The organism is Streptomyces sp. NPDC005281 (assembly GCF_040607495.1).
GTDB lineage: Bacteria > Actinomycetota > Actinomycetes > Streptomycetales > Streptomycetaceae > Streptomyces.
Window position 1 is genome coordinate 114,778 of the sequence record NZ_JBEXGX010000011.1, and the last position, 54,395, is coordinate 169,172.

63 protein-coding genes and 1 pseudogene (2 of these 64 only partly in view) are annotated in these 54,395 nt (G+C 67.5%); 24 read left to right on the forward strand and 40 right to left on the reverse strand.

What is annotated here, in order from left to right; translation table 11 throughout:
- On the reverse strand, positions 1 to 33 hold the 5' end (the start) of the coding sequence (locus tag ABZV42_RS17400) for an SHOCT domain-containing protein (protein WP_355978713.1). The gene continues 249 nt to the left of window position 1, outside the view; only the first 33 of its 282 coding nucleotides appear in the window; the start codon lies at positions 31 to 33; its stop codon lies beyond the left edge, outside the window.
- Positions 34 to 285: 252 nt separating this feature from the next.
- Between ABZV42_RS17400 and ABZV42_RS17405 the strand changes: the two genes are divergently transcribed.
- Complete coding sequence (locus tag ABZV42_RS17405) at positions 286 to 714, forward strand: hypothetical protein (RefSeq protein ID WP_355978715.1); 429 nt, start codon at positions 286 to 288, stop codon at positions 712 to 714.
- Between the two features lie 153 nt (positions 715 to 867).
- Here the strand turns inward: ABZV42_RS17405 and ABZV42_RS17410 are convergent, their stop codons facing one another.
- Positions 868 to 1,287 (reverse strand): DUF6325 family protein, encoded by a 420-nt coding sequence (locus tag ABZV42_RS17410; protein ID WP_355978920.1) that lies wholly within the window; start codon positions 1,285 to 1,287, stop codon positions 868 to 870.
- A gap of 160 nt (positions 1,288 to 1,447) precedes the next feature.
- Positions 1,448 to 2,092, reverse strand: coding sequence for a GAP family protein (locus tag ABZV42_RS17415; protein WP_355978923.1), 645 nt, complete (start codon positions 2,090 to 2,092; stop codon positions 1,448 to 1,450).
- Positions 2,093 to 2,458: 366 nt separating this feature from the next.
- Here ABZV42_RS17415 and ABZV42_RS17420 point away from each other — a divergent pair, with 366 nt between their 5' ends.
- Complete coding sequence (locus ABZV42_RS17420; protein WP_355978717.1) at positions 2,459 to 3,877, forward strand: DUF2252 domain-containing protein; 1,419 nt, start codon at positions 2,459 to 2,461, stop codon at positions 3,875 to 3,877.
- Between the two features lie 18 nt (positions 3,878 to 3,895).
- Positions 3,896 to 5,713, forward strand: a complete 1,818-nt coding sequence (locus tag ABZV42_RS17425; protein WP_356052459.1) for a glycoside hydrolase family 15 protein — start codon at positions 3,896 to 3,898, stop codon at positions 5,711 to 5,713.
- Here the strand turns inward: ABZV42_RS17425 and ABZV42_RS17430 are convergent.
- Entirely contained in the window at positions 5,664 to 7,007 is a 1,344-nt protein-coding gene (locus ABZV42_RS17430) for a chloride channel protein (protein ID WP_355978721.1), read from the reverse strand. The two genes, ABZV42_RS17425 and ABZV42_RS17430, sit on opposite strands and share 50 nt — an antisense overlap.
- A gap of 666 nt (positions 7,008 to 7,673) precedes the next feature.
- Here ABZV42_RS17430 and ABZV42_RS17435 point away from each other — a divergent pair.
- Complete coding sequence (locus ABZV42_RS17435; protein WP_355978723.1) at positions 7,674 to 7,901, forward strand: hypothetical protein; 228 nt, start codon at positions 7,674 to 7,676, stop codon at positions 7,899 to 7,901.
- 29 nt (positions 7,902 to 7,930) lie between these two features.
- Here ABZV42_RS17435 and ABZV42_RS17440 read toward each other — a convergent pair whose 3' ends face one another.
- Positions 7,931 to 8,569, reverse strand: coding sequence for a TMEM175 family protein (locus ABZV42_RS17440; protein WP_356052460.1), 639 nt, complete (start codon positions 8,567 to 8,569; stop codon positions 7,931 to 7,933).
- 265 nt (positions 8,570 to 8,834) lie between these two features.
- Between ABZV42_RS17440 and ABZV42_RS17445 the strand changes: the two genes are divergently transcribed.
- A complete protein-coding gene (locus tag ABZV42_RS17445) occupies positions 8,835 to 10,253 on the forward strand; it encodes an alpha/beta hydrolase (RefSeq protein WP_355978728.1) in 1,419 nt (472 codons plus the stop codon).
- A 34-nt stretch (positions 10,254 to 10,287) separates the two neighbouring features.
- Here ABZV42_RS17445 and ABZV42_RS17450 read toward each other — a convergent pair whose 3' ends face one another.
- The 8 genes from ABZV42_RS17450 to ABZV42_RS17485 all read right to left on the reverse strand — a co-directional run bounded on the left by ABZV42_RS17450 (position 10,288) and on the right by ABZV42_RS17485 (position 17,892).
- Entirely contained in the window at positions 10,288 to 11,526 is a 1,239-nt protein-coding gene (locus ABZV42_RS17450) for a cytochrome P450 (RefSeq protein WP_356052462.1), read from the reverse strand.
- A gap of 30 nt (positions 11,527 to 11,556) precedes the next feature.
- A complete protein-coding gene (locus ABZV42_RS17455) occupies positions 11,557 to 12,948 on the reverse strand; it encodes an FAD-dependent oxidoreductase (protein ID WP_355978734.1) in 1,392 nt (463 codons plus the stop codon).
- On the reverse strand, positions 12,938 to 13,195 hold the full coding sequence (locus ABZV42_RS17460; protein ID WP_355978737.1) for a ferredoxin: 258 nt from the start codon (positions 13,193 to 13,195) through the stop codon (positions 12,938 to 12,940). The genes ABZV42_RS17455 and ABZV42_RS17460 overlap by 11 nt, the downstream gene beginning before the upstream one ends.
- A 109-nt stretch (positions 13,196 to 13,304) precedes the next feature.
- Positions 13,305 to 13,940, reverse strand: coding sequence for a hypothetical protein (locus tag ABZV42_RS17465; RefSeq protein WP_355978740.1), 636 nt, complete (start codon positions 13,938 to 13,940; stop codon positions 13,305 to 13,307).
- A gap of 202 nt (positions 13,941 to 14,142) precedes the next feature.
- Entirely contained in the window at positions 14,143 to 14,628 is a 486-nt protein-coding gene (locus ABZV42_RS17470; RefSeq protein ID WP_356052464.1) for a methylated-DNA--[protein]-cysteine S-methyltransferase, read from the reverse strand.
- Positions 14,625 to 16,184 (reverse strand): AlkA N-terminal domain-containing protein, encoded by a 1,560-nt coding sequence (locus tag ABZV42_RS17475; protein WP_355978745.1) that lies wholly within the window; start codon positions 16,182 to 16,184, stop codon positions 14,625 to 14,627. Before ABZV42_RS17475 ends, ABZV42_RS17470 begins: the two co-directional genes overlap by 4 nt.
- A 386-nt stretch (positions 16,185 to 16,570) precedes the next feature.
- Positions 16,571 to 17,500, reverse strand: coding sequence for a M48 family metalloprotease (locus ABZV42_RS17480; protein WP_355978748.1), 930 nt, complete (start codon positions 17,498 to 17,500; stop codon positions 16,571 to 16,573).
- Positions 17,497 to 17,892 (reverse strand): BlaI/MecI/CopY family transcriptional regulator, encoded by a 396-nt coding sequence (locus ABZV42_RS17485; protein WP_355978751.1) that lies wholly within the window; start codon positions 17,890 to 17,892, stop codon positions 17,497 to 17,499. The genes ABZV42_RS17480 and ABZV42_RS17485 overlap by 4 nt, the downstream gene beginning before the upstream one ends.
- Before the next feature lie 118 nt (positions 17,893 to 18,010).
- On the opposite strand from ABZV42_RS17485, the gene ABZV42_RS17490 reads away from it, so the two are divergent.
- From ABZV42_RS17490 to ABZV42_RS17505, 4 genes are read left to right on the forward strand one after another with little or no spacing between them, the layout of a single operon-like run.
- Positions 18,011 to 18,685, forward strand: coding sequence for a DedA family protein (locus ABZV42_RS17490; RefSeq protein WP_355978754.1), 675 nt, complete (start codon positions 18,011 to 18,013; stop codon positions 18,683 to 18,685).
- Positions 18,682 to 19,305 carry a phosphatase PAP2 family protein gene (locus ABZV42_RS17495; RefSeq protein ID WP_355978757.1) on the forward strand — a complete coding sequence of 208 codons (624 nt, stop codon included), beginning with the start codon at positions 18,682 to 18,684 and terminating at the stop codon, positions 19,303 to 19,305. Before ABZV42_RS17490 ends, ABZV42_RS17495 begins: the two co-directional genes overlap by 4 nt.
- Before the next feature lie 9 nt (positions 19,306 to 19,314).
- Complete coding sequence (locus ABZV42_RS17500; RefSeq protein WP_355978760.1) at positions 19,315 to 19,977, forward strand: response regulator transcription factor; 663 nt, start codon at positions 19,315 to 19,317, stop codon at positions 19,975 to 19,977.
- Positions 19,978 to 20,033: 56 nt separating this feature from the next.
- A complete protein-coding gene (locus tag ABZV42_RS17505) occupies positions 20,034 to 21,401 on the forward strand; it encodes a HAMP domain-containing sensor histidine kinase (RefSeq protein WP_355978763.1) in 1,368 nt (455 codons plus the stop codon).
- Between the two features lie 39 nt (positions 21,402 to 21,440).
- On the opposite strand, the gene ABZV42_RS17510 is transcribed toward ABZV42_RS17505, so the two are convergent.
- The 3 genes from ABZV42_RS17510 to ABZV42_RS17520 form a co-directional block, all read right to left on the reverse strand.
- Positions 21,441 to 22,289, reverse strand: coding sequence for a hypothetical protein (locus tag ABZV42_RS17510; RefSeq protein ID WP_355978766.1), 849 nt, complete (start codon positions 22,287 to 22,289; stop codon positions 21,441 to 21,443).
- A 70-nt stretch (positions 22,290 to 22,359) separates the two neighbouring features.
- Entirely contained in the window at positions 22,360 to 23,265 is a 906-nt protein-coding gene (locus ABZV42_RS17515) for a lysylphosphatidylglycerol synthase domain-containing protein (RefSeq protein WP_355978926.1), read from the reverse strand.
- A gap of 293 nt (positions 23,266 to 23,558) precedes the next feature.
- The gene (locus tag ABZV42_RS17520; protein WP_355978769.1) at positions 23,559 to 25,064 is read right to left on the reverse strand and encodes a hypothetical protein; all 1,506 of its coding nucleotides are present in this window, start codon (positions 25,062 to 25,064) and stop codon (positions 23,559 to 23,561) included.
- Between the two features lie 232 nt (positions 25,065 to 25,296).
- Between ABZV42_RS17520 and ABZV42_RS17525 the strand changes: the two genes are divergently transcribed.
- From ABZV42_RS17525 to ABZV42_RS17535, 3 genes are all read left to right on the forward strand, one after another.
- The gene (locus tag ABZV42_RS17525) at positions 25,297 to 25,680 is read left to right on the forward strand and encodes a BlaI/MecI/CopY family transcriptional regulator (protein ID WP_355978772.1); all 384 of its coding nucleotides are present in this window, start codon (positions 25,297 to 25,299) and stop codon (positions 25,678 to 25,680) included.
- Complete coding sequence (locus tag ABZV42_RS17530; RefSeq protein ID WP_355978775.1) at positions 25,677 to 26,576, forward strand: M56 family metallopeptidase; 900 nt, start codon at positions 25,677 to 25,679, stop codon at positions 26,574 to 26,576. Before ABZV42_RS17525 ends, ABZV42_RS17530 begins: the two co-directional genes overlap by 4 nt.
- Positions 26,577 to 26,661: 85 nt before the next feature.
- Complete coding sequence (locus ABZV42_RS17535; RefSeq protein ID WP_355978778.1) at positions 26,662 to 27,597, forward strand: endonuclease/exonuclease/phosphatase family protein; 936 nt, start codon at positions 26,662 to 26,664, stop codon at positions 27,595 to 27,597.
- A gap of 184 nt (positions 27,598 to 27,781) precedes the next feature.
- Here the strand turns inward: ABZV42_RS17535 and ABZV42_RS17540 are convergent, their stop codons facing one another.
- The 3 genes and pseudogenes from ABZV42_RS17540 to ABZV42_RS17550 all read right to left on the reverse strand — a co-directional run.
- On the reverse strand, positions 27,782 to 28,291 hold the full coding sequence (locus tag ABZV42_RS17540) for an O-acetyl-ADP-ribose deacetylase (RefSeq protein ID WP_355978781.1): 510 nt from the start codon (positions 28,289 to 28,291) through the stop codon (positions 27,782 to 27,784).
- Positions 28,288 to 29,697: an NAD(P)/FAD-dependent oxidoreductase gene (locus ABZV42_RS17545; protein ID WP_356052645.1), complete on the reverse strand. Its 1,410-nt coding sequence runs from the start codon at positions 29,695 to 29,697 to the stop codon at positions 28,288 to 28,290. Before ABZV42_RS17545 ends, ABZV42_RS17540 begins: the two co-directional genes overlap by 4 nt.
- A 236-nt stretch (positions 29,698 to 29,933) precedes the next feature.
- Positions 29,934 to 30,143, reverse strand: a pseudogene (locus ABZV42_RS17550) (inositol monophosphatase family protein); the annotation flags it as partial.
- 62 nt (positions 30,144 to 30,205) lie between these two features.
- Here ABZV42_RS17550 and ABZV42_RS17555 point away from each other — a divergent pair.
- Complete coding sequence (locus ABZV42_RS17555) at positions 30,206 to 31,687, forward strand: recombinase family protein (RefSeq protein ID WP_356052467.1); 1,482 nt, start codon at positions 30,206 to 30,208, stop codon at positions 31,685 to 31,687.
- Between the two features lie 162 nt (positions 31,688 to 31,849).
- On the opposite strand, the gene ABZV42_RS17560 is transcribed toward ABZV42_RS17555, so the two are convergent.
- From ABZV42_RS17560 to ABZV42_RS17660, 21 genes are all read right to left on the reverse strand, one after another.
- A complete protein-coding gene (locus ABZV42_RS17560) occupies positions 31,850 to 32,416 on the reverse strand; it encodes a deaminase (protein WP_356052469.1) in 567 nt (188 codons plus the stop codon).
- Complete coding sequence (locus tag ABZV42_RS17565; RefSeq protein ID WP_356052471.1) at positions 32,301 to 32,561, reverse strand: hypothetical protein; 261 nt, start codon at positions 32,559 to 32,561, stop codon at positions 32,301 to 32,303. Before ABZV42_RS17565 ends, ABZV42_RS17560 begins: the two co-directional genes overlap by 116 nt.
- Before the next feature lie 345 nt (positions 32,562 to 32,906).
- Positions 32,907 to 34,700, reverse strand: coding sequence for a DNA polymerase (locus tag ABZV42_RS17570; RefSeq protein WP_356052474.1), 1,794 nt, complete (start codon positions 34,698 to 34,700; stop codon positions 32,907 to 32,909).
- 515 nt (positions 34,701 to 35,215) lie between these two features.
- Positions 35,216 to 35,914 carry an FAD-dependent thymidylate synthase gene (gene thyX / locus ABZV42_RS17575; RefSeq protein ID WP_356052476.1) on the reverse strand — a complete coding sequence of 233 codons (699 nt, stop codon included), beginning with the start codon at positions 35,912 to 35,914 and terminating at the stop codon, positions 35,216 to 35,218.
- A gap of 61 nt (positions 35,915 to 35,975) precedes the next feature.
- On the reverse strand, positions 35,976 to 36,506 hold the full coding sequence (locus ABZV42_RS17580) for a hypothetical protein (RefSeq protein WP_356052478.1): 531 nt from the start codon (positions 36,504 to 36,506) through the stop codon (positions 35,976 to 35,978).
- A gap of 81 nt (positions 36,507 to 36,587) precedes the next feature.
- A complete protein-coding gene (gene nrdJ, locus ABZV42_RS17585; RefSeq protein WP_356052647.1) occupies positions 36,588 to 38,651 on the reverse strand; it encodes a ribonucleoside-triphosphate reductase, adenosylcobalamin-dependent in 2,064 nt (687 codons plus the stop codon).
- Between the two features lie 4 nt (positions 38,652 to 38,655).
- Entirely contained in the window at positions 38,656 to 39,207 is a 552-nt protein-coding gene (locus tag ABZV42_RS17590) for a hypothetical protein (protein ID WP_356052480.1), read from the reverse strand.
- Positions 39,204 to 40,013: a metallophosphoesterase gene (locus tag ABZV42_RS17595; RefSeq protein ID WP_356052649.1), complete on the reverse strand. Its 810-nt coding sequence runs from the start codon at positions 40,011 to 40,013 to the stop codon at positions 39,204 to 39,206. Before ABZV42_RS17595 ends, ABZV42_RS17590 begins: the two co-directional genes overlap by 4 nt.
- On the reverse strand, positions 40,010 to 40,204 hold the full coding sequence (locus ABZV42_RS17600) for a hypothetical protein (RefSeq protein ID WP_356052482.1): 195 nt from the start codon (positions 40,202 to 40,204) through the stop codon (positions 40,010 to 40,012). The genes ABZV42_RS17595 and ABZV42_RS17600 overlap by 4 nt, the downstream gene beginning before the upstream one ends.
- Positions 40,201 to 40,662, reverse strand: coding sequence for a DUF3310 domain-containing protein (locus tag ABZV42_RS17605; protein WP_356052484.1), 462 nt, complete (start codon positions 40,660 to 40,662; stop codon positions 40,201 to 40,203). The genes ABZV42_RS17600 and ABZV42_RS17605 overlap by 4 nt, the downstream gene beginning before the upstream one ends.
- A complete protein-coding gene (locus tag ABZV42_RS17610; RefSeq protein WP_356052486.1) occupies positions 40,659 to 40,862 on the reverse strand; it encodes a hypothetical protein in 204 nt (67 codons plus the stop codon). Before ABZV42_RS17610 ends, ABZV42_RS17605 begins: the two co-directional genes overlap by 4 nt.
- Positions 40,859 to 41,458, reverse strand: a complete 600-nt coding sequence (locus tag ABZV42_RS17615; protein WP_356052651.1) for a toprim domain-containing protein — start codon at positions 41,456 to 41,458, stop codon at positions 40,859 to 40,861. The genes ABZV42_RS17610 and ABZV42_RS17615 overlap by 4 nt, the downstream gene beginning before the upstream one ends.
- Positions 41,382 to 41,783 (reverse strand): CHC2 zinc finger domain-containing protein, encoded by a 402-nt coding sequence (locus ABZV42_RS17620; protein ID WP_356052488.1) that lies wholly within the window; start codon positions 41,781 to 41,783, stop codon positions 41,382 to 41,384. The genes ABZV42_RS17615 and ABZV42_RS17620 overlap by 77 nt, the downstream gene beginning before the upstream one ends.
- A complete protein-coding gene (locus tag ABZV42_RS17625; RefSeq protein ID WP_356052655.1) occupies positions 41,755 to 41,892 on the reverse strand; it encodes a hypothetical protein in 138 nt (45 codons plus the stop codon). Before ABZV42_RS17625 ends, ABZV42_RS17620 begins: the two co-directional genes overlap by 29 nt.
- Positions 41,885 to 42,181, reverse strand: a complete 297-nt coding sequence (locus ABZV42_RS17630; RefSeq protein ID WP_356052490.1) for an endonuclease VII domain-containing protein — start codon at positions 42,179 to 42,181, stop codon at positions 41,885 to 41,887. The genes ABZV42_RS17625 and ABZV42_RS17630 overlap by 8 nt, the downstream gene beginning before the upstream one ends.
- A gap of 130 nt (positions 42,182 to 42,311) precedes the next feature.
- Positions 42,312 to 42,701, reverse strand: a complete 390-nt coding sequence (locus ABZV42_RS17635) for a hypothetical protein (protein WP_356052492.1) — start codon at positions 42,699 to 42,701, stop codon at positions 42,312 to 42,314.
- A gap of 44 nt (positions 42,702 to 42,745) precedes the next feature.
- Complete coding sequence (locus tag ABZV42_RS17640; protein ID WP_356052653.1) at positions 42,746 to 43,594, reverse strand: AAA family ATPase; 849 nt, start codon at positions 43,592 to 43,594, stop codon at positions 42,746 to 42,748.
- A complete protein-coding gene (locus tag ABZV42_RS17645) occupies positions 43,564 to 43,722 on the reverse strand; it encodes a hypothetical protein (protein ID WP_356052494.1) in 159 nt (52 codons plus the stop codon). Before ABZV42_RS17645 ends, ABZV42_RS17640 begins: the two co-directional genes overlap by 31 nt.
- Positions 43,723 to 43,768: 46 nt before the next feature.
- A complete protein-coding gene (locus ABZV42_RS17650; protein ID WP_356052496.1) occupies positions 43,769 to 44,551 on the reverse strand; it encodes a PD-(D/E)XK nuclease family protein in 783 nt (260 codons plus the stop codon).
- Positions 44,548 to 45,018, reverse strand: coding sequence for a hypothetical protein (locus tag ABZV42_RS17655; protein ID WP_356052498.1), 471 nt, complete (start codon positions 45,016 to 45,018; stop codon positions 44,548 to 44,550). Before ABZV42_RS17655 ends, ABZV42_RS17650 begins: the two co-directional genes overlap by 4 nt.
- Positions 45,019 to 45,450: 432 nt before the next feature.
- Positions 45,451 to 45,945: a hypothetical protein gene (locus ABZV42_RS17660; protein ID WP_356052500.1), complete on the reverse strand. Its 495-nt coding sequence runs from the start codon at positions 45,943 to 45,945 to the stop codon at positions 45,451 to 45,453.
- A 466-nt stretch (positions 45,946 to 46,411) separates the two neighbouring features.
- Here ABZV42_RS17660 and ABZV42_RS17665 point away from each other — a divergent pair, with 466 nt between their 5' ends.
- The 11 genes from ABZV42_RS17665 to ABZV42_RS17715 all read left to right on the forward strand — a co-directional run.
- Positions 46,412 to 46,732: an HNH endonuclease gene (locus ABZV42_RS17665; RefSeq protein ID WP_356052502.1), complete on the forward strand. Its 321-nt coding sequence runs from the start codon at positions 46,412 to 46,414 to the stop codon at positions 46,730 to 46,732.
- Between the two features lie 449 nt (positions 46,733 to 47,181).
- Positions 47,182 to 47,394 (forward strand): hypothetical protein, encoded by a 213-nt coding sequence (locus tag ABZV42_RS17670; RefSeq protein ID WP_356052504.1) that lies wholly within the window; start codon positions 47,182 to 47,184, stop codon positions 47,392 to 47,394.
- Positions 47,395 to 47,413: 19 nt separating this feature from the next.
- Positions 47,414 to 48,979 carry a hypothetical protein gene (locus ABZV42_RS17675; RefSeq protein ID WP_356052506.1) on the forward strand — a complete coding sequence of 522 codons (1,566 nt, stop codon included), beginning with the start codon at positions 47,414 to 47,416 and terminating at the stop codon, positions 48,977 to 48,979.
- A 44-nt stretch (positions 48,980 to 49,023) separates the two neighbouring features.
- Complete coding sequence (locus tag ABZV42_RS17680; protein WP_356052508.1) at positions 49,024 to 50,481, forward strand: phage portal protein; 1,458 nt, start codon at positions 49,024 to 49,026, stop codon at positions 50,479 to 50,481.
- Between the two features lie 78 nt (positions 50,482 to 50,559).
- Complete coding sequence (locus ABZV42_RS17685) at positions 50,560 to 51,141, forward strand: hypothetical protein (RefSeq protein ID WP_356052510.1); 582 nt, start codon at positions 50,560 to 50,562, stop codon at positions 51,139 to 51,141.
- A 20-nt stretch (positions 51,142 to 51,161) separates the two neighbouring features.
- Entirely contained in the window at positions 51,162 to 52,247 is a 1,086-nt protein-coding gene (locus ABZV42_RS17690; protein ID WP_356052513.1) for a hypothetical protein, read from the forward strand.
- A gap of 4 nt (positions 52,248 to 52,251) precedes the next feature.
- On the forward strand, positions 52,252 to 52,872 hold the full coding sequence (locus tag ABZV42_RS17695; protein ID WP_356052514.1) for a hypothetical protein: 621 nt from the start codon (positions 52,252 to 52,254) through the stop codon (positions 52,870 to 52,872).
- On the forward strand, positions 52,848 to 53,177 hold the full coding sequence (locus ABZV42_RS17700) for a hypothetical protein (protein WP_356052517.1): 330 nt from the start codon (positions 52,848 to 52,850) through the stop codon (positions 53,175 to 53,177). The genes ABZV42_RS17695 and ABZV42_RS17700 overlap by 25 nt, the downstream gene beginning before the upstream one ends.
- Entirely contained in the window at positions 53,177 to 53,584 is a 408-nt protein-coding gene (locus tag ABZV42_RS17705) for a hypothetical protein (protein WP_356052519.1), read from the forward strand. Before ABZV42_RS17700 ends, ABZV42_RS17705 begins: the two co-directional genes overlap by 1 nt.
- A 161-nt stretch (positions 53,585 to 53,745) precedes the next feature.
- A complete protein-coding gene (locus tag ABZV42_RS17710) occupies positions 53,746 to 53,970 on the forward strand; it encodes a hypothetical protein (protein ID WP_356052521.1) in 225 nt (74 codons plus the stop codon).
- A 64-nt stretch (positions 53,971 to 54,034) separates the two neighbouring features.
- A protein-coding gene (locus ABZV42_RS17715) for a hypothetical protein (RefSeq protein ID WP_356052523.1) crosses the window boundary here: on the forward strand, positions 54,035 to 54,395 show its 5' portion. It continues 224 nt past the right edge of the window; the window shows 361 of its 585 coding nt (coding positions 1–361); the start codon lies at positions 54,035 to 54,037; its stop codon lies off the right edge, out of view.

Sequence of the window (54,395 nt, forward strand, 5' to 3'; positions counted from 1 at the left end):
GGTGCGGGCGACCCCGCGGAGGAGACCTGGCACGGTGGTTTCCTTTCCGGCGCGAGACATACGGAACGAGCCCGAAAGGGATTCCATCCCCTGCGCGCACCGAATTGACCTCGGCGCACCGGGCAGCTCCATTGGAGCACCGAACGCATTCCCCCGCACCTCGATCCCGCCCCCGTCGGGCGTGATATCCGAGATCTGCCGGTCCGTCATTCCCATGGCAAGCTGAAATGTGGGCCACCGACCGTCGCCCGGTCAGTGGCGAGGTCTACGCAGGAGGAGCTCGCAATGGCCACGACGGGTATGCACCAACGGGGAACCGCCGGCAGTTCGGGGGCGTGGGTGTCCGGCTGGACCGCCTTCGCAGGAGTCATGATGATCTTCGGAGGTGCGATGGCGATATTCCAGGGGATCGCCGCCATCGCCAAGGACGACGTCTTCGTCACCACCGGCAACTACGTCTACACCTTCAACCTCACGAGCTGGGGCTGGATCCACCTCACCCTCGGCGTCCTGGTCGTCCTCGCCGGCATCGCCGTGTTCCGCGGCATGCTGTGGGCCCGGATCGCAGGCATCACCCTGGCGGGACTGGCCATGGTCGCCAACTTCATGTGGCTGCCGTACTCCCCGGTGTGGGCCAGCGTGTTGATCGCGATCGACGCCTTCGTCATCTGGGCGTTGTGCGTCGGAACCGACCGGGACGCCCGTACCGCGTAGCCGGCCGCGACCTCTCTGAATCCCAGGCCGACGGCGGCCCCGCACCGACGGGTGCGGGGCCGCCGTCGGTGCGGAATCACCGTCGGCCTGCGACTCTCCTGCGTCTTCGCGAGCGCTCGCGAAGACGCAGGAGAAAACGGATGCGGAGACGGACTATCCGGCGTCCGTCTCTTCGAGCGCTGCCAGCACGGCAGGCACGGGGATACGGCCGGAGGCGACCAGCTGGGCTCCCCCGCGCCGCAGCGCGGCGGCGAAGGGCGCCGCCCACACGTTCTCGTAGACCAGGATTCCGGCGGAGTTGCCGGGCTCCAGCGCCTTCCCGGCCTCCGCGATGTCGTCCTCGCCCAGCAGGCCGGAGGACACACCCTCGAACACGGCTAGGTCGAGGGCTCCGTCTCCGTCGAAGTCGGCGACCTCCATGCCGGCGACGGTTCCGTCCTCGTCCTTTCTCACGAACAAAAGGTCGAGAATCCGAATGAGGCCGCGGTCGACGAGATCGACCAGGATCGGAAGCCCCTCACCGGTCATTCGGTTACCGGGAAACTCCACGACGATATAGTCGATCGGTCCCATCTCGACGAATTCATCTTCGCTCACGGCTTCACCCCTGCGTGGTCATGGTCTTCCCCCGCCCCTGGTCAATGCCATTGCAGCACCGGACGGTAGCCACCGCATTTCGGTACGACGCCTTGGCCGGTGCCCGGACGGCGCGGGCCGGGTCGTCCGGAGGGGGTCACGCGGTCAGCTGGTAGATGCTCTTGCCCACCAGCCACAGCCCCAGGAACAGGAACAGCGACACCAGCGCCTTGTCCTGATGCCGCTCCATCCACGCGCGCAGCTTTTCGAGCCGCACATGGGCCGTTCGCGGGGCGAAGGTGGCGTAGAGCTCCATCGTCAGAAGGCTGGAACTGGCCAGCAGGACGTAGCCCATCAGGGCCGCGTACGACGCGGCGTGCCCGAGGTCGGCGCTCACGACGGTGGAGGCGCCGGCCGCGATCATCCCCCACGGCTGGAGCAGCAGCGCGAGTCCGGCCGCCGTCCAGGGGGAGATGCGTTCGATCCGGGACATGAAACCGGAGTGCTGCGGCCGCTTGCCCATGTTGCGCCGGGCGCGTTCCGCGTAGAGGACGAGTCCGACGCCGATGGCCAGTTTTCCGGCCAGCGCGGCCGTGGACGGCGCGGACCTGGGGGGCGGTGGCTGTCCGCCGGTCATGAGCAGCACGGCGGCGATGATCCCGACGAAGGAGGCAAGCCAGGTCAGGATGAAGGCGAGGCCCTTCCAGATCCCGTTGCGCGACGAGAGCACCAGCACGAATCCGGTGACCGGCAGCGGGTCCAGGGTGATCGCCAGACCGATGAGGAGCAGGTCAAGGACCATCGCCGCCCCCGCGTGGTCCCGCCGGGCCCGGCGCCGCCGTATCGCGCATGACTTCATCGTCACCTCCCCCGGGCAGGTCCACAAATCCGGTGTTCCGCCACGGGCGGGGGCCCGATCGGCCCAACTCGCCGGACATATGGCCCGGGGCTACCTTGGTGATCGGACCGGGCCCCTCCACCTCGACCTGTGCGCCGCCGACCGCGTGTACGTCGCCGGCGCGCCGCGCGTGGCCGACGAGCCGGACGCAGTCGGCCGCCCGCACGTACCCGACAGGAGCTTCCCTCCCGAGCATCGGCGCGGTGATCCCTCGCCGACCGCCCTCGCCGGCGCCCCGCGCACCGGCGACCTCTTCGCGGAGCGTCTGCAATGACTCCCAAACACCCGGCCGGCAGCCATCCCCCGCACCACACCGCGGCGGAACGCGCCGCGCTCGGCAAGGCCGCCCGGTCGGCCGTGCCGCGCTCCAGCCACGCCGACTTCGCCCCCGCGCCGAAGCGGCCGGACCCGGTGGACATCGTGGAGGCGCAGTCCGCGACCCGGGTGCCCGAGCTCGTACCGATCCGCTACGGCCGGATGACCGAGTCGCCGTTCCGTTTCTACCGCGGGGCGGCCGCCATCATGGCCGCGGACCTCGCCGGCACTCCCCGGTCCGGGATCAGGGCCCAACTGTGCGGTGACGCTCACCTGTTGAACTTCCGGCTGCTGGCCTCGCCGGAGCGCCGGATGATGTTCGACATCAACGACTTCGACGAGACGCTGCCCGGCCCCTGGGAGTGGGACGTCAAACGGCTGTCCGCCAGCTTCGTCATCGCGGGCCGGGCGAACGGCTTCAGCGCCAAGGAGCGCGCCGACATCGTCCGTACGACGGTACGGTCGTACCGCGAGTGGATGAGACGCTTCGCCGGGCTGGGCAATCTCCCCGTGTGGTACACGCACTTCGACGAGGACTGGGTACGGACCCATATCGCCGGGGACCTGGGGTCGCGGGGCCGGGACCAGTGGAAGAGGACGACCGACAAGGCGCGGACCCGGGACACTCTCCAGGCGTTCAACAAGCTCACGCACATCGTCGACGGCAAGGCCCTGATCGCCCCGGATCCCCCGCTCGTCGTACCGTTGCAGGATCTGCTCCCCGACATGGAGCGGGACGCTCTGGAGAAGCAGCTCCGCAGGCTGATCGGGAGCTACGGCAAGAGTCTGAACTCGGACCGGCGTTACCTGCTGGAGGGGTACCAGTTCGTCGACGTGGCCCGCAAGGTCGTCGGGGTCGGCAGTGTCGGCACCCGCTGCTGGATCATCCTCCTGCTCGGCCGGGACGAATCGGATCCGCTGCTGCTCCAGGCCAAGGAGGCGGACGAGTCGGTGCTGGCGCCGTACGCAGGCGCGAGCGAGTTCCGGACGCAGGGCGAGCGTGTGGTCGCGGGCCAGCGGCTGATGCAGGCCACCAGCGACATCTTCCTGGGCTGGGAGCGGGCCGCCGGTATCGACGGCCGCCGACGCGACTTCTACGTACGGCAGTTGCGGGACTGGAAGGGCATCGCCGAGCCCGAGCTCATGGTGCCGGCCGGCATGCGGGCCTTCGGCGAGCTGTGCGGTGCCACGCTGGCCCGCGCGCACGCGAGGTCGGGCGACCGGATCGCCATCTCCTCCTATCTGGGCGGGGGTGACGTCTTCGACCGGGCGCTCGTCCCGTTCGCCGAGGCGTACGCGGACCAGAACGAGAAGGACCATCAGGCACTCGTCGACGCCGTCCGCTCGGGGCGCGTCCGGGCCGAAGCGGCCTGACAAGACAAGGAGGCCAGCATGGATCGCTATCCGCCCATCGCCGACCACGGTCTGATCGGGGACCTCCAGACCGCGGCCCTGGTCTCGTCACAGGGTGTGGTCGACTGGTTCGCGGCACCGCGCTTCGACTCCCCCAGTGTCTTCGCCTCGCTGCTCGACCACGACGGGGGCGGCTTCTTCCGCCTCGCGCCCGATCACCCCGAGGGAACGTGGAGGCAGCTCTACTACCCGGACTCGGCCGCCGTGGTGACCCGCTTCATGTCCCCGGACGGCGTGGGCGAGACCATCGACTACATGCCGGTCCTCACGGGCCTGACACCGAGCGACCGGCACACTCTCGTACGCATCATCCGTACCGTGCGCGGCACCGTGCACTTCGGACTGGAGTGCCGGCCGCGCTTCGACTACGCGCGGGCGCGCCACGAACTCGACCTGTCGTCCGGCACGGCGACGTTCCGGTCCCCGGGAGCGACCGCCTATCTCCAGGGCAACATCCCGCTCGAACGCGACGGCGACGACGTCCGGGGCGGCATCACCCTGAAGAACGGCGAGACGGCGGCCGCGCTGTTCACGGTGTGCGGGCCCGATGGCGAGGTTCCGCCGCAGCCGTCGATCGACGGGGTCACCGACGACCTCTGGAGCAACGTCGACTTCTGGCAGAAGTGGGTGCGCACCTCGAACTACCGGGGCCGCTGGACGGAGATGGTGCACCGCTCCGCCATCACCCTCAAGCTCCTGACCTACGCCCCGACCGGAGCGCCGGTCGCCGCCGCCACGATGGGGCTGCCGGAACAGGTCGGCGGCGAACGCAACTGGGACTACCGCTACACCTGGGTGCGGGACGGCTCCCTGTCGGTGCGGGCGCTGCTCGACCTCGGTTTCGTGGAGGAGGCGACCCACTTCACCCGTTGGCTGGGCGAGCGGCTGCGGGAGCGCGAAGGGCCGGACGACGAACCCCTCCAGATCATGTACCGGGTGGACGGCGACCCGCATCTCACGGAGGAGGTCCTGGAGCACTTCGAGGGCTACCGCGGCTCGTACCCGGTACGGGCCGGCAACGCGGCCACCGGCCAGTTGCAGCTCGACATCTACGGCGAGGCCCTCTACGCGCTGGCCGAGGGCCGCGCTGTGGGTGAACAGGGCGGCTACCAGGGCTGGAAGGCGCTGACCGGCATCCTCGACTGGCTCGCCGACTCCTGGGACCGCCCGGACGAGGGAGTCTGGGAGACACGGGGCGGGCGCAAGGACTTCACCTACAGCCGGATCATGTGCTGGGCCGCCTTCGACCGGGGCCTGAAGCTGGCCACGGAGTTCAGCAGGCCGGCCGACACCGTCCGCTGGACGAAGGCCCGGGACGCGATCCTCGAACAGGTCATGGCGCGCGGCTGGAACAAGGAGCAGCGGGCCATCGTCCAGCACTACGACAGCGACGTCCTGGACGCGTCGCTGCTGCTGGCCCCCCGCGTCGGCTTCGTGTCCCCGCGGAGCCCCGGCTGGCTGACCACACTGGACGCCATGGAGCGCGTCCTCGTCTCCGACAGCCTCGTCTACCGCTACGACCCGAAGGCCTCCCCGGACGGACTGCGCGGCTCCGAGGGGACGTTCAGCCTCTGCACGTTCCTGTACGTCGACGCGCTCGCCCGGGCGGGACGGCTCCCCCAGGCCCGCTACACCTTCGAGAAGATGCAGACGTACGCCAACCATGTCGGCCTGTTCGCCGAGGAGATCGGCCCCAGTGGCGAGCAACTGGGCAACTTCCCACAGGCGTTCACCCATCTCTCCCTCATCATGGCCGCGACGACGCTGGACGAGGCCCTCGACCGGCTGCGGCCCTGAACGGCGGGATGTCCGGGCCCTGCGGAAGCAGTTCGACGGTCACGAAGGACACCACGGCGGCGAGCACGATCACCGGCACCGTTGCCGAGTTGCCCACCAGGAGCACGACCAGCACGACACAGCTGACCGGCAGCCTGAGAGCGGCGGCGGACGCGGCGGCCATGCCCGCCGCCATGGCCGGCGCGACGCCGAACCCCGGGAGCGGTGCCAGCAGGGCGCCCATCGCCCCGCCGAGGAACAGCGAGGGGAACACCGGGCCGCCCCTCAAGGTGCCCAGGCACAGGCCGTACGCGATGGACTTGAGCACCACCACGGCCACCAGGCTGCCGACCGACCACGCGTGCGGGTGGGCGGCGAGCTGGGCGAGGGTGTTCTGGCCGGACAGGGCCACCTCGGACGGCGAGCGCCCGGTGAGGGCCGCGTAGAGCGCCGCGCAGCCGCCGGCGCCGAGCGCGCACAGCACGGTGGTCCGCAGGGTGTGCGAGGCCACGGAGCGGGCCGCGTACCGGCCGCCCACGATCACCCAGTGGATGCCGACCCCGATGACGAACGCCATGAGCACCGACCAGACCACGTCCCCGGTGTCGAGGGTCGAGGGCGCGGGCAGTCCGATCTTGAGGCTGCCGGTCTGGAGTCCGGTCCAGTCGCCGAATCCGGTGAACACGATGGCGCCGACCCCGCTGGCGAGCAGCGCGGGCAGCATCACCGCGAAGAGCTGGGGCCCGCCCACACCGGCGACCTCCATCAGCAGCACGGCGGCCACCAGGGGGCTGCCGAAGATCGCCGAGATGGCCGCGGCGGCGCCCGCCGCACCGAGCAGCGCCGTGCTCGCCTTGGTCGCGGGAGCCCGTACGAGATCCCGGAAGAGCAGGGCCAGACCGCCGCCGAGGGCGATCAGCGGTGACTCCGGGCCGAGCACCGCTCCCAGCGGGAGGCTGGCCAGAGCGGCGAGCGCGACGCCCGGCAGTGCCGAGGTCGACACCCCGCCGGCGTGCAGTCCCGAGGCCGGGATGTGTCCGCCGCGGCCCGGAAGCCACAGCACGATCAGGCCCACCAGCACCCCGGCCAGAAGCATCGGGGGAAGCGGCCACCACCACGGCGGATCCGACCAGCCGAGATCGTGCGGCCACTGCTCCCACATCAGATGTTCCAGCTCGTGGAGCAGCACCAGGAACCAGAACGCGACCAGCGAGACCGGGACGCCGATCACGGCACAGAACACCAGCGCGCGCCGGTACGCGGGCTGGACCAGCATGTCCCGCAACTGCTCGGCCTCGGTGGGCTGACTCGCCACCGGAGCCCCACCCCCGGCCTCCCCGGACGACTCCCCCGAAACAGCTCCGGACTCCCGGGACTTCCCGGATTCCCCGGACTCCCGGGACGCCCCCGACCTCCCGGACTCCCCCGGCTTCCCGGGCTCCCCGGGCTCCCCGGACCCTCCAGGCTCCCCGGACTCCTCCGGCTTCGGCTCGGTGATGGCTCTTCTCCTACGTCCGCTCGGAGGAATGCTGCCGTCGGAGCGCGAGCGTACCCACGGGGCCCGCCGCACCGGCGCTGCCCGCGCACGGACCCCCGAAAACCCTCCGGGTGGACGCGCCGCCGACACTCCGGCGGCCCGCCGCGGGCTTCCTGCCGGGCAGGCCTTCGGCGCCACACCCACCGCGATCCGACACATCCACCGCCTCGGCCGTGTCTGGCACTCCCGCGCCCCAGGCGGCCCCGGCGCGCCAGATGTGACCGCTTGTACGCCGCCGGATTCACCCACCGCCGCGGGAAACATCGACGTGGCCGTCCGGGCGGAAGGCTTCGAGGTGCTCCTCGGGTCACCCGATTCCGGGATCGCGTTTCGCGCCGGCACTGCTCGGTTGGCCAGGACACACGCGTATCTCGCCTCGGGCAGTCACTGAATCCCGACACCCGTGTCCGAACGCCCATCCGTCCGTCATGCCATGCTCAGATCATGAGCGCATTCAGGAGTGATCTGGACCTGGAGGTCTACGACGTGACCGGCAACGGTGTGCAGGTCGACGTCGCAACCAACGCCCTGAACGGCACCGTTCGGCTGGCGGTGCTGTTCACCCAGGAGATCTTCCTGTCGGCCGATGACGCCGAGCGAGTCGCCCAATCGCTGCTGCGCGCCGCGGAACACGCTCGCCGCTTCGAACCGAAGCCGGCCCCGGAGCTGTAGAAGGCCGCGAACGGGCCACTTCGAGGGATTCATCGTCGGCTCGCCGCGCGCAGGCGTTTGCCTCGCCTTCCCGCTGCCGCCTTGAGGGGGATCAGCACCACCCACCACAACTTCGCGACCGTCGGGGACACGAAGGCAAGCGGCACCGCGATGGTGAAGACGGCCACCGTCGACGCCAGATCGGCCACATCGTTGCGGGCGACGGAGTCGGGGAGGGCCTCGCCGCCGAGCCACGGGCGCTTCCACAACACGACCGCCAGCGCGAGCTGTGCCGCTCCCACGGCCGCGACGGCGCCGGAGTAGGCGGCCACCGACTGCGGCCTGTCCCCGTACTCGGCCAGCAGGGTGGTGGGGAAGGGCATCAGGGCGACCAGTCCCAGGCTCAGCAGGCCGAGCCGGATGACCGTCCCGTCGACTTCCCGTGTGTACCGGAACATCTCGTGGTGGCCCCGCCAGAACGCCGCGATGGCCAGGAAGCTGATGGCGTACGCCACCAGGTTGGGCATCACATCGCCCAGCGCCCGCTCGAAACCGGCGGGGTCCAGCCCGGCGGGCAGCGTGATGTCCAGCGCCAGCAGCGTCATCGCGATCGCGAAAACGCCGTCCGACAGCGCGAGGAGCCGCGCCGCGCCCCCCTCGTCGTCCCTCGCTTGCCCATGGCCGTTCACAGCCCCTCACCCTAGGATCAAACATCCTGGAATGCCCTGATTGACCCTTCCTCGTGCAGGCGGCCTTCGGTGGTGGGCGAACGAGCCTGGATCCGAGGCGGTTGCCGAACGAACGACAGGCCCTGGACACCGCCACGTGGTGGCCGCGCCGGAGCCGCTGCGTCGCTGGGCGGCAAGCCGTTCCGGCGCTCCCGGGGGTCCGTTCGGAGGACCGTCGGGAGCGGCGGGCCGGTCCGGGGCGGGGCCTGCTCCTACGTTCGATCCCATGACGAACGCAGACACAGACCGTGCCCAGGCGCCCACCCGACGAGGCGCGCTCGCCGGGCTCGCAGCCGGGGCGGGGGCGGTGGTGCTGTCCGCGGCCTCGGCCGCCTCGGCGAACTCGGCACCGGCGTTCGTGACGGAGCGTGGCGCCCGCCCTTCGGCCCCGGCTCCCGCGTCGCCGACGCCCGGTGCCATGCAGTTGTTCACGGATCCGGGGCTCAACTTCAACGCGCTGCTCGCGCTCGGGGGCGCCGGGTTCGGCGCGGCCGAGGTCGGGGAGGTGCTGACCGCCGTCAACGCCATCAACGCCGCCGGGGCGAGCGAGCAGACGTACACCGCGGAGTTCCGCCGCTGGGGCGACCGGCTGACGGCCACCGCCTCGCCTCACGAGCAGACACGTCGCGCCCACGCGCTGCGCGCCGCCCAGTACTACGGTCAGGCGCTGTTCTTCGTGCTCGGCTCGGACGCCCCGGGTGACGAGAGGAAGGTCTATCTGGCGGGGCGCCGGTCGTGGGACACCTTCGCCCGGCTGTGCACGCCGGCGGCGATCACCGACCAGGTCCCCTACCGGGGCGGGGTCTCGATTCCCGTCTGGCTCTTCCGCCCCGACGACTCGGGCAGGCCCCGGCCGACCGTCATCCTGACCAACGGCAGCGACGGCCCGAACGTCGACATGTGGACCTACGGGGTCTCGGCCGCGCTCGCCCGCGGCTGGAACGCGCTCGTCTACGACGGCCCGGGCCAGGGCCAGTTGCTCTTCGTCGACCAGCTCGTGTTCAGCCCGCGCTGGGAGCAGGTGGTCTCGCCGCTCGTGGACTGGCTGGAGCGTCGCAGGGACGTCGACGCCCGCCGGATTGCGCTGACCGGCCTGTCCATGGGCGGTGACCTCGCACCGCGCGCCGCCGCCTTCGAGCACCGGATCGCCGCACTGGCCGCGCTGCCGGGCTGCCTCAGCCCGTGGCTGGGCTTCCCCGAGGAGCTCCGGAGCATCGTGACCCCCGACAAGGCGGAGACCAACCGCATCTGGAACGAGGAGGTCGCCCCCGGACTGACGCCGTCCGAGCAGTTCGTCCTCAAGAAGCGGATCGAGCCCTTCTCGATCCCGGCGATGCTCGCCGCCCGGCAGGGCCGGCTCTTCACCGACTTCTGGACACCGGCCCAGCGCATCATGGCGCTCGACATCACGCGGATCGTGGGCCGCATCGCCTGCCCCACACTCGTCCTCGACTACGACGACGAGCTGTTCTACCCGGGACAGCCGCGCGAGTTCTTCGAACTGCTGCGCACCCGCAAGGAGTACAAGCTGATGCGGGCGGCCACCGGCGCCCAGCTGCACTGCTCACCGATGGCGCCGCAACAGCACTGCGAGGTCGTCTTCGACTGGCTGGAGGACACCCTGGGCCGGGGCGCCCACCGTTAGCCGGCACCGGGTCAGGCCCTGCCCCCGCCGCCCCTCAAGGGCGGATCCCGTCGCAGGCCAGGTGCAGGTGGCGCGGGCCGCGCAGTACGGCGTTCTGCCGGTACGGGGGCGGGTCCTCCAGCAGTCGTGGGTTCTCCAGCCGCAGGGCCAGCTCCGCGAGGGCGAACTGGGTTTCCAGCCGGGCCAGCGGTGCGCCGAAGCAGCTGTGGATGCCGCTGCCCAGGCCGAGGTGCTGGATGTCCGGCCGGTCAGGGTCGAAGCGGTCCGGGTCCTCGAATCGCTGGGGGTCGCGGTTGCCCGACGCCAGGACCAGCCACACGGGGGCGCCCTTGGGGATGGTGACCCCGCGGACCTCGATGTCGGCCAGGGTGGTGCGCTGCGGCACCAGTTGCACCGGCGGCTCGAAGCGCAGCAGTTCCTCGACGATGGGCACGGCCAGCCGCGGATCCGCGCGCAGCCTCTTGAGGACGCCGGGATTGCGCAGGAGGGTCAGCATCCCGTTGGTGATCAGGTTGACCGTGGTCTCGTGTCCCGCGATCAGCAGCAGCGCGGCGGTGCTGAGCAGTTCCATCGTGGTCATCGGGCCGTCCTCGCCCTTGGCCGTGGCCAGCTGGGAGAGCATGTCCTCCCCCGGGTTCTTGCGGCGGTCCTCGATCAGGCCGGCCAGGTACATGCCCAGCTGCATCCGGGCGTCCTGCGTGCCCTTGTCCCGCTCGGCGGGATCGGCGCCCGGGTCGGGGTCAAGGCTCGCGGCGAGGATGTCCGCCCAGGTGTGGAAGCGCGACTCGTCCTCGCGCGGCACCCCGAGCAGCCGGCAGATCACCGTCACCGGGAAGGGGTACGAGAACTGTTCCACCAGGTCGATCCGGTCCGGGTCGCCGATGCCGTCGATGAGGCCGGTGACGATGCCACGGAGCTCCCCGCGCATCCCGTCGACCCGGTGGGGGGAGTGCGGCGGGCCGAAGGGACGGTTCGTCATGCGCCGCAGCCGGTCGTGCTCCGGAGGGTCGAGCCGCAGGAAGCTCGGCGGCAGGGTGCTCTCCTGCGGGGGTGCCTCGGTGGCGAGCGGATCGGCGGCGTTCGAGGACAGATTGCCGGCGTCGGAGCTGATCCGGGGATCGTGCAGAAGGCCGCGGATCTCGTGGTAGGTGCTGATCACGTACGGCCCGTCGGCCTCGTGGTGCACCGGCGTCCTGCGCAGCTCCTTGTAGATCGGGTACGGGTCGGCCCGGTTGGCGTAGTCCAGGATCTGGTGCAGCAGGGATTGCGTCATGGCGAGTCCTAGCGTCCTCGTGGCCTGCGGTCAGTGCGCCGGGGTGAACGTCATCCGGCGGTCGGCCGGCGAGTATCCGCTGAGGGTCACGGTGGGGCCGTGGGTGGGGACCGAGGGGTCGGGGAAGTCCGCGTCGAGCGGCCGCTGTCCGTCCGGGCGCCGGTCGACCGTGGCGAACGGCGGCGGGAACGGCGCGGTGGTCTCGATCAGCTCCTGGTAGAACGGCAGCCATCGGGCATGGTCGAAGGCGACCGCGCCGATGACACGCCCCTGGTACCCGTAGACGCCGAGGAACCGGTGATCCGCCAGTGATCCCTGGGAGATGAGGATCTCCGTCCCCATCGACGGGATCCCGACGGACTTGATGTTGACCCCGAACTGCGAGGACCAGAACGCCGGAACCTCCATGTGGGGCAGGCGGTCGATGCTCTCGCTGAGCATGTTGTGTGCCGCGATCCGGGCCTGCGAGACGGCGTTGCCCCAGTGCTCCAGGGAGAGGAACTGGTAGCCGAACAGGGCGTTGGGGCAACGCGCGACGTCACCGGCTGCGTAGATGTCGTCGGTGACGATCCCGCGGATGTCGAAGGCGCGGCATCCGGCGTCGCAGGCGATGCCGCGGGGACCGGCGCCGAGCCCGGACCCGGCGAGCCATTCGGTGTTGCGGAGGGCTCCGAGCGAGACGATCACCACGTCGGTCTCCACGGTGGAGCCGTCGGACAGGTGCGCGGCGCGCACCCTTCCCGCGGCGTCGCCCTCCAGGGCGGTCACCATGACCCCGCACCGCAGGTCCACGCCGTGTTCGCGCTGCATCTCGGCGGCGACCGCGCCGACCACCCCGCCGAGCGCGCCGACCAGGGGTGCGGCGCCACGTTCTGCGACGGTGACGGGGAGGCCGCGTTCGCGGCAGGCGGAGGCGATCTCCGAGCCGGTGAATCCGGCGCCGATGACCAGGACTCGCCTGGGGCCCGCGTCGAGCCGTCGCGCGAGCGCGGCACTGTCGTCCCGGCTCCGCAGCACGAAGACGCCGTCGAGTTCCGCCTCGGCCTCGTGCGGCCACGGTCGCGCCCGTACGCCGGTGGCGATCAGCAGCCGGTCGTACGGCACTTCGTCGCCGTCGGCCAGCCGCACCCGCTTGGCGGCCATGTCCAGACCGGTGGCCGGGGTGCCGAGCCGCCAGGTCGCGTCGACGGGCCTGAGCCTGGGCAGTGCGGTGCGGTCGGCGCTCGCCCTGCCGAGCAGCACCTGCTTGGACAGCGGCGGCCGGTCGTACGGTTCACAGGGTTCGTCGCCGATCATGGTCAGTGACCCCGCGAAGCCCTTCTCCCGCAGGGTCTCGGCGGCCCGCAGACCGGCCAGCGAGGCGCCGACGACGACGATGCGGCCATCGCGTTTGAGCCGCTCCAGGGATCCGTCACCGGCCATGGGACACCACTTCGGCCGGTACGTCCCCCACGGCGGGTGCCGCGCCCTCGGCGTCCACGGCATCGACGAGGATGGCGTTGACCGGACAGGCCGCGGCGGCGCGGTCCAGTTTCTCGCGCTGTGCCTCGTCGGCCTCCGGGACGTACAGCAGCGCCTCCTCGCCGTGCATGGCGAAGACCTCGGGGGCGAGGAACGCGCACTGCGCGTACCCCTGACAGCGGTTCAGATCGACGGCAATCCTTACCACGGGATCGGTCCTCTCCAAGGGCCCGGTCAACCCTCCTGCGACCACTCTCGACGTGCGGACGGGAAGCGGCGACGAGAAGCGGACCGTTCGAGTGAGCTGTGCGGCCGGATCAGGCGGGGGCCGCGGGCGGTGCCGCGGCGGGACGCCGGCCCCGCAGGATGTTCAGGCTGAGGAGCAGCGCCCAGGTGGGGAAGACCAGCTCGGACCAGGGGACGCCCGATCCCGCGACGAGCAGCGTCAGACCGGCCAGATAGCCGATGACGACGAGCGGGCGCGGGAGGACGCCGAGCCGCCGGCCGATGGTCGAGGTCGCGATGATGAACACCGCCGCCATCCGCATGGCGTACGTCGTCAGCAGGGCGTACGCGAAGTGGCTGCCGAAGGCGGAGGAGTTCTGCCGGCTTTCGCCGAGCACGGTCCCGGCCGCCGCGGCGGCGGCGAACAGCGTGGCGACGAAGACCAGGCCGCTGCCCAGGAACACGGTGGCGACGAACCGGTCCTCTGCCCGGCCCGCCTGCTCACGCAGGGCGCCCATGAACCAGAGGAACGCGATCCCGGCGAAAGGCACCAGCTCAAGGGCCGTGCGAACGCCGCTCCGCTGTCCGGCGTCGAGGGTCGCGCCGTCCTCACCGCCGGGCAGCGCGATGCGCACCAGCACGATCGCCGCGGCCATCAGGATCGCGAACAGCACCCCGGCCACCCCGGCGGCCCGGGGTGTCGCGAGGCTATCGGACTTCCGCTCCATGGTCTCCCGCCTTCTGCCGGCTCCCCCTTCGTACAGACACCAGCGATCGCGGAACCACGCCACCGGGGTCACTCGGGAGAGGAGCGTGGTGCGCCATACGGGTCATGCCCACGGGCCGGACCCGTACCGTTCAGAGGACTGAGCCGTACGCGCCCCGGAGCAGGGTCCCGTGCGCGGAGCGGGGTCCTGTCCGCGGAGCGGGTCAGAAGAGTGCCGCTCCGCTCTCGAAGTCCAGGAGCTGCCTCTTGCGGTCCAGTCCGCCGCCGTAGCCCGTGAGGCCGCCGCTCGCGCCGATCACACGGTGACACGGCACGATGAGCCCGATCGGGTTCTTGCCGTTGGCCAGGCCGACCGCGCGGGAGGCGCCCATGTTGCCCAGGGCTTCGGCGAGTTCGCCGTAGGACCGGGTCTCCCCGTAGGGAATCTGCCGCAGCTGGTCCCAGACACTGCGCTGGAACGGAGTCCCGATCAGGTTCAGTTCGACGGTGAACTCCTTCAAGTCGCCCTCGAAGTAGGCGTTCAGCTGCTCCGTCACCTCGTCGAAGAGGCTGTCGTCGCGCCCTCCGAAACTCTCCTCGAGAGGGCGGTGGCGCTGACCGACCATGTGGAGGCCGCACAGGACGCCGTCGTCGTCGGCGACGAGGGTGAGGGGGTCGTAGGGGCTGTCGATGACCGTGTGCCGTTTCACTGAGCGTCCTTGGTACGTGAGGAGCGTGAGGTGGATGCGGTGGGTGCGGTGGGCGTCCGCGCCGGCATGAAGTTGATCGGATGGCCGTCCGTCGCCCACAGGTACTGGACCGCATAGGCCCGCCAGGGGCGCCAGGCCGCGGCCCTGGCCGTCAGGGCGGCGGGCGTGGACGGCAGCCCCAACTCCCGCGCGGCGCGCCGGATTCCGAGATCGGTGGGAAGGAAGGCGTCCGGGTCCCCGAGTGCGCGCATCGCGATCACGTCGGCGGTCCAGGGGCCGAAGCCGGGAAGCGCGAGAAGCCTGTCCCTGGCCTCCGCCCAGTCGCTCTCGACTCCCAAGTGAAGCTTTCCTCCGACGAGTTGACCGACCAGGGTGGTGAAGGTCGCACGACGGGTGCGGGGCATCGCGAGCGACTCGGGGTCCACCGCCGCGAGCGCCCCCGGCGAGGGGAAGAGATGGCTGAGGCCGCCTTCGGGGTCGTCGACCGGATCGCCGTACGCGGTGACCAGCCGGGCGGCGTGGGTACGCGCGGCGGCCGTGGAGACCTGCTGCCCGAGCACCGCCCGTACGGCGAACTCGGCCTCGTCGACTGTGCGCGGCACCCGGCGGCCCGGGGCCTTGTCGACCAGCGGCGCCAGCAGCGGATCCGTGCGCAGCTGGTCGTCGACCGCCACCGGATCGGCGTCCAGGTCCAGCAGGCGGCGGCAGCGGCTGATCGCGACGGACAGGTCGCGCAGGTCGCTGAGGGTCAGCCGGCACGCGATGTGGTCCGGCATCGGTGTCAGACCGACGACGCCATGTCCGTACGGCAGTCGCAGGGTGCGCCGGTACGCGCCGTCGCGCCACTCCTCCACCCCGGGTACGGCGGTCGCCGCGAGGTGTCCGAAGAGGTTGTCGGGATTGAGCGGGGCGCGGAACGGGAGCCGGAGGTTCAGCACGCCGGGCAAGCCCGGGGCCGCGGCCCTTGCTCCTTGCCGGTTCCTGGGCAGGCGGGCACGCAGCTCGCTCGGGGACAGCGCGAAGACCTCGCGGACCGTGTCGTTGAAGGTGCGGATGGACGAGAAGCCGGCGGCGAAGGCGATCTCCGCCATCGGGAGCGGTGTCGTCTCGATGAGCAGCCGGGCGGTCTGGGCACGCTGGGCGCGGGCGAGGGCCAGGGGTCCCGCGCCCAGCTCCGCCAGCAGCTGCCGCTCGATCTGGCGGGTGCTGTAGCCGAGCCGGGCAGCAAGGCCCGGCACGCCGTCGCGGTCGACGACTCCGTCGCCGATCAGCCGCATCGCGCGGGCCACCAGGTCGGCGCGGTGGTTCCATTCGGGTGAGCCGGGGCTGGTGTCCGGGCGGCACCGCTTGCAGGCCCGGAATCCGGCCTGCTGGCAGGCGGCGGCGCTCGGGTAGAAAGTCATGTTCCGGGGCTTCGGCGGCACGACCGGGCAGCTGGGCCGGCAGTAGATCCTCGTCGTCGTCACCGCGGTGAAGAACCATCCGTCGAAGCGCGCGTCCTTCGACTGGACGGCACGCACGCAGCGCTCCGTGTCCGTGTGCATCCCGTTCTGCATGCCTCCAGCATCGGGCACCGCGCAGACCGGGGCTGGCGAGAATCCGACATGAACCTTGCCCGCCGGGCGATCCGCGCCGGGGCCTGGCAGCGTCCGGCATCCGGCCATTTCCTGGGGTGCCCCACTCGCCAGGGGTGCACACGCCCGGCGACCCGCGTCGGGGCCCGGCGCCGTCCGGCTTCCGGCCGTGTGCCGAGCGCCGCACTCGCCGCGGGCACGCCCGCCGGGGCCCCGGCACGTCCGGCTTCCGCCGCTGAACCCAAGGCCGCGGGCCGGAGCGGCGACCGCCGTCACGGCCCGGTGTCCACGGAGGCACGTGCCCGCCGGGACCGGACCGGCCGGAGCCGGGCACGTGCCGGCCGGAGCCGGGCGCGTACCGGATCCCGTCAGCGGGTCTCCTCGCCCTGCGCGATCTCCACCTGGTGGTGGAAGGCCACCACACCCGCCCCCGACGCGCCGGCCGAGACGGCGGCGCAGGCGGCGAGGAGGACGGCGATCCAGGCGGCGGCGCGGGGGCGGTGCCGGGGGACGGCGAGAAGGGCCGCGACCCGCTGGGGGACGGGGCCCGCGGTGGCCGCCGGGGCGAAGTCGGGACGCTCGGAGCGGGCCTCGCCGGTGGCCAGGGCGGCGCGGGCGATGGCCCGGGCGATCAGCCTCCGGTCCCCCACGGCGACGGCAGCGGCCTCGTCCGCGGCGCGTTCCGCCGCGAGCGCGACGGTCGCGCGGACACTGCGCAGCCCCGGGTGGCAGTGGGCCGCGAGTTCGGCCAGGACGAGGAAGTGGTGGTGGCCGCCCGCGTTGTGGGCCCGCTCGTGGGCGAAGAGGGCCTCGCGCTCGTCGGCGCAGAGGCTGCGCAGCATCGCGGTGGTGACGACGATGCGGTGCGGCCGGCCCGGGAGCGCGTAGGCGTCGGGGTGCGGTGATTCGATGACGCACAGGTCGCCCGCGGCGGGACGGCGGTCGGCCTGGCTGCGGGCGGAGCGGAAGGCGCGCAGCTGGCGCAGGGCCGAGCGGACGACTGTCCAGGCGCCCACGGTGAGCACACCCGTCGCGGCGGCGGCGACGGGCAGGACGACGAGGTCCGAGGCGGTGCGCAGGGGGTGGACCAGGTCGCCGAGGCCGGCGAGCAGGGGCACCTTGAGCAGGCCCGTCAGGACGAGCGCGCCCAGCGAGGCCACGGAGGCCCCGGCCAGCACGACCAGCGCGAGGGTCACCGACCACAGCGCGGCCACCGGGGTGAGCCGGTCGAGGCAGCGGCGGGCCAGCGGTCCCAGCGCGAAGGGGACCAGCAGCGGGACCATCAGGAGAAGGATCATCCCTCACCCGGTTCCGGGCGCGGGCCGAGGTCCGGCTCCAGCAGGTCCCGCAGGAGCCGCTCGTCGTCGGGGCTGAGCTGGGCGACGAAGCGGGCCAGGGCGGTCTCCCGGTCGTCGTCGCGGTCGAGCTCGGTGTGCATGCGGCGGGCGGTGAGGCCGTGCGGGTCCTGGACGGGGACGTACGCGTAGCCCCGGCCCAGCCGCTCGCGGCGGACGATGCCCTTCTCGTGCAGCCGGGACAGAATCGTCGTCACCGTCGTGCGGGCCAGACCGGAGTCCAGCTCGTTCTGCACGCGGCCCGGCGTGAGCGGCACGCCCGCGGCCCAGAGCGCCGCCATCACGCTGGCCTCCAGCTCTCCCGCCGGACGGCGCTCGTCCTTGTCACTGCTCATGGGAACGATCCTCACCCCACCATCGTCTACAGTTCAGTAGACCGTCTACAGAATTGTAGTCAGTCGGGCCCGGGTTTCGACCCTGCCCGCCCCTACCAGTATGAGAGGGTCCGCGACGATGGCCGCACCATTGTTCACAGCGTCCGACCTCGCCGTGAATATTCTCAGCGCGCAGTCCCTGCTCGCCGCCTTCGGTGTGCTGGGGGTGGGCGTGGTGATGTTCGCGGAGACCGGCCTGCTGATCGGCTTCTTCCTGCCCGGCGACTCGCTGCTGTTCACGGCGGGCCTGCTCTGCACCCGATCGGGGCAGGACGGCCTGAAGCTGTCGCTCCCCCCGCTGCTCATCGCCGCGGCCGTCGGCGCTCTGGTCGGCGCCCAGACCGGCTATCTGATCGGACGGAAGGCGGGCGGCGCGCTGCTCGACCGTGGTTCCTCCCCCCGCCTCAAGTCGGGCGCGCACCGCGCGGAGGAGCTCCTCAACCGGTACGGATACGCCAAGGCGATCGTGCTGGCCCGCTTCATCCCCGTCGTACGCACGGTCCTGAACCCGATGGCGGGCGCCCTGGGCGTGCCGGTGCGCACCTTCACCGTGTGGCAGGTGGCCGGCGGCCTCGTCTGGAGCATCGGCCTCATCCTCGGCGGGTACGCGCTGGGTTCCTCGATCCCGAACGTCGACCGCTATCTGCTCCCGATCGTCGCGGTCATCGTCCTCGTGTCCCTGGCCCCCCTCGCCGCCGAGCTGTACCGCTCGCGCCGGAGGAGCGCCGCGAACAAGGAGGAGGTCCAGGGATGATCCTGGCTTTCGACGGATCCTCGATCGACGGCTCCTCCTACCGGTACGTGAACGATCTCGCGCAGGACTCCCCCTCGTGGCTGGACAGTCTGGTGTCCTTCTGGTCGACGTACGGGCTCGGCCTGTTCGCCGTGCTGATGGTGCTGGGCTGGTGGCGGGCGCGGCGCGAGAGCCCGAGGGCGGCGCTGGCCGCGCTCGCCGTGCCGCTCCTCGTCGTCGTGGCGTACGTGGTGGATCTCGGTGTGAAGCTGCTGGTGCGCGAGGACCGGCCCTGTCAGAGCCTGCGGGTGACGACGCTGGAGGCGTGCCCGGCCCCCGGTGACTGGTCGTTCCCCAGCAATCACGCGGCGATCGCCGCCGCGGCGGCCGTCGCGCTGTTCTTCGTCTCGCGCCGCCTCGGCACCGTCGCCATCGTGGCCGCGGGCGCCATGGCCGCCTCCCGCGTCTGGGTGGGGGCGCACTATCCGCACGACGTCGCGGCGGGTGTGCTCGTCGGAACTCTGGTCGCGATGGTGATGTCTGCGGCCCTGCGCAGGATGCCCGACGTGTCGGGACACCCGCTGGCCGCGTCGCGGCTCGGGGTCCTGCTCATCGCGCCCCGACTCGTGAAGAGCGGGTGATCGGGCCGTATGCGCCGGCGGATCCTGGTCGTCGAGGACGACCACGCGCTGCGTGACGTCCTGCGGCGCGGGCTGCGGGACGAGGGCTTCGACACCGTGCCGGCACAGGACGGCGCGACCGCGCTGCGGCTGGCCGGGGACGACATCGACGCGGCCGTCCTCGACGTCGGTCTGCCCGACGCCGACGGACGGGACGTGTGCCAGGCGATCCGGGCCAACGGCTTCCTGTCCCCCGTGATCTTCCTGACGGCCCACCACCACCTCACCGACCGGCTGGCCGGCTTCTCGGCCGGAGGCGACGACTATCTACCCAAGCCGTTCCATCTGACGGAGCTGGCGGCCCGGCTGCGGGCGGCCCTCAAGCGCGCCGGACCGGGTCCGTCCGGCACCGCCGGTGACCTGGTGCTGGACCCGGTCGCCCACAGCCTGACCGTGCGCGGCCACCAGGTCGCGCTGACTCCGACGGAGTTCCGTCTGCTGGCGGCGCTGATGGCGGCGTCCGGGGCGATCGTCGGCCGCCGGGAGCTGACCCGGGCCGGCTGGCCGGAGGGAGCCCAGGTCAGCGACAACACGCTCGACCAGTATCTGACCCGGCTGCGCCGCAAGCTCCGGGACGGCGGCAGCGAACTGACGGTCACGACCGCTCGGGGCATCGGACACCGTCTGTCATGAGGCCGGATCCCTCACGCACGCGGCGGGCCGCCGCGCGCGGTCCGAAGGCACGAGCGGTGTTCCGCGGAGCGTTCGCCTCATGGTGGCCGGGGACCCTGCGGGGCCGGCTCTCGCTGGTCGCGCTGACCACCGCCACCCTGCTGATGGTGATTCTCACGGTGTCGTTCAACACCGTCGTGCGACGGCACCTCCAGCACCAGGCGGACGACGAACTGCGTACGCGGGGCACGGCCGTCGCCGCGACCGTCGACACCAGCGGCACCCGGCCGCGCGTCCTGGAGACGCCGGGCGAGGAGCTGCTCGACGCGAACGTGTGGATCTACGCGGGCGGCCGGCTCCTGGAGAAGCCGCCGGCGGCCACCACCACGGGTCCGCTCACCCGCGCGGCCGGCGCCCTCGCCGCCCGGGGCGGGACGCGCTGCGTCACCGCCGACGGGCAGGGCCCGGTCCGGCTGTGCGCGCGTCCTGTGCCGAGTGACGGCACCGGCGCGACCGTCGTCACCGCCCTCGACCTGTCCCCCTACCTCGGTTCGGCCGACACCCTGCTGTTCGCGTCGCTCGCCCTGGACGCCGTCATGCTCGCCTGCACGTACGCGCTGACGCGTCTCGCGGTGGGCCGCGCCCTGCGTCCCGTACGCACCATGACCGACCAGGCCACCCGGTGGAGCGCCGTGGCCTCGCAGGAACGCTTCGGGAGCATAGGCCGGCCCGATGAACTCGCCCGGCTGGGCGGGTCGCTCGACTCGCTCCTGGACCGCATCCGGGCCCTGCTGCGCCATGAGCGGCAGCTCACCCAGGAGCTGTCGCACGAACTGCGCAATCCGCTCGCCAGGATCATCGCCGAGCTCGACTGGCTGCGCTCCAGGCCGCGGTCCGAGGAGGAGACCCTGGCCGCTCAGGAGGTCATGGCGGACGCGGCCCGGTCCATGCGCACGATCTGCGACACGCTGCTCGACGACGCCCGTGACAGCGCGTCCGCCGCACCGGGCACCAGCGAGGTCGCTCCCGTGCTGCACCGGCTCGCTGGCCGTGCCGCCACCACCAGGCCGGAGGTGGAGATCACTGTCGCCGGCCCTCCGGCGGGCCTGGTGGCCGGGGTGCCGGACGCTCTGCTGGAACGCATCGTCAGCCCACTGCTCGACAACGCCGTGCGGCACGCGCGCGGCCGCGTCGAGATCCGGGCCGGAGCGCGGCCCGGCGGCGTCCGCGTGGAGGTCGTGGACGACGGGGCGGGCGTACCCGCGTCGTTCGCGCCGCAGCTCTTCCAGCCGGGGCGCCGCGCCGATCCCGAGGACGGACACGGCGGAGCGGGCCTCGGTCTGCCGCTCGCGCGACGCCTGGCCCGCTCCGCCGGAGGCGAGGTCCACCACGAGGAGGCGGGCGCCGCGGGCGCGACCTTCGTGGTCGGGCTTCCGGCGGGCTGAGGGCCCGACACCGCGCCTCCCGCGGGGACCGTCCCCCGCTCAGCCCGCCTGAAGGGCGGACCGGTCGGTGCCGGTCACGTCCGGGCGGGTGATCGAGAGACGGACGACCAGCCCGAGGATGACCGCCAGGAACAGCACACTGGTGACGACGGTGCCGAAGCCGAGGCCTCCGTGGCCGGTCGGCTGCGAGAGGTAGTCGCCGATCGACGCGCCGAGCGGCCGGGTCAGGATGTACGCGGTCCAGAAGCTGAGCACGGCGTTCAGGTCGAGCGCGAAGTGCGCGACGGCGACCGCGGCGATCGCGAGGCCGAACAGCACGGCGGAGACCCAGTACCCGAGGGCCATGCGCTCGGCCACCAGGTCACCGGCCGCGGTGCCGAGCGCGAAGGTGAAGAGCACCGCCGGCCAGTAATGGGCCTCGCGGGAGAGTGTGTCGACACTGTGGATGGACAGCGTCCCCTCGCGGCGGTGCCAGACGAAGAAGGTCACGGCGAGGGCGACGGCGAACACGGCGGTGCTGGTCTCCAGCGGCACGCCCAGGTTGTCGGTGAGGTTGTCGCTGATCAGCGTCCCCACGACGCTGATCAGCGCCACGGCGAGCCAGTACACGCCCGCCCGGTAGGACTTGGTGCGGAACTGGACCACCAGGACGATCACCAGCAGCCCGCTCATCAGCAGCGAGACGCCGGTCAGGCCCATGCCCAGCTTCTCGTTCAGGAGGTCGGCCGCGGTCTCGCCGACCGTCGTGCACAGCACCTTGATGATCCAGAAGTACGCGGTGACTTCGGGCACCTTGTTCCAGCGCGCGCGGCGGCCGGCGCCGTCCTGGGCACCGGTACGGCCGTACGCCTCGGGACTCCCGGAGGTCTCAGTCGTCTCGTAGATCATGAGGCCCGAGGGTGTCAGCGGATGCCTGAAAGGATCCTGACCGCCGCATGCCCCCGGGCCCGCCCCTCGTTCACAGCACCCGTCGGCGGATCAGCAGGCCCAGCGCCACCAGCCCGGGGATCAGCGGAAGCCATACGGTGAGCAGCCGGTAGCCGATGACCGTGGACGCGGCCGCGTCGCCGGGCGCCCCCGCCAGGGTGAGGGCCAGCGCGAGAGCGGCGTCCAGCGAGCCGAGGCCGCCCGGTGTGGGCAGCAGGACGGCGGCACTGCTCGCGACGAGATAGGCGAGGGCCACCCGGGCAGGCGACAGCGGCAGGCCGATGGCCTGGGTCACGGAGATGACCACGATGGTGTGCAGCGCGGCGAAGGCGAGCGATCCGCCCCACAGCGCCGCGGCACGCGCGGGCAGTTCGTGCACGGCCCGGACGTCCAGGAGCACACACCGCACGGCTCGCCTCAGCGGCCCCGCGAGAAGGGCCACGGCGACGGCCACCGCCACGGCGCCCGCTGTCCAGGCGGCCACGGTCCAGGCGCTCGCCGTCAGCCTCGGGAGGCGAAGCGCGCCCGGGCAGGCCAGGGCGAGTACGCCGATCAGACAGCCGCGTACGACGGTTCCGGCACAGGCCTTGACCGCGAGCGCGGTGGCGGAACGGGTGACGGGCAGTCCGCACCGGGTCAGGAAGCGCAGGTTGACGGCACCCGCGCCGAGTCCCGAGGGCAGCAGATGATTCGCGGAGGCGGCCGCGAACTGCACCGCCACCAGCCGCCCGGCGGGCAGCGTCTCCGTCACCGCGCCCTGCTGGGCGAGGGCGGAGCACGCCCAGGTCGCCAGGGTGGCGACGGCCGCCACCATCAGCCAGCCCCGGTCGGCGTGGGTGAGCCGGCCTGCTGCCGCCGCGATCACCGGCCAGTGCCGGTGGGCGAGGAACCCGGCGCCCACGAGCACGAGCAGCGAGAGTCCGGCGTGCCGGCCCACCCGCCCGTCCCGCACGTTCAGTCGCCGGCCGGCGGTGGTCGGCCCGCCGTCGGCCGGCGCGGGGTACGACGGTCCGGCCGGGCCGGAGAGCGGCCCGGGCGACAACGTCCCCAGGCCTACGGCCGTCGGCCCGGGGAACCCGTCGGACGCGGGTACGCCGCCGGCCGCCCGGCTCCCGGCCGGAACCGGCACGCCCGCCGGTTCGCCGCCGGAAGACCGGCCGGGGTTCGCCGCGCGGCCTCGGCGGGCCGGCCACACCCTGTCCGCCGGTGAGGGCGTCTTCGGCGGAAGGGTCACGGCGTACCGGCCCCCGCCCCCGGCGAGACGTAGATGTCGACGTCACCGACCCGATGGGGCGCCCAGGCGCGGGCGTATCCGGGCGGCTTCCCTCCCGGGGCCGTGAGGACCGCGACCGGCATGTGCCGGGCGGAACGTGCGATGCCCGCCGCGGTGGCGTTGGCGTTGTGCCCGCCGGTCGCCACCGACGAACAGCCGGCGTAGAAGGCGATGGGGACGGACTGATCGCCGCCCAGCTCGCAGGGCGGCGATACGCCGAGCCGGTGCAGTTCCGCCGCCGTCGCCGCCCAGCCTCGGTGACTGTCGGTGGTGCGCCCCACCGCGGCCTCCAGCACCGCGAACTGCACGGCCAGATGCCCGGCGAGACCGACGGCCACCAGTGTCACGATCACCGGCCGCCAACGCCCGCCGGGGACGGTGAGCAGATGGACGAGGGCGTCGGCGACGGGGATCGCGGCGAGGGCGTAGAGCGGCAGCAGGAAGCGCGGGGCCGCGTATCCGATCATGAAGAGGTACGGGATCCCGGCCGTCGTGGCGCAGGCCAGGAGCAGCAGGGTGGGCGCCTGGCGGCGGGCCCTGACGGCGATCACCAGGCCGAGGAGGGCGATCAGCGGCAGGACGAACCACCACCCCATCACCACGGGGTTCGGCATCCCGCCGCTGCACGGCCGGCACAGCACGCGTCCGCCGAGGCTGCGCATCTGGTCGCCGATGGCGATGTTCCAGCCGAGGCCGCCCTGGATGCGCGAGCCGTCGGAGAGCCGTTGCCCCAGGCCGCCGTAGCTGACGTACGCCTCGACGATCCATTCGGCCGCGCCGGCCAGCAGACCCGCGACGAGCGCGAGCAGCGGCCGGACCCGCCGCCACCGGGGGGCAGCCACGACGAGGACGAGGAGCGGAAGCGTCACCCAGACCGCGTCGGGGGGCCGCATCCACGCCATCAGCGCGGCACCGAGGCCGATCCCCCACAGCGCCGCCCGGTCCCGGCCGCCCGCCTGGGCCCGCAGGAAGCACCCGACGCAGACCATGGCACCGATCGCGACCCAGTAGTTGGGCATGGCCTGGGGCCCGTAGAAGAGGGTCACCCACAGCGTCGCGAACAGGGCTCCCGCGAGGGCGAGGACGCGGACGGGGAACAGCCCGCGCCACACGCGCAGGGCCACGAACAGGCCGAGGCCGGAGAGTATGGCGAGGTAGACCCGGAGCAGGACGGTCGAGGACGACCAGGAGGCCACCGGCGCGACGAGCAGTGAGATTCCTCGGGCCCTCGGCGCGCTGAAGAACGCCGCCGGGGCATGGGGGGAGACCTGGCTGACGTATACGGTCTCGTCCCAGCCGAGACCCATCGCGGGGTGCACGAGGATCAGTTGGGCCAGGACGAAGCCGGCCGCCACCAGGGCGAGAAGGCCCAGGTCACCGAGGCGCCAGGACGCGCGGGCCGTCCGGTCCGACGGTCGGGGCCGCCGGGTGCCGATGAGCGGGACGTTCTGGGTCTTGGCCATCGTCCACCCTTCAGCCCTACACACTGTAGGGTTTTATCACCCTACAAGACGTAGGGTGAGGCCGGGAGCCGTGGAATCATGGACAAACTACCGCCCACCAGAAGAAGGTGCCGAACGGGACAGGCATTGGAGGAGGTACCCGGGGGCGGTATGCGGCCCGCGGGGCGGTCCGGGACACAGGCCCCGGACCGGCACCGTTCCAGGCTTGGCTACGCACTGTAAGGTGACGGGCATGGCTGGCACAGGTCCCCACGGAAGGGCGGAACGGCGCAGCGCGGGCGAGCTGGAGAGCGAGGTCCTCGCCGCCCTGTGGGCCACCGACGACGCACTGACGCCCGCCGAGATCCAGGCCGAGATCGGCGGCGGACTCGCCTACAACACGGTGCACACCATCCTCAAACGTCTGTACGACAAGGGCCTTGTGCTCCGGGACGTTGACGGCCGGCGCGGCGCGTACCGCCCCGCGAAGAACGCGGCCCAGCTGACGGCCGAGGCCATGCACGAGGCGCTCGACCGCGGACCCGACCCGATCGCGGCCCTCCAGCAGTTCGTCACCGGCCTCAGCCGCCAGGAGGAGGAAGCCCTGCGCGACCTCCTCGGAGGGACCGGGCCATGAGGATCGACGTCTACGTTCCGCTCGTGCTGGCGCTGCTCCTCACCTCGATCGCCCCGCTCGTCGGCAGGCGGGTGTCGCCCGGTCTGGCGGCCCGCGTGCTCGTCGCGGCCGCGACGCTGACCGCGGCCGCGTCCACCTGGGCGCTGCTGCTCCTCGGGGCCACTCTGATCGACCAGGCGCCCGCGGTGGTCGCCGAGGCCGGCGAGGACGGCCGGGCACTGCCCGAACCGGTTCCGGAGACCGTCGCCGTGCTGGCGATGGCCGCCCTCGCCGTCATCGCCCACCGGCTCCTTCGTGTTGTACGAACACACATCGCGACCCGCCGGGTCCTGCTCAGGCTGTGCGAGGGACATCCGCCGGACAGCGAGCTCGTCGTCGCGGCCTCGCCGACCCCGCACGCCTTCGCGATCCCCGGCAAGCCGGGCCGGATCCTCGTCACGGCAGCGATGCTCGGCGCGCTCGAGCCCGCCGAACGGCGGGTTCTGCTCGCCCATGAGCGCGCCCATCTGAGGTACCGGCACGCGATGCTCTCGACCGCCATGGCCCTGGCCGCGGCGGCGAACCCCCTGCTCGTTCCGGTCCGCGACACCGTCGCCTTCCTGCTGGAGCGGTGGGCCGACGAGGAGGCGGCGAGCACCGTGGGCGACCGGCGGACGACGGCCCGCGCCCTGGCCCGGGCCGCCCTCGTCTCCCAGCGCGCCCGCCCCGGATGCGCCCTGCACTTCTCCGAACACGCCGTCACCCGCCGGATCGCGGCCCTCCAGACCGCTCCCCCACCCGTCATGCGGTCCGTCGGAGCGGCCGTACTCGCACTCGGCGCCCTGCCGGCGCTCGGCGCGGCCGACGCCACGGGCGATCTGCTCCGACTGCTGGCGGAGACGCTGCCCGGCCTGTGACATCCGCGTGCCCCGCCCCGGCCCGCGGACACCTGCGGGCCTCCACTCGCCCGACCGCACAGCCCCGGCGGGTACCGTCGCGCTCATGACACCTTCCGAGACGGCTCACGCCGGTCCCGCGCGCTCCGGGCTGGTGCGGTTCGCCACGTTCAACGTGCTGCACGGACGGACGTTGGCGGACGGCAGACCCGTCTCCGTACGGGCCTCGGGCGGCCCCGAGGCGCCGCTCGTGCGGGCCGTGGCGTCGCTGGACGCCGACGTGGTCGCGCTCCAGGAGGTGGACCGGCTCCAGGAACGCTCGGGCGGGGTGGACCAGGCGTCCGCCGCGGCCGAGGGATCCGGCGCCCGGGACTGGCGCTACGCGTCCGCGTTCCACGGCATGGCGAGGGCGGGCGGCGGCTGGGCCCCGGAACCGTCCGTACCCGGCCTGCGGGTGTACGGGCCGCGCGAGGCCGAGGCGGGCGACGGCGTCCCCTCGCACGGCATCGCTCTGCTGTCCCGGCTGCCCGTACGGCACTGGAGGGCACGGCGGCTGGCCCCGGCGCCGGTTCCCATGCCGCTGCGGACGCCCGGACACCGCGGGCTCACCGTGTCCAGGGACCAGCCCCGGGCGGCACTGGCCGCCGTGCTGGAGGGAAGCCGCGGCCCGTTCACCGTGGTGGCCGTGCACCTGTCGTTCGTGCCCGGCTGGAACATCCGCCAGCTGCTCGCCGTCCGCGCCTGGATCTCCGACCTGCCCGGACCCCGGGTGCTCCTCGGCGACTTCAACCTGCCCGGGGCGCTGCCGCGAACGGTCCTCGGCCCGGCCCTACCCGCCAGGACCCGGCCCGGTGACACCGGGCCTGTACCGCGCGGCTGGCGGGACCTGGCCCGTACGCCCACCTATCCCGCGCACCGCCCCCTCGTCCAGCTGGACCATGTACTGGCCACCGGCATCGACGCGGGCACGGCCGTCGGCGCGCACGCGCCGAGCACGCCCGTCTCGGATCACCGGCCACTGGTGGTCGACCTGCCCCTGTGACCGGACCGTCCACCGCATCGGGCCACGGAAGCGACCGGGGGACATCCGGCCTCCACGGAACCCGGGGCGACCGGCCTGCGCGGAACCCGGGTCGCATACGGCCTCCGCGAACCTGGGCCGCGGTCGTGGAGGCGAGCGCCGGGCCCGCGCCGCGTTCAGCCGACGCCGGCCGGGGTCCGAACCGTCAGTCCACCTGCCCGGCGAAGGCGTCGTACGCCCGTTCGTCGAAGAGGACGAAGCGGATCTCCTCGACGTCGGTCTCGGCGGCCCTGACGGTCTCCACCGCGATCCGCGCCGCGTCGTCCATCGGCCAGCCGTAGATGCCCGCGGAGACGGCGGGGAAGGCGACCGTACGGGCGCCGAGCTCGTCGGCGACCCGCAGCGACTCGCGGTAGCAGGAGGCCAGCAGCTCCGACCGGTCCTCTTCCCGGGCATAGCGGGGGCCCACGGTGTGGATCACCCAGCGGGCGTCGAGGTCGCCCGCCGTCGTGGCGATCGCCCGGCCGGTCGGCAGACCCTTGCCGTAGTGCCCGGCGCGCAGCTCGCGGCACTCGGCGAGAATGGCGGGACCGCCGCGGCGGTGGATGGCTCCGTCGACGCCTCCGCCGCCGAGCAGCGAGGAGTTCGCCGCGTTGACGACGGCGTCGACCCTCTGGCGGGTGATGTCGCCCCGCACCAGCGTGATCGTGGTCATGACTCTCTCAGCCTCCTCCAGACGGCCTTCGCCGCGTTGTGCCCCGACATCCCGTGTACCCCGGGGCCGGGCGGGGTGGCCGAGGAGCACAGGAAGACGGCGGGGTGCGGGGTTCCGTACGGGGACAGGGACAGCCTGGGGCGGAGCATGAGCTGGAGCCCGGAGGCGGCGCCGCAGGCGATGTCCCCGCCCACGTAGTTGGCGTTGCGGGCCGCGAGCACGGGCGGTCCGGCGGTCGCTCGGGCCAGCACCCGGTCGCGGAAGCCCGGCGCGAACCGCTCCAGCTGGCGCTCGATCGCGTCGGTGAGGTCTCCGGTCCAGCCGTTCGGGACATGGCCGTAGGCCCAGAAGACCTGTTTGCCCTCGGGGGCGCGGGACGGGTCCACGACGCTCGGCTGCACGGTGATCAGGAACGGCGTGTCGGGTGCCCGGCCCTCGCGCGAGGCCGCACGCAGCGCGGTGCCGATCTCCGCCCGGCTCGCCCCGACCTGGACCGTCCCGGCGACGCGGGCCCGCTCGGCGGTCCAGGGCACGGGCCCGTCCAGCGCGTAGTCGATCTTGAAGGCGCCCGCCCCGTACCGGTAGCCCTCGTAGTACCGCCCGAAACCCGCGATGCGGGCCAGCGCGGTGGGCGAGGTGTCGAAGACGTACGCCCGGGCGGGGGGCAGATCGTCCAGACGCTTGACCTCGTAGTCGGTGTGGACGGTGCCGCCGAGGTCCTTGAGGTACGCGGTGAGCGCGTCGGAGATGGACTGGGAGCCGCCACGCGCGACGGGCCAGCCCCTGGCGTGCGCGGCCAGCGCGAAGACCAGGCCGACGGCACCCGTGCCGATCCCCTCCAGCGGCGCCATGACGTGCGCCACCAGACCGGCGAACAGGGCTCTGGCCCGCTCGTCGCGGAATCGGCGCATCAGCCAGGTCGACGGCGGCAGCCCGGCCAGACCGAACCGGGCGAGGGTGACGGGGTCCCGGGGCAGCGCGGTCGGCGGCAGCGACATGAAGTCGTGCGCCAGGGTGTCCCACTTGCTCAGGAACGGCGCGACGAGCCTGCGGTACGCGCCCGCGTCACGGGGCCCGAAGGAGGCCGCCGTCTCGGCCACGGACCGCGCGAGCACCGCCGCCGAGCCGTCCGGGAACGGGTGCGCCATGGGGAGCTCCGCGTGCAGCCACTCCAGGCCGTACCGCTCCAGGGGCATCGCGCGAAAGGCGGGCGAGTTGACTCCGAGCGGGTGCGCCGCAGCACAGGGGTCGTGCCGGAAACCGGGCAGGGTGAGCTCTTCGGTGCGCGAACCCCCGCCCACCGTGTCGCGGGCCTCGAACACGGCCACGGAGAAGCCCCGGCGGGCCAGCTCCACGGCAGCCGTCAGTCCGTTCGGCCCCGCACCCACCACGACCGCATCGAGCATCGACGGCACAGTCGGACTCCTTCGTCAGCCGATGGCCACTGAGGATCAGCATATGCCGGAGGACCGACAGCCTTGACGGTACGGGGCGTTGGGCCGAAACACCCTGTGCCGTGCGCCGGCCGCCGCGAGGGAGCCGGACCCGCGCGGGCCGTGGAGCTCGGCTCGGGCGCGGCCGTGGGGCTCCCGCTCGGGCGCGGCCCCGGGGCTCCGCTCACGCACAGCCGTGGAACTCGCGCTCAGGCGCGGGCCGCCACCCACTCCGGCTGTGCCGTCAGCAGGGCGCTCACCCGGCGGGCCGTGGCTTCGTCCCGGGCCGCGGTGAACGGCAGCGCGTTGCCCCCGGTGACACGGAACGGCTCGCCACTGAGCGTCAGATGGGCGCCGCCGGCCTCCTCGACCAGGAGGAGCCCCGCGGCATGATCCCAAGCCGCCTCCCAGCAGAAGGACCGCCAAACGCATTAATGTGGTTTACTCGTCACAGTATCAAGAAATGCCGGGGAGGGACAGGGTGACGGAGACTATTAGGCCCTGGTGCGCGTACTGCCGAATATCAGATGCCGACCTCGCAGAGTTGAGGTACCTCGTCAACGCGGGTGCGATCACCGCGGAGGAAGCCAAGGAGAGGGAGCGGAAGGGCGTCCTCAAGCAGCGAGAAGACTTGTCGGCCCTTGCCGACAACATGGGCGTGCCTCTCGTCTGGTACGAGGACAACAACCTCAGCGCCTTCAAGCGCCGCGTGAGGCGCAAGGACTTTGAGCGAATGCTTGTCGACCTTGGGAGGTCGGGGCTACGTGGCGGCATCCTAGCCGTAGACATTGACCGCCTGACTCGGCAGAACCGAGACCTTGAGCGGGTCATCGACATCTACGAGGGCGCCAAGCAGAAGCTCGGGTTCGTCACCCTCTCGGGGCAGAATTTCGACCTTTCCACTCCTGACGGGCGCTTCAGTGCGCGCATCATGGTGAGCGTGGCTAACAAGGCGTCTGAGGACATGTCCCGCCGACTCAAGCGAGAGATGCTGAGGAAGGCGAGAGAGGGCGAAGTGTCAGGCGGGCACCGGCCCTTCGGGTGGGAGGAAGACCGTAAGACTGCTCGGCCCAATGAAGCTGAGATGGTCATCCAGCAGACCGAGGCTGGTATCCAAGGGGACGCCGTAGCCACAGTGACGCGGCGCTTCAAGGAAGCGGGTTTCGTCGGGCGGACAGGGAAGCCCTACGACCGGACGGCAGTCCGGCGCATCCTGATGAACCCTCGCAACGCAGGCATCCGGGTCTACCAAGGTGAACCTCTCAAGGACGACGAGGGCGCATACGTCACGGGAGACTGGGACGCGCTTGTTTCCGTGCAGTCCTGGAGTGCCCTTAAAACCAAGTGGGAGGCGAACCAGGGCGCGGGCCAGGCCCGCGAGTACCGGATCAGCACCCTGCTGTCAGGCATCTTGCGTTGCGGCGCCTGCGGCACCCGCATGACCGCCGCCAACAGCAAGTCCAAGTACCCGAAGTACCGTTGTTGTGAGGGCGCCAGCGGTTGCGGAAACGTGTCGATCATCCGGAACAAGACGGACGAGATTATCCGTCAGCTCGTGTCCGAGTATCTGGAGAAGGCAGCAGCGAGCCTCAGCCTTGCCAAGGAGCCGGAAGAGAAGCAGTGGGAGAAAGCGCCAGATCTTACGGAGGCTGAGAGCGAGCTTGCCAAGATCAAGACCATGTACAACGCGGGCGAGATCAAGCCCACTACCTACGCCATCATGCTGGACGACCTTGAAGGCAAGATCGAGAAGCTACGAGGTGAGAGGGCGCTGTACCAGGCCACCAGGCCCAACCTGGCGCCCTCGCTCGACGCATTGAAGGACGGTTGGGGCCAACTGTCCATCGAGAGGCAGCGGGACGTGATCCGCTCAGTGCTCCGATCGGTGCTTGTAGGCCCAACGAGCAAGCGAGGTGCGGGTGTCGACCTCTCGCGTCTGACACCGGTCTTCCGCGACGAATGACGAAGAGGCCCCCTCCGACTGGAGGGGGCCTCACTGCTACTGCTCAGGCACTTCGATGCGGATACCGAACGCAGACAGGGCATCCGCCAGTTGCTTAGCCGGAATCTGCGGCGCTCGGTCAAGCTGGTACTTGACCCACTCGTCTACAGTCAATTCATTCCTTCAGACGGTCCAACGACGGATGTTGGTCCGGTTCACGAGCCACACCACGTGAGCGATGCCTACACCGCGGATGAGCTTCCGACAGTCGCCGCAGGGCTCGAACGTCACGTAGATCGTGGTACCGATCCGGTCTTCGGGCCTCGCCCACATGATGGCGTTGGCCTCGGCGTGGTACTCGATGCAGCCCTCATAGCTCGTACCGGCCGGCACATCGCTGTTGCACCGCGCGCAGTCGCCTTCGAGGCAGCTCGGACCGCCAGGGGCAGAGCCGTTGTAGCCCGTGATGACGGTTCGGTGGTCGGGGCGGACCAGGACCGCCCCAACCTGCTTCCGAATACAGTCCCCACGCTCTGAGGCCGCTTCAGCGAGGCTCAGGAAGTAGCAGTCCCAGCAAGGACGCTTCGCACCGTGCAGAACGGTGCATGCGTAGTGGGTATTGCAGCTCAGTGCCTCACTCCTCGTCGTCGTCCAGGTCCGCACCGCGGAGAAGGCCGGCGATCGTGTCGGCCAGCATCTCCGCCTTCCAGAAGTCAGAGGCCATCTCTCGCGCAAGGGCGTACGGGACACCGTTCGACAGGGCAATCTTCAGGATGTCGCCCGCCAGGATGGCGATACCGGCCGCGTACTCTCCACGCTTTTCCAGGCCAGCAAGGGCCATCTGGCTTTCGATGTTCGACATGATGGACTCGGCCTCGGGGTTCTTCTCAGTCATTCGCATCTCTCCGCGTCGTTATCAGCAGCACATTCGGCACACAGGCCGGTTTCTACGTCGTCTAGGTTGAAGAGCCCTACGGCCTCATAGTTCTGGCACCATTCGCAGTCTTCGACCTCTTCCAAATGGTCAGCCCACAACGAATGCGGTAGGGAGCGTAAGAATCTCCCGCATACCTACGTCCCACGCCTCCCGCCCCTTCTCGATCGAGGTCTCGGCAGGCTCGAATACGTAGTCACGACAACATCCACAGCCCGTATCAGGGACGACCACCGGGATGTCGCCGAACTCCTTCAGAGTCCGTTCCGCGTCAGCAATCAACTCGCTCAGCTTCAAATGCCCCTCCTAGTGCTTGCTGTCTTCGAGGTCGAGAATGGAGCCCCATGACCGGTCTCCGATCTCTCCCTCAGCAGGAATCAGTACGCCCTTGACTGTGAATTCCATGATCCGAGCGGCTTGCTCGGTGAGTTCCTTCGCTCGTTCCTTCGGGAAGCTGAATACGATCTCGTCGTGAATTACGAGGCGAACCCAGGGAGTGAATCCGGCACGATCGAGATTCAGGACGGCACGGGCCGTGATGTCCCGTGATCCGCTCTGGATGTAGTAGTTGAGGGCCGCGTATGACCGGCTCCGGTCTACCGGAAGGCGTCGACCAGTAACCGTGTAGATGAAGCCGTACCGCTTGGCGTCGCCCATCAGCTTCTTCGACAGCTTGTCGACCCACGTATAGGTTTCGCCGAAGGCTTCGATGGTCTTCCGAGCAACCTGTTCGGAGACATGGGCCCCATCCATGAGGGCTTTCCAACCTCCCCCGAACACGATTAGGAAGTTCCCCATCTTCCCGACCTTGCGAGGGACGCCGGCCGCCTCAGCGGTGATCTGGTGCAGATCCTTGCCATTCAGGAAGGCGTCCACCATGACCGGATCTCGCGACTCCGCGGCGAGGAATCGCAGCTCCATGTTTCCGAAGTCGATGGACACCGAGACATGGCCTTCCTCTGCGAGGAATGAGGAGCGCACATAGCCATCCCCAGAAGGGAATGTCTGTGCCGCGATGGCCCCGGAAATTGACATCCTTGCCGTTCTGGCTTGGAGAGGGTTCACGCTGGCATGTACGCGGCCCTGAGAGTCCATCCCGTTGATAGCAGCCTCAAACCACGTCTTCCGCCACTTAGCGGCCTTCGTCGCCTTCTTGACTGCCTCGGCCAAAGGGTGATCGATGGAGTCCAGTACCTCGGCGTCCATGCTGAGGTTGCCCTTGGGGGTCTTCTTCGTCAGCTTGAATCCGAAACCCTGGAATGCCTCAATGAGCTGCTTGTCGGAGTTGACGTTCTCGACCCATTGATGGGCAACCTCTAGCCACTTCTGTTCCTCGGCCTTCAGCTCGGAAATACGCATCTCTGCGTACTCCCGGTCAACCAAGTACCCGGTCCTCTCCGTCTTCGCCATGACGTGTGCGAGACGGTGTTCCCAGCCGATCAGGCCCTTGGCCTTAGAGCGGGCCGGCACCTTCGGCAGAAGGATGTGAAGGAGCCTGTACGCCCATATCGGGTCCATGCCCGCGTACAGCAAATAGTCCTTGTCGAAGGTCCGGACAACGGGCCAGATGTCCGCCTTCTTGACCTTGTACCGCTTGGCTATCTGCGTCATGGAGCCCTTGACCTCGTCAGCCGAAACGGGGTCAATGTAAAACTTGATCAGCTCTTCGAGCTTCAGGCCCGGCCCCTGTTCCTTGACCTGGCGAGGGTCAACGAGGTGGGCGAGAATCTTGGTGTCGAACATCTTGGGAGCCAGCTCTTCGAGCGGGATTCCTAGGGTTCGTTCGCTGACGTGCTGGTCAAAAGTGCCGTTGTGCGCGATCAGCAGCCGTGCCTTGCGAAGCGCCCAGATCGCAGCGGCCTTGAACTGCGGACTGACCTCGACCGGCAGAACCCAGCTTTCGATTCCGTTTCCGAACTGCGCCAGCCGAATACGGAAGCCGCGGTCTGAATTCCACCAGTCGAGCCCAGTCGTCTCGGTGTCGAAACCAAGCACGGGGTTGGCTTCGATGAAGTCGATGAACCGATCCAGGTCCCATGTGGTCTCAGCTACGTTGATCCGTACCGTCTGGCGCTTGATCTTGTAGGTAATGACCTGCATTGAGACCTTTCTGAGTCAGCGACTGAAGATGTGTTCGAAGAGCTTTGCGAGGCCATATCCGGCCGCGTATCCCAGGGCGCCCGCCAGGACGAGGGATGTGAGGAGAAGGAACGAGTCGTCGTAGGCCATTACTTGTCGCCTCGGGCAATGGCGGCTAGCACGAGACAGAGGTACATGGTGGCCATGCCGGAAACGAAGAAAATGATGTTCAAGACTTCTCCTTACAGATGTGTTCTCGGGCAGCGCTAACGAGATCCAGTAGCGTTATCTCGTTGCCTTCACAGCAGGCGCAACCGCCCGCGGCGATGGATTCGCCACATTCAATGCAGTCGATTTCGACTCCACCGTTATCCCAGCCATAGACCCAGACTCGGCTTAGGTTCATCACGGATGCATCAGGCATCGAGCTGGCGTCTCTCCTGCCTTGGCGTACGTCCAGAGGCCGCAAGGCGCTTGGAACCAGGCGTACTGACTCAGGCCCAGGACGAGCACCAGGACCATGGCGGCGAGTATCTTCACGGCGCCACCCGTCCGTTCTTCTCAAAGGCCGCGTAAGTCTGGGGCATGAGGGACGCGAACGCGGATTCCATCTGCTCGGCAACCATCTCGATTTCCTGCTGAGGGAACGAGGGGAAGGCCGCGTTCTCTCGCTTTGTCCGAAGGCTCAGGAAGTGCATGAGGCTGCGGGCGTTACAGGTTGCGTAGAACGAGGTGAAGATGTTCACCGGAAGCACCATGCGGGCCACTTCACGAGCAACCCCGAGATCCAGAAGGCGCTTGTAGGTGGTGTAAGCCTCTTCGCTGATTCGCCGCAGATCGCCGCTTACGGCACGCTGCTGCTTGTAGTCACCCGCAACGAACTGGTAAGCGCCCGGCTTGCCTACCTGACGCAGTGGCCGGCCATCGGCCGGCACGTAGAAGACCGGCTGAAGTTCCTTATAACGTGCAGATTCCTCGTTATAGCTCCAACCAGCCCTGTGGCGCATGAATTCACGAGCCACAAAGATTGGCGCCTCGATGTAGAACGTGAAAGACGTGTGCTCGAAGGGAGACCCGTGACGGTCTCGCATGAGGAAGTTGATCAGGCCCTCAGTGGGAAGGTTGAGGTCCAGGCCGTCAGATCCGATCGTGGAGACACGCGCGGCGGCTGCGACATCGAAGTCACGAGCGCTGTACTTCCAGCAGTCGGCATAGACTTCAGACCGGAATTCCATGTTTCTCCCATGCAAAAGGGGAGCCAGGCCGTACCCGGCTCCCCATCAACAGCGTGCGGTCTTACTTGTTGGCCTTGAACTGGCCCGTCTTCTTGTCCTGCCACAGCGGCTCGCACTTGTCCCCGTCCGGGCCATCGCAGAACATCGCCGTCCAATTCGGCTTCTGGACGAGAGAGCGACCGTGCGGGCAGGAGTCATCGGAAAGCTTCGGGCTTCCCTTCGGCTCGACCTTGCCGCCGTTGAACCGCTTCGGAGCGGCACCACCGCCCGGATTCGTTCCACTGCCCTTGTACTGACTCCGCGTGTACTCCGCCGCCTTTGCAGCGAAGTCGATCAGTCCCTCGCTCTTCATCGCGGCCAGCAGCTCGGCGCCGCGGCGTGCGGTTTCCTCGGCGCTGTGGCCGTAGACGGCGGGGGTGAACCACTCGGCGTCAAAGCCCGATGCGGCCTTGAGAGTGATACCGATCTTGAAAGGGGCGGGACCGTCAGGGGCAGTAGTAGTCAAAGACTTCGTCTCCTTCTTCGAGGCTTCAGGTGCTTCAGGTGCTTCGTCCCAGGGGGAACGCTCGTCAAATGGGTCCGGATAACTCACTCGGAATCCCTTCCTCTATTTCCATACTGCATTACAGACGTCACAGATACAAGTTCGTGCCGCTGTGACGGCCTTCACTTGCTAGATGGGGCAGGCACCGCTTGCGCAGATCTCATCGAAGCCGGTGTCTTCGGTCTCGATCCCGAGAGCAGAGGCCAGCTCGTTGTACTCCTCGCGGGTGATCCGCTCGTACGGAGCCTGAGCCCGCGACATCTCCGGGAAGATCGTGGAGCCCTTGAGCCGGGGCATGAACTCCAGCAGCACACGGGCCACGTCATCTACCGTGTACCGGCTCGGATCGACGGAGGCCGTGTAACTCACCGCCTGGTCAGCCCAATAGCGCTGATAGAGCGCCTGGACCCCAAGCATGTCCTCCAGGGTCAGCATCCCGGCGTGCTCGATCACGGACGGGTCCATGACCTGAGACACCAACGGGTCCCGAGTCGGGATACTCACTACCGCCGTGTTCGCCGCGTAGATGCACGGCTCGACGTGGTAGCCCCTCGCCCGGTAGTCCTCAACCTGTCGAACCTCTTCAGGCTCCACCAGGCTGAAGCGGATACGACGAATGAAGTAAGCAGCGAAAGGAGCATGAGTTGCCTCTCCGGAGACGCCGGCCACCTTGGAGATGGTGCCTGTGGGGGCGACGACCCTCTTCTTGATCGGGACCGGAATCCGCATCTCGTTGGCGTACTCGGCCGCAGCCTCGTCCACCGCTTCGGCCAACAGCTCTAGCGTCCGCTGAACCTGCCAGTCGTCGGCCACCTCGCTGTACTTCAGACCGTTCTTCGCCAGGAAGTCAGCGAAGCCCAGGTGACCAACGCCGATGCGTCGATACCGCGAGATGGCGTCCTTGGACTTGGGGTCAGCGACCTCCGCACATGTGGCCCGGATCAGGTACCGGGTCACCAACCGGTGGGCCTCAAGCAGCCCGTCAGTGTCGACGGTGCCGAACTCGTCCACGAACGCAGCCAAGTTGACCGAACCGAGGTTGCACGGCTCATACGGGGTCAGCAGGGCCTCACCACATGGGTTCGTGGTGTAGACCCCATCAACCTCCCCGACAGCACTCAGGGAGCTGTTCCAGAACCCAGGTTCCCCGTTCGTCAGGGCACCCTCAGCGAGGGCCGTAAGGACGTGTTGGGCCTCAAGCCCCATTGCCGTGTCGATGCTCTGAGCGGCCGCAATGAACATGTCGTCCACCTCGACCGACAGGTTCGTTGTCCAGTGCTTCGACTGGTCAGCCTTGGAGGCCAGGAACTCGTCAATCTGCGGGTCGTCCCATCGCATGATGGACATGCGCGCCGAACGCCGGACTCCCCCACTGACGATGCACCGAGCGATCTCGTGGTCTATCGCCATGGCGTCCATGCCAGTGAGCCGAGATCCGAGATAGCGGACCAGGCCCATCGGGTCGGAGGCGTCCACGTCCACTCGGCTGGCAAGGATCTTGCCGACCTCGACCATCATCTCGGCGAACGGGGCCGGTCCGGAGGCCGTGCCACCGAACGCCCGCAGAGGGGCACCCTTGTGCCGGACGCGGGACACGTCATACACGCGGTGCTGGTGCCGGGTCTTCGAGTCGTGGGACGTGCGGATGAGATCGCCCAGGGCATCAGCCCAGCCCTCTCGGGAATCCTCAACTCCGTAGGCGCCGGCCCATGTGTAGGCGTACTCAGTGGAGATGAGTCCGGCCTCCACCATGTCCAGGTAGTCAGGATGGCTCGGGTCACAGACCATGTGAACCGCCACCGGCGCGACGACGGCCGGAAACTCACTCAGGTAGTGGTTCGAGTAGTTGGCGCCGACGCCGCCACCCTCGGCCAGACGCAGCAGAGTGAAGGTGAAGTGCTCGGCCGGGTCATGGGCGTCCCAGCCAGCAGCCCAACAGTTGTTCAGCGCGTAGTCATTGACGCCGCTCGACTTCAGGTGACGGCCCGCGGGCATCACCTTCCACGACTCGATCAGCTCGACCAGGCGCTCAGCCTCGCCCGGCTCGATGTACCGCTCGGGGACCAGGGCCACGTTGCCGGCCACCACTCGACGCACGGTCTCAGGCCAGGTCTCCAGCTCACCGTTCGGCTTCTCTCGCCGATACGTGCGGTCGTAGACAGTCTTAGCAGTTTCGGTCTTCCAATTAGTCAGGGTCTTACCTTCCCGTCCGTATGCCTCGGTTCATTTCCGCAGTGAGGGCGTCGATTGCTCGGTATCCCCGCTTGCGGTCGTTCTCGTTCTCAGGGCTCGTCCCATAGACGAAGAGCCTGAGGATTGCCTCTTGGTAGTCCCTGTTGAGGCGTCGGATGGACTTCTCGGCGTCCAGCCGCGCAGACAGGATGTTGTCGGTGATGATGCACCGAGTGAGGTCGTCCTTCTTGCCGATTTGGGCGGAGACCTCAGCGTCCGTGTAAACGAACGAGCGCATGACGCCGCGGACTTCATCGGGCGTGTAGTGGTACTGATCGTCCATGAGATCGAGGTAAGCCCGCTCCTTGGCGGCATACCGTCGACCAGCGGTATAGAAGATCTTCCGGAGAATTTCCTCATTGCCCTGGTATCCGGCGATGATGTGCTTCTCCTGAACTGCGTGGAGCATGATCTCTTGCTTCACGTCGTCGGGCTCCACGATGGTCCACTTGGCTGCGATCTCGTGCGCAATCTTCGTGGCCAGCGGGTCAAGGGCCTCCCAGTCGATTTCCGTCATGCAGCTTCCTTGCCTGCGAACTGGCCCTTCGGCCCACGCTTGATCTTTCCGTATCGCTGACCCTCGACTACGAAAGAGCCGTCGTCCTCGACCGGGATTGCGTGAGGAGTCGCACCGTAAGCGCCGACGTAGAAGACGCCAAAGCCCTTCTGCCAGTTGGCGGGGCCGTTCTTGAGGTATCCGGCCTTCTTCACGTCCATGAGGTGACCAACCTCGAAGCCGTAGATCGTCCGCAGCTTCCCGCCGTAGCCCGTGGACTCCGGAGAGATGGCCAGCCGGTGAGTGTGGCCCATGACGACCGAGACGCCGGCCTTTCGGGCCTTCGCCGCAGCCGTACGGCCTGCAACCTGATTCAGGCCGGGCGACTCGTGGCCGTGAATCGCTACCCAGCCCGGAGCGAACGGATAGTACGGCTCCAGCTTCGTGACGTCGTAGGCCGCAAAGTCGAGCAGGTTCTCAAAGCGGTAGAACTTGTCTTCCGCAGCAAGGGCCGGCGCCCGCGATGCGAGGTACTTCTGAGGCCGCTCGTCGTGGTTTCCTTCCAGGACCCCAATGGGGCCGTCGTAGACGGCTCGCAGGGGCTCAAAGAAGTTCTCCTTGGTGTAATCCGAGTCCCGGATCACATTGCCCTCGAACTCCGCCCTGGTCCCCGCGGACCAGCGGGACGGAGCCGGGTAATCCACCAGGTCACCAATCTGGATGACCTCGTCCGGCTGGTACTCGCCCACGAACCGGATGACGTTCTTCAGGGCCCGCTTGTCCTCGTAGGGCGCCTGAACATCGGAGATGACTACAACGCGCTTCAGTGGTTCTTCTCCTCAACGATCTTGATTGCCTTGTCCAGCTCATCGCGAACCTGCTTGGCCTCGGCCACAGAAATGTTGGTAGGGATGACCTCACGCGCGTTGGAGATGTCGAACCCGATGAAGCCCACGTAAGGGAGGATGCGAATACTCTGCTCCGCAGATTCCCCGAACTCTCCGAAAGCGATCTTCACTGTGCAGCCTCCATGCGCTGTATCTCGCGGTTGATGTACCAGGCCGCCTTACGCAGGTCCGTAAGCGGCAGGTCGTGCTTGTGCCCGGCGCGCATGATGTACTTCAGCGAGTTGCCCAGGTTGAAATTGAAGTTCTCGGTGACGTCGATGACTTCGAGTCCGTTGGGAAGCCAGGTGTAGTGCGACGGGTGATTCACCTCGTCGTCCTCCTGGTCCTCGACGTCGGCCGACAAGTAGTCGGCCACCTCATCGAGGAGTTCCACGTACGCCTCCAGGCCCGCGGCGGTCAGCTCCTCCTCGGCGAAGCCGAGTGTGGTCCCGCTCGGAAACGTCAGCTCGTACGGGAAGATCTCGCCTTCCTTGTAGTCGGTGACGCCCGCCTTCTTGTCTCGGAATTGAGAAGTGAAGAGGGTGGAAGGATTCGACACGATGACGACACTGCCAGGCTCAAACTTCACAGCTCCTCCAGCTCCTCATCCTTGAAGTAGCAGCCGCTAGCAGCCTGGCCTCCGAGGTGGGAGCCGTCGACCAGGACGGAAGTCGCCTCCTCGGTCTGCGCGTAACCAACGGCCTCGACGGTTCCTGTCAGGCCAGCGGTGCCGTCCTGGACCGAGGCCCGAACCCGGACCCGCGTACCGGGCTTCCAAATGGACTTCACAGACCGATCCTTTCTCGCAGGGCGAGAGCCCCGTACTCATGCAGGAATGAATTGGAGTCGTGACCATCGCCCAGGACGATGACCTTTGCGTTCAGCAGTGAAGCGGCCAACTTTTCTGCGGCCTCAAGGCCGGGCTTATCTCCGTCAGCGATGATGTAGACCGACTCGAATCCCATAAGGGCGGGAAGGAAGTGGTCTCGCCACGATGACGTGCCCTGGTAGGCGATGGCCGGCACCCCCACCGACTCCCACACCATCGCGTCGAACTCGCCCTCAGTGATGACGATGTTTCGGCTACCGGTGATGAGTGCCTTGGTGTTGAACAGCCGGGGTTGATCGCCTGGGAGCGTCAGGTATTTCCCGTGCCCCTGGTGGTTCTCCTTGCGGGTCGGGGCGAGGTAGTTTCCTTCCTCGTCCCGTACGCACCTGTCGGCAATGCAGCGGAATCGGATGGTGGCTACGCCGTGAGGACCATTGGCCGGCCGCAGGTACGGGAGGACCAGATGTCCCGCTCTCTGCTCATGGCCAGTCAGAGCCGAACCGACGAATCCCAGGGTGAACCTGTCGGCTACGTCGTCCAGTCCCCGAGCCCTGATGTACTCCTCGGCCGGGCTGTCCTTGAACTGGTGGTAGTACGTCCGCGCCGCTTCCACCGAACCGGGCATGTGCCCATGCCTGGGCTTCTCGGAAGCCAAATTTCTCCTCTCGCATTACAACATCTATCGAGTCTTCGGAGACCTGACAGACAAAGCAGTTCCAACGGTTCTTGTCGGGGTTAACCGATGCGCTGGGGTTCTCCTCAACGTGAAGCGGGCAGAGGATCTTTGACCACCCTGCCCGCTGTTTCACGTCTATTGAGTAGTAGTGCTTCAGGACCGCAGCGATCGGCGGCTTAGTGACTGCTCTGAGGGGCCGGCTCACCGATGCGCCTCACGTGGACGGGGAAGTTGTACTGACGATGCACGGAACTCATGAACTCCCTGTCGCCGCGCCACTTGCGATAGTCGACCTTGATTCGCTCGTCAGTCATCGGTTTCCTCTCGCGTATCCATGTGATACCGCGGACCCAAGAGTCGGGCCGCAGGCGGGTCTTCCAGGTAATCGGCTGCGTTACGAAGAACTACGGGATCGTCCTTGGCGCCCGGCAGGATTCGCCGGTTGCACAGTCGACAGGTGAGCCCGCGTACGAGGCCGGTTTTGTGGTCGTGGTCTACGTCGAGCCGGTAGCGCCTTGGCTGTTGGCAGATGGCGCAGACTCGGCCCTGGTACTCGAAGAGGGCCTGATATTCGCCAGGCTCTAGGCCGTAGGTGTTGGTCACACGAGATTCGTGTGAGGCAGCCCTTCGAGTCGCCTTCCTACAGGTCGAGCACACTCGACCCTTCGGGGTGTAGAACCTGACCGCACGGTTCTTCTGGCATTTCGTGCAGCACCGGTATCCGGCGCGAGGGTTAGCCACGCGGCCTCAGTGCCGCCTCAAGCTTCTTCTGGTCCTTCACGGAGACCGCCTCATCGGCAAGGCTCTGAAGGTAGGAGAGGGGAAGCACTTCCCAAGCGGGACCGCTACCCGTGGGCATCGACACCGCAACGACGCGAGCCGCGCTGTATCGAGAATGGAACTTCAGTTCCTTGGCCAGTCGATAGAGCCGCATTCGCCGAGCGCTTTCGACCGAGAGAACCAGAGCCACGACACCGCCACCAGCTTCTTGAATCTGGTTTTCGGTGATGTGCGGGTTCTCATTGAGAAGAACCCCCACGATTTCTCGCTCAAGCGTGTATCCGCAAGTTCCGTTCATTTCCCCTCCCCTTTCCCTATTTCCAATATAGATCGAGACCGTCACACTTACAAGTTCCGAGCGCCACTTGAACCTGTGACGAACATTACTTACAGGGGGTCTGACACGTCCGTGAGCTGCATGTTCGCGGCGTTGAATACGTAGCTGCTGAAGGTCGTGCCGCTGGGGTCGGCAAAACCCTCTCGGTTCTTGACGGGAGAGACGTGCAGGATCGCTCCGTCCATCTCGTCCGTCTCCTTGTGGATCGTCAGGATGACGTTCGGGACACGGCCGATCTTCCCCTTCACGCCCGACAGCGGGATGGGCTGGAGACCGTCACTGTGCTCGCCCGTGACGTGGTGCAGGGCCAGGACATGAGCGCTGGTGTACCGCGCCATGTCGGACAGGTACTCGCAGAGCGATTCGAGGCCGAAGGTGAAGCTCTCGGCATCGCCCACGGCTCCCGCGTCGATGTTCGTGATGTTGTCGACCACCACCAGGTGAGGGAACATCCCGAAGACCTCGTGATACGCCCTCAGGTCCGTCTCGATGGTCTGGAGCGAGGGCCGCGCCTCGTAGTTGAAGCGCAGCCACCACCGCTTGCCCAGGTAGGCCGTGTAGTCGCCGAACTCGTCGGCCAGGAGCTTGCCCTTCACGTCCCTCACGTTGTCGCCTGTGAGGATGGCTGTGGCCCTGGTGAGCTGCGTAGCGGCGTTGGAGTCCGCGCTGTAGTAGAGGACCGGGACGTTGCCGTACAGCGCCAGGTTCAGAGCGAAGAGGCTCTTGCCCGTGCCGGGGCCGGCAGCGACGAGCGAGAACTCACCGCGCCGGAATTCCACCTCATGACGAGCCAGGCCCTTATATGGCGAAGGGAGCGGTTCGCCTGCCGCTCCCTTGACCAGAACTGATTGTGCCAGGCTGTAAATCTCTAGCCTCCAAAGTCCACGAGAAGTGAGCAGGCGGTGTTTCGTTCCTCGTCGGTGTCGAAGTACCAGTTGCCGACCGCGCCCTGAAGGGCTGTACGGATCACTGCAAGTTCTTCGTGGGTCACTTCGAGTGCGACGTTCGGATTGCTGATCGTGGCCATTTCGCTCCTTTCCCTATTTCCAACATAGATCACTTGTGTCACACGTTCAAGTTTTGTTCGAATAAAAACAGGCGTGCGCTACATCACAGAAACGGCAATCGAATCCAGGGCTCGCCGGGAAGTCGCCGGCCTTCACTCCTGCGTCCATCGCCGCGTACCGCTCGCCCAGATCCTCAGCCGTCACCTGGTCCAACTTCACCGGCCGGGAAAGTCGGCCGTCCTTGGCCAGGTACCAGTCAGCATCGTTGACCTCGACGTCGTACAGCTCCCTCACGGCGATGCCGTACGTCTGGAGCTGGAACTTGCTCTTCATACTCCCCGTCTTCAGGTCACGGGGCCGTACAGCGTCCTTCACGGCAACGAGCTGGTCTATGTATCCGCGGACCTGCACCCCTCCCAGCTCGGTCAGGAAGTACAGCTCAAGCGCCAGCTCCCCATCAGGCGTGCGCCAGATCTCGGGACCCTTCTCCTTGGCCCACTCCACGTAGTAAGCCGTCTGCTCCTGGCCCAGGGCGTAACGGCGCTCGATGTCCTCGCCCCCGTTGTAGCGACCGGCAGACAGCCACCGGTCCGTGTCGCTCTCCTTGTCCAGCGCCTTGTTCGTCAAGGCCGCGTACTCGTCCGAGAAGAGCTGAACAGCCTCCTCAGCGGTCATGGTCCGACCCGACCTCTCGACCGCCTCAGCGGCACTGTGGAAGGCCGTGCCGTGGTGCGACCAAGCGGCCGGCACCGGGATGACACGCTCTACTCGCTGTAGGTAGAAGCGCCATGCGCACTTCTCGTACTGCTCGGTCTGACTGACCGAGCGGGGCTGAGTCTCAATGCTCAAGCCAATACCGCCTTCGCGTATCGAATGATCCTGAATGAACTACTGCCGTCGAGCTGGGGGTGTGGCCGGCTGATGCTCACGTGCTCGACGTCGACCATGAGCGCCTGCTCCAGCTCGGCCACCAGGGCGAGCACTCGGGCCCGGCCCTCCTCGGCTATCCGGTCGGAGACGATCACGTCCACGTACTCGATGAAGGTCCGAGGCCGGCGCTTCGAGTGCGCCTTGGTACGCATGATCAAGAGCCCGAACGTCTCGTCATCCTCGGTGAACTCCCGCACCTCAGTGCACTGGTCGATCAGGCCGAGGAGCTGTTCACGGAGCCTGCGTTCCCCGTCCACGGCGGAAGTGAACTCACTGAGCGTGAAGCCTCGCTTGAGGCCGTAGAAATCAGGGATGGCGTGCTCGTGCGGGACGTCCTCTTTGTCCCGGACATGGGCCATGTAGCTGCCCAGATCCAGCTTCGGCATCGCACCAGAGTCCTCGACTCCCAGCTCAAGACACACAAGCACTCCCAATGCCCCCGACCCCCTCGTGAGGGGTCTTCTTCACAAGTGAGGAGCCGCTGTGTGGCCCCTGTGAATCAACGTAGCAAGCTTGAGGCGTGGTTAACAGTGCAAGTTTTCGCAGGTGGGAGGCTTTCGAGCACAACCTTTTGTCCGCTCACGGATTATTGAACTTGCAGGTGTGACGCTGTGCGATCATCAAACGGATCAATCGGACAGAGGAGACCGAACCGGAAGATCCACTTCCTTTTCGTGGTGACTTAGCGTGAAGGTCAAAGGTGGATAAAATCGCTGTACGGTGCATGCTTCAGCCCGGTGAACATGACAGGGCGATCAACAAAAAGACCTCCTGTACCAAGCGGTACGGGAGGTCTAACCAGTTCATGCGCCTGGGATCTACTCCTCAGGCTCGTCCGGGAGGTCCAGCGCCTCACGGAGCTTGCCGTTCGGGACCGGCCGGCCTTCGGGCCAGCGGAGCACCATGCGCTCATCAGACGGCAGCCGGGGCACCAGGACCCACGGACCCTCAGGGGAATCGGGCTGGAGATCCAGAACTGCGTCACCGTCTCGGACCATGCGCTCAAAGCGGGCCGCACTGCCGAGCTGCGTCTTCGTGAGCCCAGTATCACCGAGCTGCCTGCGCAGGAATGCATAGAGATCACGAGCACGATTAAGGTGAACGAATTCGGTACGCCGCGTTTCCGCGGAAGGCCATGCAGCTTCTAGAATTTCCTTTGCGGAATTCCTGAAAGGTGCACGTTTGATACCCAAATTGGACAGCCGCCAGTCAACCGCCTGAACAGTCACGTCAAACTGTTCAGCGATTTCCTTATTGGAAAAGCCATTTCTATAGAGCTTCAATAGCTCAGGGTTTTCCGGCAGCTTTGTCATTCGTTCCGAATCCTGTCCGTGCTTGGCGGTGCGACGGGCACGCGGGTGGTGATCTTCAGACAAGATACCGTCACCAACGCCACAGTTTCAAGCCCCATCCGCCTACTGACCAGGGATGTTGACGCATCTCACCTTTAACGTGTGACCTGCATCTCACTTAGGTCCAAGTCTGTCCCAGACCGGGTGCTTTGACACCGACATCCTTAGTGAGAGAGCGAGTGAAACGAGCGAACGAGCACGGACATTAGAGACTCAACTACAAGCTTGTAGACACTAGTTACTAACTGTAAGCCTACGTTTACGTAGATCTTTGTTAAGCCCTTAACGCTTCAAGTAAAAAGTCATACTTAATAGCTTCTCTTGTTGAGCCACTGTTGAGCGCTAGGCGCTCCAGATGAGCAGTCCAAGAGACGGCCCCGGCTGCCAGACCAGAACCCGGCCGGGGCCTTAGACCTCAAGGGGGGCCATGCCCAGGGCCAAGAGCATCTGCCTAAACAAGGGCTGCCTCACCCCGACCGTTAGAGACGGTCGCTGCGGAGAACACCAGCTCCGAAAGAGCTGGAATAGAACAAGTGCTCGAAATGCTTCGAGGCCGTCTGACTGGTCTCGGCGCAGGGCACGAACCCTCGCCAGGGACCGCTTCACCTGCCAGAAGTGCGGAGCGAAGGAACACCTTGAGGTGGACCACATCGTCCCGGTAGCCCGCGGAGGCTCATGGGAGCCAGACAACCTCTGGGTGCTGTGCAAGCCGTGTCACAAGCGGAAGACCTACTCAGAACGTAGCTGAACTGAACATAACCAACCCGGTCCCCTGAGGCCGGGTTTTTTCATTCCTTCCGGAGGTCCCCTCATGTCTGCGTGCAATGGCGCCTGCTTCGACTGCCCCTATGACTTCTGCGGGCCTGAGACTCCGAAGCGCCGGCCTACCAAGGCCGCGGAGCGGTCATGGCGACAGGACGCCCTCTTCGAGCTTGAGGAGCTTGGTGACCTCTACGGCATCGACCCCAAGGCGGTGAGACTCCCATGACGCGAGGACCCCAGCCCAAGGAAAACGCCGTCAGGCGTAACAAGCACGAACATGCCCAGGCGCTCTCTGGAGGCGCTACTGAGGGCCGTGCCCTCCCGCCCGGCCTCGGAGTCAAGACGGCCGGCGCTAAGCGCTTCTGGAAGACGTGGGCCACATCGCCACAGGCCGGTAAGTGGGCTGAGACCGACTGGGCTGAGCTGGAGATCACGGTGAAGCTCGTGGATGCCTTCTACCAGGGCGACACCAAGTTGGCCGGTGAGATCCGGCAGCGAGTCTCCAAGTGGGGCGCCACGGTCGAGGACCGCGCCCGCCTCCGCATGTCCATCGAGGACGACCAGGACCAGGACCAGGCCGAAGAGACGGCCGGTACCGGACCCACCACAGACCTAGACGAGGAGCTGTACCGACTCCTGAGCGAATAACGAAATGAGGTGACTGCCCTTGCAGACAGGCAACTTGCCTGAGGGCGTCCCCTCTCCTCAAGAAACGCTCGGGTACGAGGTCATCCGCTGGTGCACCAAGTACATCGTTCAGCCGGACGGAGACAGGGCCGGTGAGTCCTGGACCTTCACCAAGGAACAGCTTCGCTTCGTCCTCTGGTTCTACGCCATCAACCCCGATGGCACATGGAAGTACAGCGCCGGCACTCTTCGCCGGGCCAAGGGGTGGGGCAAGACTCCGCTCCTGGCCACTCTGGCCATTGTCGAGTTCATAGGCCCGTGCCGGTTCTCCCACTTCAACGCCTTCGGGCTCCCGGTAGCGAAGGCCGTTGCCCTGCCTACGGTGCAGGTCGGTGCGACCGCGTTCGAGCAGACGGAACAGACCATGGAGTTCATCCGCGGCTGTCTGTCTGAGTCTCCTGCCGAGAAGGAGTTCAACCTCGACATCGGCAAGGCAGTCATCCAGTTCAAGACTGGAAAGCCCGGCTCCATCAAGCCGAAGGCCACTGCCGGCCGCACCAACGAGGGCAACAGGCCCACGTTCGTCCTGATGGACGAGGTCCACCACTGGGTGGGCTCCAACGGCGGCCCCGAGTTCTTCCAGACCCTCAAGCGCAACGTAGAGAAGTTGGCTGCTGCTGGCTCCCGCTGGGTGACCACGACCAACGCATACAACCCCAACGAAGACAGCGTTGCTCAGCAGATCCACGAGTCAGAGATGGTCCGCATGGGCCTGTGGCTCTATGACTGCCTCGAAGGCGACATCGAGCCCGATGAGATGCGGGACGAGGACAAGGTCCGCCAGGCCCTCACGGAGGCGTACGGCGACGCCACATGGGCGGACGTTGCGGGTCTTACTCGAACGATCCTCTTCGACCGTACGACGCCTGATTCGACTTACCTCCGCTTCTTCTGCAACCGCATTGCCGAGTCCTCTAACGGCTGGATGTCCAAGAGCGAGTGGGACGAGTGCTTCGAGGACCAGGACCCCATCGAGCCTGGCGACCAGATAGCAATTGGCTTCGATGGCAGTATCCGCGGAGACGCCACAGGGCTCGTTGGTTGCCGATTGCGGGACGGGAAGCTGTTCGTCCTCGGCCTCTGGGAGAACCCCAGGGACCCGAACCGGCCTGACTGGGAAGTCGATGTTCTCGCTGTGGAGGCCGCTGTTAAGCGGGCCTTCGAGACGTATCGGGTCGAGTGGATGTATGCCGACCCGCCTTACTGGCAAGAGAACATCGGTCGGTGGGCCCTCGAATGGGGCGACGACCACGTATTCGAGTTCTGGACCAACAAGCCGACTCGCATGATTCAAGCGGTCGAGAGATTCCGTACTGCTGCGATGGTCCAAGACCTTCTGCACGACGGAGGCGACGACCTCACCCGCCACGTGCTCAATGCCGTGGTTCGGGAAGTGCCTCAGGGCTTTCTCATTACCAAGGACTCTCCGAGGTCCAAAAAGAAGATCGACCTTGCTGTGTGCGCGGTCCTGGCATTCGAAGCCAGGGCTGACGCCATCGCGGATGGGCGGCTTAAACGACGACGTTCTAGGGTGGTTGGATTTTGAGCGCACTCAGCATTGACACCTCTCCAAGTGAGGTACCGGCAGGCATGGCGCCGGCCACACCAGAACAGTGGCTCGACTGGCTTTACTCCAAGCTGGCTCGACGCAAGTCGATGTACCAGATCTATGGCCAGTACTACGACGGCTTCCATCAGCGGCTCATGTTCTCGCAGGTCCGCCACTTCGATCAGTTCCACAACACCTTCGATACGTGGCGAGACAACTTCTGCGGAATGATCGTGGACTCGGTCAACGAGCGACTGGCCGTTGAAGGCTTCCGTATGACGGATGAGCCTGACGCCGATAAGGACGCTCACGACATCTGGCAACGCAACTTCATGGATGCCGAGTCGAATGCTGCGATGCTCGACTCGATGATTCAGGGCGTCTCGTACGCCGTGGTTTGGGCCAACAAGCAGGACCAGCCGACAATCACCATTGAGTCCGCCGAGAACTTCATCGTCCAGTACAAGCCTGGCAGTCGCCGGGAGCTGGACGCCGCAGCGAAGTTCTATTACGACGACTGGGGCCGGCAGTGGGTAACCCTGTGGCTCCCTGACGCCGTCTACACCTTCGCCAAGGGCACGTTCTCCTGGGAGCTCAAGGAGCCTGCGAAGAACCCTCTGGGCGTCGTTCCGGTGGTCCCCATCACCAACCGGTCCCGTCTCCTGCGTGACCCGGTCTCTGACCTTCACGTGGTCATCCCGATCCAGGACGCCGTCAACAAGACGGTGGCTGACGCGCTGGTGGCCTCGGAGTATGCGGCCTGGCCCCAGCGGTACGTGACGGGCCTGGAGATCGTTGAGGACGACCACGGCAACCCCGTCGAGCCCTTCAAGGTCGCAGTGGACAAGCTCTTGCAGGCTGAGGACCCGAACGCCAAGTTCGGCCAGTTCGAGGCCGCGAACCTCTCCAACTATGTGGTCCTGGTCGAGATGCTTGTTCAGCACATGGCCAGCATTTCCCGGATTCCCTTCCACTACTTCGTGAGTGGGGGTGGGCAGATTCCTTCCGGTGAGTCGATCACCGCGGCGGAAGCGGGGCTCATAGCGAAGACCCGTGAGCGAATGCTCCACTTCGGAGAAGCCTGGGAAGCGGTCATGCGGCTCTGCTTCGCCGTTATGGGCGATGCCCGTGCGGATGCATTCTCCGCAGAGACCATCTGGCGAGACCCGGAGAACCGTACCGAGGCTCAGCACATGGACGCCCTTCTGAAGCTTCAGATGATCGGTGTCCCCAGAGACCAGCTCCTCTCTGACGCGGGCTATACCCCGCAGCAGGTCAGCCGCTTCGCGGACATGAGGGAAAAGGACGCCAAGGCCGCAATGGAACTGGCGCAGAAGTATCCCGACCCGAACGCACAGCAGCAGGACCCCACGGGCGACGAGCCCGGCAACAAGCCTGCCGGTCCTCCCGGCATGTCGCAGAAGGCCCAGAAGACGGCTGCTAAGCCGCCGCAGGGCAACAGCGGCAACCAGGCCCGGAAACAGAACCCGGCCAAGTAACCCCTACACCGCATTACGACGGCTGCCGAAATGGCGGCCTTTTTTCATGCCCGAACACCGAAATGGATGGGTCGATCAATGAGTGACGACAACCAGAGCACTTCCACTGGCGCCGAGTCCGGACAGCAGTCCACTGACACGTCGCAGGGCCAGGCCCCGACTCTCGAAGGTCTTCAGGCCGAAGTCGACAAGTGGAAGAGCCTGAGCCGGAAGAACGAGACCCGGTTCAAGGAAACCTCTACCGAACTTGATCTGCTTCGCCAGTCCCAGATGACGGACTCGGAAAAGGCGATCGAGGACGCGAGGGCTGACGGTCGCAACGCTGCACTTTCTGAGGTTGGCACTCGACTTGCTGAGGCCGAGCTTCGTGCTCTGGCCGCTTCTGCCGGGGTGGATCTTCCCTCGGCTGACTTCCTCAACATGTCCCGGTTCGTCAGTTCTGACGGACAGGTAAACGCCGACGCGCTTTCTGAATTCGTGTCGTCACTCCCGAAGCGGGACGCTCCTCCCGCTTTTCGCCAGGACATCGGTCTTGGCCGCCAGGGATCACCCGGCGCTAACCAGCTCTCCCGAGCTGATCTCTCCAATATGACCCCCGCGGAAATCAATTCGGCCCGTAAGGACGGCCGCCTTGACGCGCTTCTCAGGGGTGACATCTGACCTATCCAGTGAGGTAATGCATGGCTTTTAACACTCAGGCTGGTACTGGCCTTCAGGCAGCTTCCGGCAACGTTTTCATTCCCGAGATCTGGACTGCGGAACTTCTCCAGGATCTCGAAGAGGAGCTGGTTCTCGGCTCCGCCAAGTTCACGAACCGCCAGTACGAGGGCGAGTTCCGGCGTGAGGGCGACGTCGTCCACATCCCGCACTTCGTCAACGACCAGGTCTCGGACAAGGGCCTCGTCTCGGCGTACGGCTCGATCGGCGCCGCCGACCACGCGTCGCTTCAGTACATCGACATGCGTGTGGCTAAGGGTTCGTCCTTCCACATCGAGGTTGACGCGCTGCACCAGCTCCAGACCAAGAGCGGCATTGACCTGATGTCGAACCTGATCGCTCAGCGCGCCCGCGCTATGGCGGTCAAGCTCGATGAGGTCGTGGCTCAGACCCTTCTCGCCGCGATCTCCGGTAAGGACCTGAACGGTTCCGGCGACCCGTCCGCGACCGTTTCCGGCCTGCCTGCTCTGCACGGCCAGATTGACGAGATCACCGACGCCCCGACCGGCGACAACACCACCCGCAAGGCGGCCGGCCGAGTCCTCTCGGTCTATGACTACGTCGTCGCGATGCTGGAGAACCTGGACATCAAGTCGGCTCCTGCCGACCGGTTCCTGTTCATCTCCCCGCGTATGCGCTCGCTCCTGCTCCAGGACCCCAAGTTCATCGAGGCTCAGGTCTACGGCGGCACTCCGGTCATCCCCAACGGCGCTTCTGCGATCGGCACCATCCTCGGTGTCCCGGTCACTGTGGCGAACGCGCTCGGTTCTCACACGCGCCCGTCCAACCCGATGATCCGGAAGGGCAACCAGAAGTTCGAGGCGGTTGACCTCTACATGGGCGCCACTGCGGCGACTTCGGTCGTCATCCCGTTCGCTCAGATGGAGGCGTACAAGCCTCAGAACACCTTCACCGACGCGATCAAGTCGCGTGTGATCTACGACGCCAAGGTCATTCGACCGGAACAGCTCGTCGTGGCTCGCGGTGTTGAGGCTGCGCTGACCGCTCACAACGCCACCGTCCCCGTCACCGAGACCCGTACGGACTGATCGGATGGCCTTCGTAACCCTTGATGACGTGACCGCCCGCCTTGGGCGGCCCGTCGCAGACGACACGGAGGCCGCCAGGGTCAACGCCTTCATAGAAGACGCCACAGGGTTGGTGACTGACTACTGCCGGAGTGACTTCCAGCAGCACACCGCCGAGACGTTCGAGCTGGTGATTGAAGGGGGTCAGGCTGTCCTGGCCCCCTCTCTCTTCCCCGGCCTGAGTATCTCGGGCATCACCCTGCACGACGAGTACGAGGACAGAGACCTCACGACCGACGAGTACAAGGTCATGGGAGCTGTCCTCTACCTGCGTCACTCACCCGCGTACACCACTGCCACCGTCACAGCCTCTTGGGGCTGGGCGGTTGTGCCGGCCGCGGTGAAGGCGGCTGTCTGCTCTGAGGTGATCCGGTGGTTGTCCGTCTCTCCTGGAACGGTCATGGAGAAGACCGGCGATCTTGAGGTCCAGTACGCGACCAACGCGTATAACTCGGGCCTCTCTGAGGCCGCTAAGTCGATGCTCTCCAAGTACAGGCAGCGCGTTGCCTCGATCTCCCTGCACCGGGCCGACACACACAAGCCCGATCGACCGGAGATCACATGGCGCTCTTCAACGACCGTATAGAAGTCCACCGCGCCCAGCTCGTCACCGACGACTACGGCAAGCATCGGGACTGGGACAACGCCACCATCGTGTGGACCGGCATGGGTGCCGGCGTCCCCTACCGACGTGCCTGGAAGGCAGACGAAGCCGCCCGTGAGACCGCCCTGAACCGGGCGACGCTCTATCTCCCCGGTGATGTCGATGTCGATTCCGCTGACCACATTCAGTTTCAGGGAAACACATGGCATCCCGAGGGTGCGGCGTGGAAATGGAAGCTCGGTTCCCGCCAATACACCATGTTGAACGTGAGGATGGTGACTAAATAATGGCCCGTCGTGTCGCAAAACCAGGACAGGCCAGGGGCAAGCAGTACGCCAGGTTCACAAAGGGTGGCTTCACCTTCGAGACCGACCAGGGCTTTGAGACCACCCTCTTGCACTCCGGTGAAGTAAGGGCCCTGGTTGCCGCCAAGACTTCTGAGCTAGCCGGAAAGATGATCAAGGCCGCGCCTCGCGGTCCTCACCGGTTCACTGACGAGTTCTCGATCAAGAAGAACATCACACCCTACGTCGAACAGGTCGGCACTGAATGGGTGGGATACGTCGTGATCGAAGAGAACGAACGAGCCCGGCACGCGATGCTCCAGGAGCGCGGATACCGCGACCCTGCCGGACATCGCCACAAGGGACGGTTCTTCTTCAAGAGGGTGCTGGAAAGTGAGCGTGTCGAATGAGAGTTGACCCGCTTCCCCTCCTGATCGACTACCTGAGCACGTGTCCCGAGATTCCCGCTGACGCGGTGACAGGGACCCTCGTAGGCCGGAATGTCGGTGAGACTACCGTCTACCTGATCCAGGCCGGTGGATACCGCCTTGTGCGGGACCGCATGGACCGCATGGACATCCTTTATGACGTGTACGGCCAGAGCACGGCTGAGGCCGGCTCCCTCGCCTACGTCGTTCGTGACTACCTCCTAGAGCAACTGCCGGGCCAGGCCCTCAAGGGCGCCCTGGTGCTCGCTGTGCACGAGATCTCGGCGCCTCACTGGCACCCCGACGAACAGTCCCTTGAGCCCGCGTACACGGGCGAGGTCTCTGTGTTCCTCACAACCGACGACTAACAGCCCAACTCCTCAGCCTACGGCCCCCTTTGGGGCCGTTTTTTGTTTCCCCAAAGGAGCCTGCATGACCGCTAGCAACGTTGATACTTCCAAGATTCGGTTCGCCCCGAAGGGCTACGTCTACATGGCGCCTGCCGTAGGCGCCACTCTCCCCACCGATGTAGGTGACGGCTCCGCTGCACCGGCCGGCTTCACCTCCCTGGGCTACGTGACTGACGCGGGCGTCACCATTACGCCGCAGATCAACACGGACCCCGTGAACGTTTGGCAGAGCGCCGTTCCGGTCCTCTACAACGTCACCTCCGCCACCTTCTCCATTCAGGCGACTTTCGCCGAGTCCAACATCAACACGACTGAGCTGTTCTTCGGCGCTCAGTGGACCGAGGTCACGGGTGGAGCTGGAGGCACTACCTACAAGCTCGACC

Excerpts from the sequence above, each read along its gene's own strand:
- ABZV42_RS17405 (WP_355978715.1), top strand. The coding sequence starts at position 286 with ATGGCCACGACGGGTATGCACCAACGGGGAACCGCCGGCAGTTCGGGG.
- ABZV42_RS17410 (WP_355978920.1), bottom strand. The coding sequence starts at position 1,287 with ATGGGACCGATCGACTATATCGTCGTGGAGTTTCCCGGTAACCGAATG.
- ABZV42_RS17415 (WP_355978923.1), bottom strand. The coding sequence starts at position 2,092 with ATGGTCCTTGACCTGCTCCTCATCGGTCTGGCGATCACCCTGGACCCG.
- ABZV42_RS17420 (WP_355978717.1), top strand. The coding sequence starts at position 2,459 with ATGACTCCCAAACACCCGGCCGGCAGCCATCCCCCGCACCACACCGCG.
- ABZV42_RS17425 (WP_356052459.1), top strand. The coding sequence starts at position 3,896 with ATGGATCGCTATCCGCCCATCGCCGACCACGGTCTGATCGGGGACCTC.
- ABZV42_RS17435 (WP_355978723.1), top strand. The coding sequence starts at position 7,674 with ATGAGCGCATTCAGGAGTGATCTGGACCTGGAGGTCTACGACGTGACC.
- ABZV42_RS17445 (WP_355978728.1), top strand. The coding sequence starts at position 8,835 with ATGACGAACGCAGACACAGACCGTGCCCAGGCGCCCACCCGACGAGGC.
- ABZV42_RS17450 (WP_356052462.1), bottom strand. The coding sequence starts at position 11,526 with ATGACGCAATCCCTGCTGCACCAGATCCTGGACTACGCCAACCGGGCC.
- ABZV42_RS17455 (WP_355978734.1), bottom strand. The coding sequence starts at position 12,948 with ATGGCCGGTGACGGATCCCTGGAGCGGCTCAAACGCGATGGCCGCATC.
- ABZV42_RS17465 (WP_355978740.1), bottom strand. The coding sequence starts at position 13,940 with ATGGAGCGGAAGTCCGATAGCCTCGCGACACCCCGGGCCGCCGGGGTG.
- ABZV42_RS17475 (WP_355978745.1), bottom strand. The coding sequence starts at position 16,184 with ATGCAGAACGGGATGCACACGGACACGGAGCGCTGCGTGCGTGCCGTC.
- ABZV42_RS17480 (WP_355978748.1), bottom strand. The coding sequence starts at position 17,500 with ATGATCCTTCTCCTGATGGTCCCGCTGCTGGTCCCCTTCGCGCTGGGA.
- ABZV42_RS17485 (WP_355978751.1), bottom strand. The coding sequence starts at position 17,892 with ATGAGCAGTGACAAGGACGAGCGCCGTCCGGCGGGAGAGCTGGAGGCC.
- ABZV42_RS17490 (WP_355978754.1), top strand. The coding sequence starts at position 18,011 with ATGGCCGCACCATTGTTCACAGCGTCCGACCTCGCCGTGAATATTCTC.
- ABZV42_RS17495 (WP_355978757.1), top strand. The coding sequence starts at position 18,682 with ATGATCCTGGCTTTCGACGGATCCTCGATCGACGGCTCCTCCTACCGG.
- ABZV42_RS17500 (WP_355978760.1), top strand. The coding sequence starts at position 19,315 with ATGCGCCGGCGGATCCTGGTCGTCGAGGACGACCACGCGCTGCGTGAC.
- ABZV42_RS17510 (WP_355978766.1), bottom strand. The coding sequence starts at position 22,289 with ATGATCTACGAGACGACTGAGACCTCCGGGAGTCCCGAGGCGTACGGC.
- ABZV42_RS17520 (WP_355978769.1), bottom strand. The coding sequence starts at position 25,064 with ATGGCCAAGACCCAGAACGTCCCGCTCATCGGCACCCGGCGGCCCCGA.
- ABZV42_RS17525 (WP_355978772.1), top strand. The coding sequence starts at position 25,297 with ATGGCTGGCACAGGTCCCCACGGAAGGGCGGAACGGCGCAGCGCGGGC.
- ABZV42_RS17530 (WP_355978775.1), top strand. The coding sequence starts at position 25,677 with ATGAGGATCGACGTCTACGTTCCGCTCGTGCTGGCGCTGCTCCTCACC.
- ABZV42_RS17535 (WP_355978778.1), top strand. The coding sequence starts at position 26,662 with ATGACACCTTCCGAGACGGCTCACGCCGGTCCCGCGCGCTCCGGGCTG.
- ABZV42_RS17540 (WP_355978781.1), bottom strand. The coding sequence starts at position 28,291 with ATGACCACGATCACGCTGGTGCGGGGCGACATCACCCGCCAGAGGGTC.
- ABZV42_RS17545 (WP_356052645.1), bottom strand. The coding sequence starts at position 29,697 with ATGCTCGATGCGGTCGTGGTGGGTGCGGGGCCGAACGGACTGACGGCT.
- ABZV42_RS17565 (WP_356052471.1), bottom strand. The coding sequence starts at position 32,561 with ATGACTGAGAAGAACCCCGAGGCCGAGTCCATCATGTCGAACATCGAA.
- ABZV42_RS17570 (WP_356052474.1), bottom strand. The coding sequence starts at position 34,700 with ATGCAGGTCATTACCTACAAGATCAAGCGCCAGACGGTACGGATCAAC.
- thyX (WP_356052476.1), bottom strand. The coding sequence starts at position 35,914 with ATGGAATTCCGGTCTGAAGTCTATGCCGACTGCTGGAAGTACAGCGCT.
- ABZV42_RS17590 (WP_356052480.1), bottom strand. The coding sequence starts at position 39,207 with ATGACGGAAATCGACTGGGAGGCCCTTGACCCGCTGGCCACGAAGATT.
- ABZV42_RS17625 (WP_356052655.1), bottom strand. The coding sequence starts at position 41,892 with ATGACTGACGAGCGAATCAAGGTCGACTATCGCAAGTGGCGCGGCGAC.
- ABZV42_RS17645 (WP_356052494.1), bottom strand. The coding sequence starts at position 43,722 with ATGGCCACGATCAGCAATCCGAACGTCGCACTCGAAGTGACCCACGAA.
- ABZV42_RS17655 (WP_356052498.1), bottom strand. The coding sequence starts at position 45,018 with ATGCCGAAGCTGGATCTGGGCAGCTACATGGCCCATGTCCGGGACAAA.
- ABZV42_RS17660 (WP_356052500.1), bottom strand. The coding sequence starts at position 45,945 with ATGACAAAGCTGCCGGAAAACCCTGAGCTATTGAAGCTCTATAGAAAT.
- ABZV42_RS17665 (WP_356052502.1), top strand. The coding sequence starts at position 46,412 with ATGCCCAGGGCCAAGAGCATCTGCCTAAACAAGGGCTGCCTCACCCCG.
- ABZV42_RS17680 (WP_356052508.1), top strand. The coding sequence starts at position 49,024 with ATGGCGCCGGCCACACCAGAACAGTGGCTCGACTGGCTTTACTCCAAG.
- ABZV42_RS17685 (WP_356052510.1), top strand. The coding sequence starts at position 50,560 with ATGAGTGACGACAACCAGAGCACTTCCACTGGCGCCGAGTCCGGACAG.
- ABZV42_RS17690 (WP_356052513.1), top strand. The coding sequence starts at position 51,162 with ATGGCTTTTAACACTCAGGCTGGTACTGGCCTTCAGGCAGCTTCCGGC.
- ABZV42_RS17695 (WP_356052514.1), top strand. The coding sequence starts at position 52,252 with ATGGCCTTCGTAACCCTTGATGACGTGACCGCCCGCCTTGGGCGGCCC.
- ABZV42_RS17700 (WP_356052517.1), top strand. The coding sequence starts at position 52,848 with ATGGCGCTCTTCAACGACCGTATAGAAGTCCACCGCGCCCAGCTCGTC.
- ABZV42_RS17705 (WP_356052519.1), top strand. The coding sequence starts at position 53,177 with ATGGCCCGTCGTGTCGCAAAACCAGGACAGGCCAGGGGCAAGCAGTAC.
- ABZV42_RS17710 (WP_356052521.1), top strand. The coding sequence starts at position 53,746 with ATGGACATCCTTTATGACGTGTACGGCCAGAGCACGGCTGAGGCCGGC.